Genomic DNA, 57,390 nt, shown 5'->3' on the forward strand with positions numbered 1-57,390 from the left:
CCCCAAGTGGATGGCCCCATGATAGGCACCGTGGTGGGACCGGATGGCGAAGAAATCTTCTGTGATGAACACGGGCGAGTGAAAGTCCACTTCCCGTGGGACCGCTATTCTAACGGCGATGACAAAAGCAGCTGTTGGATACGGGTGGCCCAAGGCTGGGCGGGTAGCCAATACGGCATGATGGCCATTCCCCGCATTGGTCATGAAGTGATAGTGTCTTTCTTACACGGTGACCCGGACCAACCGATTATCACCGGCCGCACCTATCATGCGACCAATGTGCCGCCTTATACCTTACCGGCACACAAAACCAAGACGGTTTGGCGCAGTGAGAGTCATCAAGGCGAGGGCTACAACGAGCTCACGTTCGAAGACCAATCGGGCAGTGAGCAAGTGTATTTACACGCGCAAAAAGACTGGCACACCGAGGTAGAAAACGACCGCGTGACTGAGATAGGTCATGACAATCACCATCAGGTACATAACGACCAATTTCATCGTGTGATGGGCAATGCGCATCATACCGTGGAGGGAGAGAGTCGCACCCGTATTGGTGGCAACCACTCCAATCTCGTCAAAGCCAGTGAGTACTATAAAGTCGGTAAGGTTCATGCGGTGGAAGCCGGAAGTGACATTCACCTAAAAACGGGCGCTAAACTGGTGATCGAAGCCGGTGCAGAAGTTACCTTAAGTGCCGGCGGTAGCTTTGTGAAAGTGGATGCGGCAGGCGTGCATGCTTCTGGTGCCGCAGTGAACCTAAACTCAGGCGGTAGCGCAGGCAGTGGCCCAGGCTTTAATGGCCAAATGGCGAAGCGTCCAAAAACCATCGACGCCTTAGCCGATCCCGAAGCCGCGCCACTCCCCGATATCCAAGCGGTTGATGTAATGACCACATCAGAAACACAGCAAGGGGCGCCGACGCCATCGTGGGCGCCGAGAACAGACGATACGCCATCATTGGCGCCTAAACGTCAAGTAGAAGCGCTAAAGGGACAATCTCCTTTATGTGAGGAGTGCGAGAAGTGATGACTATTTTGGCGCATAGCAATCTTTTCGATAGAGTCCCTGACATGCAGCCGCAAGAGGGTCATCGTTTGTATTTGATGGTCGATGGTGGACAAATTGAAGACATGGCGCAGCAACTATATGGCTTGGAAGGAGAGTTAGACATTATGCCTGTCTATACTCAACCGCCTTATGACCAGCTGCTCGCGGTTTCTCCCTTTATTGTACGATTGACCGACGCAGTGTGGGCATGGTTTACGACCCTCAATCAACCCACTGCAGGCTATGTATTCGCGTCTTCACACCCCGGGCTTGATGTAGCACATCAGTTACGGGATTTCATTCAAGTGCTGTCACCCTATGGTAGTAAGGTGTTCTTAAAGATGGGGCACAGTGAATGCATTGATGCGTTGCTGTTTAATGACTTTGGTGGCTTTTGGTCCTTGATGTCGGCACTTTGGTTGCCGACGCGTGAAGGTTGGCAAGTTTATCATGCCCCTGAGTCGGCCAAATCAGTCTCGTTGCCCTATCAGCTCTCTGATCCGCAATGGAGCGCGCTTGGTACCGTGGTTTGGCGAAATCAAATACAAAGCCTTAAGCAACATATGCAAACTTACTTTCCTGAGCGTCTTACCTCTCAGTCAGATCCTGACCAATGGGTGCAGACGTGGGCAAACACTGCCTATCAGCAAGGATTTCATACCGGGCAAGACCTCACGCAATTTTTCAATGTGTTAGGTTTTGTGGGTGAGCAAGCGCTCGATGCATCTGTGTATCCCGATATAAGCAATCTTGTTCTCAATCCATCGGCAATGACACCCTCTCAGCGCATCGAGCAAGCGGCCTTATTGGCAAAACACGAATCAGAACAAGCCGAGTCTCACTTATCGAACCAGCAGGAGCAGCTATGAGTGACCCAATCTCAGCGGCCAAATGTGCCAACAATCAAGATAGCCGCGACCCAACTGGACCGTGTCCTTTAAAAGGTGGCAGCGTTGGTTTTGTTCCTGTGCGTTATGCGTTCGACAATGGCTATGATCAAGACGATTACACACCAATATTTGCTTTACCTAAAAAGTGGCATGGTGAAGCGTGGATCGAGGCAGAGTATAGCCAGCGCACATTGCGCCAACTAAGGGACGGTTGGCTGTATGTCTACGACCAAGACGCGGAGCGTCTAGATGAATACCAAGTGTCTGGTACCAAACTCATTAAAAAGCTGGATGATGATAGCGATGGCGAAACATCAAGCCGTTTAAACTATCCGGTTAAACACACTGTCTATCTTGCTTTTTCGCATCTACGCTGGACGGTGCGCTTAAAAGCGCTGATGCAAGAAAAGGGTCAGCTACGCAGTGCGTGGATGCGAGAGCTCGATCTTGATTATTATCGCGAGAATATGGCGCATCCACACACCGGCAGTTTAAAGCAACTCGGGCAAAGTGTGATTGATATTGGCGAGGACTCTGCGCCGGCTGGGTTATTTGCAAGTACGTGTACACCGCTTGATGAAGTCGATGATCTAGAAACCGATGAGCAAGACGTTCAACACCAGAACGTTGCACAAAAGCCAGGTAGCACTGTCACTGACTACAAGGTGGACTTGGATAAACCCAATGAAGGCTTTTTTATTGCGCTGGATGATAGGTTGGCCGATGTGTCTGATTTGTTCTTGCCTTTATCTCAGGAAGTCGCGCGACAGAGTGTTATTTTAAAAGACGAAGAGAACATGCATAAGCTCCAAATGGCTGAGCTGACGCGAATGCTAGCAGGCGTGAAATTGGAGCAAGACGAAGTACCCAGTTCAGTGAAGGGTGACCCCATCAGAGAGTTGGCATTCGAGCGCCATGTTATTGACTATCTTGCGACACAACGGCTTGCTGACCAAGAGCGAGCGGCTTTAGAAAGTAATCCCAATGTCGCGACTGTGCCGATGACACCACTGCAAGAAGAGGTCTTAAATAAAGGGGCGCTTCTTGAGGAACAATACGATTACCAACTCACTGAAGAGCAAAAACAACGCTGGTCTATGTTCAGCGATGAAGTGGATTGGGAATCGCTAGAGGCATTTCTCTCTGACCATTACAACCAATTACAAGGCCTTGATGCGCGCATCGCCACTCGCTACAAAGACTTTATGTATGGCCTTAAACAATTAAGCACCGATCCAGCCATTGTGGGTGTAGACAATCAAGACACGGATCATTTGGTGTATCTGCTGAGCTTAGTGAGTCAATACTTGGTCGGCGTAAAACACGCGATAAATAATAAGGAAGCACAGGCTGAACTGAATAAAATTCTGGACTTTGATCAGCCTGATAATCTCTTGGCGCTGGCGTCAGTGGGGTTCTCCAAAAAGAATTGGCAAGCACTGAATGATGAAGTGCAGAAGATTGAGCATCATTTTATTGGCTTAGATAAACCGGGAGATATGTTGGCACTGTTTAGTGCGATTGCTAACTATGATGGATTCACGGGCGATGTTCGTATCCAAGAGAAAGAATGGTTTAAATCGCTTGCAGAGCCTGTGAAAAAAAGTTTTTCTGCGTTGCAGCATGCGACATCAGGCGCGACGGAACAGACGTGGCGAGCGATAACCAACCTGTTATTTCCTAGCCAAATGAATACCACGCATAGCCCTGCAGGCATGATCAGTAATTTACGGTTAGTGATATTGGAGGCAATCGTTAATCCAGAAGCGATTGTTGCACACAACCCAGACTATCCGGCACAAGTCTCGGCATGGCAGCGAAAGATGAATGCCGAAGTCGCGATCATTACACGTATTAGCCAACCACCGGTGGGGCAATCAACTCCCAAAAATCATCAGATTCAAACCATGCATGCAGCTCAGCAGAGGCTGCAGAAGTTATTGAGTAGTGAGTTACCTCAAATGGTCACGCTAAAGCATCAAGCGGCGAATGATGCAGCGAAAAAAATGCTCAATCAAGCCGTTGAGCGCATCTGGCAAAAAGGCGTACAAGCTGCTCAAACATCGTGGAATAAGCTCGGCAAAATGGGAGGTATTGTTGCGATCCTCAATATTTGGAATAGCGCATCCGTCTTGCATAATATTCGCTATAAAGCCGAGCAGCACCCAGAGACTAGCTTGTGGGCAAACCCAGCACTAAGAGAAGCGACCTACTCGACCGCCTATGCGGTGTCCGCGATCTCGGCGGTTTGGCGAGATGCGGCATGGGAAAAAATGCTTAAAGATGGAACACTACTGGAAGTGAGCCTTCGTGAAGCAATAGACGAGGGAGGTAAGTTAAAAGGAGCCACGCTAAAGACTTTTGCTAAAACCACATTGATGGTTTCTATGTTTGGCTTAATAGCTACGGGACTAGAAACGTGGGATAGTGGTGAAAAAGCCTGGAATTCAGACCATGCCCCAATGGAAAGGTTTGGTTATGGTTTAAAAGGTTTATCAACATTCGCTCAAGTTATAGTTTTTTCTGCACAGTTAGGGGCCAATACATTAAGCCGACTTGGCATATTCAATATTAGTATAGGTGCGATCATTACTCGTTGGATGTTGACCACACTGATGGTGGCAGGTTTCGTATATCTGATAGCAGTTGTGGTCATTAATATTTTTAAACGCTCAGAGCTTGAAAAGTGGTTACTTCATTCAACTTGGGGAAAGCAGACGAAACAATGGGAGTTTTTCGAAGAGCTGGAGAGTCTAGAGAATATTATTAATAAGCCTCAAATTCGGCTGAACTCGGTTCCTAATCGCCTCCCTTCGCAATGGATGGACGCTGGCACAGAGCAGTGGCAATTAGAATTAACCCTGCCTGCGTTTACTTGGGATACAAAAATTGGTTTACAAGTCACCCGCAAGCCTAAAGACAAAAACTACCACTACCGAGTCGCTGAGCCGAAATCTGCAGTGGTAGTCAATGAGCAAGGTGGTACATGGAGCACAGATGAGGCTTCAGGAAGTCCTATCTACCGACTAAATATGGGTGGTGCCACTGACGATATGGTGGCTGTACTTGTCAGTATGCCGTTTGCTTGGCAAGCATCAGAAAATGAGGCGCTTGGCTATGTGGCTACCGGAAACCACCAAGGTGAACTAACCGTAAATTCAGCCCCGAGAGATAAAAAATTTGCCAAGCGTACCATTGAAGTGAGAGTTGAAAAATGAGTATTAGCGAAACTATAAATCCTATTGAAAAGAGGCTCTACGAGGTGGAAGTTCGCCACTATTGGGAACATAAAGGATGGGGTGGAAAATTTGATCACCTTGGAATTTGGGGACTATCAATTTTTGCAGGGCTAACTCCTTTTTGCTTTCTATGGTTTGTAATCGACGAGCTCACTATAGACTCTATTGCGTTTTGGGGATTATTTTCTTTCATGACGATGATGGTATTAGTCTCAAGGTATCTTTTTTTCCCCGACAAGCATCGCTGTTACCACTTAACGCCTCTGGGTATTCATTACACAGAAAAAGACATGATCCCCGATGTTGCGTATCAGGTGGTACGTGGTTTGGCGTGGGTGGGAATCGTAGTCTGTATTATTGCCGTGTTTGTGCTTGGTCCTCTTGCGTTTGTTGGGGCAGGTGGTTTTGCACTGATGTCGTTTGGGATGACGAACTTTCGTCCTAATGTAAACCAATCTTACATATTGATGGACGAACGAACTATTTTGTTTGACCTGATTAACGATAATGTGCTTTCTTTTACTATTCCAGAGAAAGATAACCTAGAATATAAACGTCGTGTATATACTCAAACGTATGAAGAAAAACTCACCGTTATAAATCACTTATATACTATTTTCCCTAATTTAGAAGTTATCAAAATCAATAGGGCAAATGATCAATATAAACACCCTATCTATCAGCAGGAAGAAGAGAGTGCTGCCGAATAGGATGATTTTTAACAGCTCACTTCAATTCGGGAAGAGTGAATGATGCGTACCATTGGATTGAGAATTGAGTTATAGCGAAACTATAAATCCTATTGAAAAGAGGCTCTACGAGGTGGAAGTTCGCCACTATTGGGAACATAAAGGATGGGGTGGAAAATTTGACCACCTTGGAATTTGGGGACTATCAATTTTTGCAGGGCTAACTCCTTTTTGCTTTCTATGGTTTGTAATCGACGAGCTCACTATAGACTCTATTGCGTTTTGGGGATTATTTTCTTTCATGACGATGATGGTATTAGTCTCAAGGTATCTTTTTTTCCCCGACAAACATCGCTGTTACCACTTAACGCCTTTGGGTATTCATTATACAGAAAAAGACATGATCCCCGATGTTGCCTATCAGGTGGTGCGTGGTCTTGCATGGGTGGGTATCGTGGTTTGTATTATTGCCGTGTTTGTGCTCGGTCCTCTCGCGTTTGTTGGGACTGGTGGTTTTGCGCTGATGTCGTTTGGGATGACGAATTTTCGTCCTACGATTAATAAGCATTCCATATTGATTTGTGAGCGTACGGTTGTGTTTGACCTAGAGAATGATGGTGTATTGTCATTCGCCATTCCCGAGAAAGGTGCGTATGCTTACTATGGTGATATATTCACCGCTACTCTTGACCAAAAGCAAGAACTACTTGCTACATTACGTTCACTCTTCCCTAGGATCGAGTTCGTGAAGATAAAAAGGTTGAAGGACCAGTATAAACACCCTGTTTATCAACAAGAAGAAGAGAAATCGGCCGAGTAGTATAGCTTTTATATAGGGTTTACTCTCGCTCTTACAATTAACCATTTTCACCAAAGGTGTTTAATGCCTGCTCTGCACTCATTGGTTTAAAGTGGTAGAACCCTTGAATTTCATCGACACGCCAGACGTTGAGAATGCGCAATTGAGACGCGGTTTCGACGCCTTCAGCAACGGTGGTCATGCCCAGCTCTTGAGCCATGTTGATGATGCTGCGGACTAAGGTTTTGGCCTTTTCATTGGTTTCAATTTCGCTCATATACGATTTATCCAATTTGACGATATCGAGCGGAAAATTACACAGCGAGCTAAACGATGAATAGCCGGTACCGAAGTCATCTAAGGCTAGCTGGACGCCTAACGCTTTGAGGGCATGCATCCGTTCAATTGTCTCCTGGTCGGCACCGAGTAGAATACTTTCGGTAACTTCCAGCACCAGCTGTCCTGGCGAAAGTTGATACTGCTTTATGAGTCGCTGCAAGTTATTAATCAGCGCACTTGCGCCAAAGTGAGGACTAGAGAGGTTGACATGAATGGTGAGACGGTGCTGCGATTTTTTACTCCAATACCTTTGTATGGTTTGTAAAAATGCGCAGGCTTTTTCTAACACCAGTTCGTCGAGCTCAATAATTAATTTGTGTTTTTCGGCCAACGGAATAAAAACCCCTGGCGATATCATCCCCAAATCGGGATGATGCCAACGCGCCAATGCTTCAAAACCGATCACTTGATTCGATGTCGCGTTAACGATGGGCTGGAAGAAAGCGGTAAACTCTTCGTTTTTCAGTGCAGTGATCAGGTTTCGATTAATTGTTAATGTCTCATTGGCAGCTTGCACAATCTCTTCATCAACAATCGTCACATTGTGCTTGGGTACCAACTGTTGCTCTATCGCGTAGAAACCACAGTGGACGAGGGGTTCAAAATGGGTAAACGCGAACTCAGGCCCTATCATTGCGGCGTTAAGGCCGATATCAAAGTCTGCAGTCGTCTCAGCTAGATGACTTGCACTGACTTTTAGCACGGTATTCGCGCGAGGAATAAATTGCTCCTCCTCTATTTGATCAGTAAAAACGATAAACTCATTTTCGCTTAGCCTACCGATTTCCGCTTGCGGAAACTGTTGCTTCAAAGCATCAGCGATATGCTTTACCGCATTGTCATAGGCTTGATGCCCATATATCTCGTAAATTTCACGAAGACGTGTGGCAATTATGTAGAGGGTGATAATTGCCTTTTTGTTCGTAAGCGCTTGATTTAAGGCTTTAGTTGTCGAGGGCCGATTAAGTAAACCAGACAGGGTGTCATGGTGTGATAGTGTTTCTATTAAAGCGGCTTGTCGTTTTTGCTGGCTAATATCTTTCACCGCCAGCATCACAGTTTGAGACGTCTGATTGTCTAGCCGTATCGCTTCTACATTGCAAGAGATAGTTTGCCCAGTGACACTGCGTAGGTTAGTTTCAAAGTGAGTAACATCCTGCTCGTCTTGCTGTTGGAAGGCATTCAGATCAGACAGTGTGCCATCTTTGTTATTTAATAGGATATCGAGTGGGGCATCGATAAGCTGTGTGCGTTGATGACCAAGCAAATTAAGTAGTGCCTGATTCACGTCGACAATCTGGTTATTTTCTAAAAGTATCATGCCTAGATGCTGGCTATGGTACAGCGCTTCAAATTTAGACAGTGTTTCTTTAAGTTGTTGTTCGGCGTAAGAGGACGTGCTCGCCATTGCCTCGATTTGTTCAGTAATGCGGGTAAACATATCTTTGGGCGCTGTGATAGGAGCTGTGTTACCGAGCAGAGCGTTCACATTTTTCTCAAAAGAGATAAATTGTCTAGCAATATTGTGTCGATAAAGCAGATAAACCACGAAAGCGATAAATGAGGTCATCGCCAGTAAAGCTAAGATAAGATATTGAAATACTTGCTTTCCCTTTTGATAGTAATGGCGAGATTCGGTGGTTTCTAAGGCCGCAATTGGGCGGTTGCTCAAATCATATAAGGGGGTATAGCGGGTTATCTTATTGTCAGTACGAACAATGCGTTCAACGCTCCCTTCTCCTGTTGTATCCCCCTTGTTAACGAGACGGTTGTTGCCCGCTAATATGTTATCGTAGTCGGAGGGAAAGCGACCCGTCAGTGCTTGCCCCCAAACCATCCAGCCGACGACCGGTGCAGTGCCCGCACTGTCTCGGACTGGGTTGACACTGATCACCCATATGCGGCCTCTAAGCTGGAGTAAACCAGCGAAAGGAGTCAGCTCTTTATCCGGAATGGGTTGATGAATATGGGCTGTGACGGCAGGGGAGCGATATATTGCATCAATCATCGACTTGTTGCCCGCATCTTCCAGTACTTTTGCTTCGACTACCTCACCACTTAAGTCGGCAAATCCCATCATATCTAAACTGAGTGCGAGTAATGTCTCGTCGCTTAGATTCCTCTGCGCATAGCGATTATTACCTGTTGTAAGTAGCGCGTAAGTATCATCCCAATAGGCCCAATCAATTGCATATTCAACTTGATTATCGATGACACGCTGAATCACCGCTTTGGCTTGCTGATTTGCGCGCGTGATTTCTATGTCTTCTAGGTGGTCAATACCGAAGAGGAAAAAATAGCGAGTCAATAAAAGGCTACTGAAAATAATGGCAAGTAACCCTAGGATAAAAATAAGTGCTGCTTTGCTGTGAAGCGTAACAAATCGCGTCCGTGTCATTTAATACCTAGCAAGAAAAGAGGAAGGCCCGACGCCGAGGCTTTAAATTAGGCGAGTACACCACAACAATCAATAGTGTTGTTAATGTATTGAGATGTTATTCAGTATTTAGGGATAGACTTATCAACAAGCGCCGATATCACGGGGTTTACAGTGTAAACTGGACCACCTTATGTGACGCTGTCACATTTTATTTTTGGTGTGTCGATTACAAACAAGAGCCCCTCGTATTATTGCTAAGACGAGGGGAAAGTGTATAACAATGCTTAGCTGGTCGATGACTCCAACTGCCAGTGATGCTTAATCCTCTCTTGATTGTGCTTGGGCGAGTGAATAGTGAATGCAATACACAAGGATATAGTGATCATTACCAGCATCACACTAAACGCGGCAACAAAACCGCCAAATAGCGCCGCAATGACAGAGCCCATAAAGCTACCGACACCAAAGCCCAGGTACATAAAACCATAGTTTTGGCTGAGGTGGTTCATGCCAAAATAGTCGCTCATCAAGGTGGGGAATACGGTAATTGCTCCGCCAAAACTGAACGCGACACAAGCAACCGACAAATAGAAGCTGTATTGGTCCAGTGGCATAAAGCGGAGCATACCCACGCCTGCCGCGCAGACGAGGAGTGCCAAGCCAACCACTTTGCTGCGCGCCATGCGATCAGACAACACCCCCAGTACCAGACGGCCGCCTAGATTTGCCAGTGCGATAATGGCAACCGCTTCCGCAGCGGTGGCAGCATCAAGGTGGACATAAAGTTCACCCACATCTTTAGCGACGCCAATGACATAAAGCCCACTCATACAAATCGTGACAAATACCGTGGCAAGTAACCAAAATTGCGGGGTTTTAAAACATTGAGAAAGGGTGTAATCAGCAGGCGCATCGGCCTCAGATGCGTTTGTGGTGGCTTTTTGCTGTGGCGCATCGTGCATCAGTGCGCCGCCAATTACGACCATCACACAGGCCAGAACCGCCCACATTTGAAAACTTAGTGCTGCGCCGCCTGCGGCTAAAAAGTATAGATTGATGTATTTAAAACCTAAGCTGCCTAACCCATAAGCGCCAATGGCACAGGCTGAGGCAAGCCCTTTGTTTTTGGGAAAAAAGCGTACGCAATTGGAAAGCGTCATGAGGTAGCCAGTACCATCTGCTAAACCAATCAGAAGGCCGGCGGTAAGGTAAAGTAGCCATAGTTGGCTGACCACCGAGGTTAGCGCGAGACTGGCGCCAAGCAGTATGCCTGCGCCAATTGTCACGCGGCGGACACCGAATCGTGCTTGTAGATGGCCCGAGACGGAAGAAGCCAGGGCCAATGCCAGTGTCATAATGCCAAAGGTGAAGGCCACTTGGCTGACTGGCTCGTCAAGCTGGGCTGCAAGGGGGGCATTAAACAGGCTCCACGTATACACAGAGCCAAGTGCAAACTGGGCCAATACGGTGCCGATAAGGGTTTTGATGCCGGGGGATAAACGTGCGTTCATGGTAACGCTCCAGGATTTTATCTATTGAGAACACCCCCAAGATACGACCCTGAATCCCCACATCAAGAGTAGGTGAAAAAGATAAAATGAGCTGCAGTTAGCGGGCATGAACTGCAGCGAGAGGGCATGAATTACAATTGCATCCGTTCGCGAAACGCTTTCAGATTACCGCGACTGACCAAGACAGGATCAGAAATGCCGGGGAGGAAAACGTGATAGGTGCTGTTTAAGCCTGGTTCAATTTCGGTGATTTTATCTAAGTTGATGCAATAAGAGCGATGGCAACGAAAAAAATTAGCCGGCAATTGCGTCATCAATTCACTGATAGTGTAAGGGACATAGAACTCACCGTCGGGTGTGTACACCAAGGTGGTCTTTTCGTTGGCAGCGGCATAAAGAATGTCGGCGGTATCGGTAATGCGGATCCGATTATCACGCATCAAATGCAAGGTATGGCGTTGCTCTGTCAGGGTATCGGTAGGTGCAGCCGCGAGAGCAAGCTTATTGAGTACGCCTTTAACCCGTGTTTCGTTAAGCGGCTTAAGCAGGTAGTCGAACGCTTCAAGCTCAAAAGCATCTGCGGCATGCTCTTTGTAAGCGGTCGTAAAAATCACAAAGGGCGGGCGCGCATCGGCATGTAAACTCCGTGCGAGTAACATGCCATCAATCGAGGGGATATTGATATCTAAAAACAACACGTCCACTGAATGGGTCTGCAGGTATTTTAGCGCTGCAAGCCCATCATCAAAGCTTTCGATGATCTCGAGATCACTATGCTTTTCAACTAAGTAACGTAGCTCTTCTTGCGCTAAGTATTCGTCTTCGACAATGACAGCGCGAAGCATGAAGGCTCCTTATGGTTAATCACAAATGATACACGTGTGCCGGGATTGCGTGGCTCAACAGTTAAGCCTTGTCCATAGAGCATGATTAAACGCTGGTGCACATTCATCAAGCCAATATGATGACTGTCGATGGTGCCATGATAAAGTTGCTCGACAATATTAGGATCGATGCCGACACCGGTATCTGTGATGCTAATCTCCGTTCCTTGCGCAATTTCGCGCACCGCAATGATGACATCACAAGGACGACGAGAAGGTTGAAAACCATGGCGAATTGCATTTTCTACCAGCGGCTGTATCAGCAAGGGCGCAATATTGGTGTCGGTCGTTTCAATATCAAAGCGGATCGTAAGTTTGTCACCAAAACGTGCTTGCTCAATGGCGACATAGTCTTTGACTTGTTTAATGGCATCACTAATGGGGATCAGATCCTGCGTGCGCTCTAAATTGTAACGCATAAAGTCGGCCAAATTGGCAATCAAGCCACGGGCGTCATCCGGACGCAGGCGGATCAAGCTGGAGATCGCATTGAGGGCGTTAAACAAAAAATGAGGGTTAATTTTACTTTGTAAGGCAGAAAATTCGGCCTTACTCGCCATTTCTTTGAGGTTTTGTATCCGCGCAACTTCCATTTGGGTCGAAATCAATTGTGATAAACCAATCGCCATTTCCTGCATGGGGCGACGAATACGATGGGGCTGGCGATAAAAAACCTTTAAGGTTCCCGTGACCACGCCATTTTCCCATAGTGGAATGATCAACAAAGAGCGAAAATCATGCACGTTGAGATCATTGCTGATAATTTGTTCACCGGTTCTTACCGCTTGCTGAGTAAGGCGGCTAATTTGGTGATGGGCATCAATGTATTGCTCCTCACCAATGCCAACATACGCCAAAACATCGGCGGTATCGGTAATAGCCACGGCATCGGCACCGGTGTCTTTACGAATAATACTGCACGCTTTGGTCAAACCTCGCGCCTCTCCGCGTCGAAAATACGGTAGAGTGCGGTTGGCAATATCTAACGCTTGCTTAGCCTGCTGGGCGGCTAAATGTTCTTTTTCATCATCGATGTACTGCACCAGTTGGATGATCAGGCCAATACAGACGGTACCTGCAATCATCGGGAAGCTAATGGTGGCAACAATGTGTTGGGCGAGCGTTTGATCGCGGGCAAGCAAAAGGATAAGTAGCATGGTCAGCGATTCGCAGAGCATACCCGCCAAAATGCCGTAGCGTGCATAATGCTGTTTATCTGCGCGATAATGAATCAGTGCCGACAGGCACCCAGCAATAATACTGGCGATCAAACAGGCTTGTGAGGTTGGCCCATCAATATCGATAAGATAGCGGTGAACGCCCGAGACGACGCCGGCAGTCACGCCAACCCAAGGACCAAACAAAATACCGCCGGCGATAATGGCGATGATGCGTACATTTACCAGCGACCCATCGACATTCACTCCCGTGTAGGTACTGAATAAGGCAAACAATACAAACAAAGTGGCAATGAGCGCTGTTTCCATTGGATGGCGCTGGGTCTTCTGTACGATGGTTTGGATCAGATGGGTGCGAGTGAGCCAAAATAAGGCCATGAGTAATAAGGCGGCACGTTCAAATACCGCCAACAGCATCAATAACTGGTCGTTGTACGCTAACAAAAGAAAGAACCGTTTTTAAATAAAGGGCGACTGTATGCTGCCAATTACTTGCGGCGGCAGAACTCAGCGATCACAAACAACGTTTGGCCGTTCACTTTACCCTGCACATGGGTAGGATCATCGGTCAGGTTAATGCCACGGATCACGGTACCTTGTTTGATTACCTGGCTTGAGCCTTTCACTGGCAAATCTTTAATCACGGTCACGTCGTCGCCTTTTTGCAGCGCCACACCATTTGCATCCAGCACTTTAACTTCTTCGATATCTTGACCGGTTTCCGCCCATTTACGCACGTCATCTTCCATATACATCATGTCGAGATTATCTTGCGCCCAGCTTTCACTCGAAAGGCGAGAAAGCTGGCGATAAGCGACGACTTGCACGGCCGGCTCTTGGCTCCACATGCTGTCACTCAGGCAACGCCAGTGGTTCACATCCATATTGTCAGGATTACTTAGCTGGTCATGACAGGTGCCACAAACCAATACGCAGCTGTTCGCGGTGGTATCTGGTGAGTACGGGACGTCATATACAGATAAGTTGTCTTGGCGGGTACAAAGTTCACATTGGCCGCCGCTGCGTGCCTGAAGTGTTTGTTCAATACTCATAAATGTCTCGTGTAGGGCAGATCGAGCCTGCGTTAACAATGCGGCAGAGTGTAATCGCTGACATAAATTCTTACAAGTTATAAGGGATTAAGTCAGCGAATTGATGGATGATTATAGACACAAAAATGCCACGCCAATGCGGCGTGGCATTTTATAAACGATGGCACCGCGCCATTAAGCGTTTGCAGTGTCTTGTTTCACCACTTCGTGGTGCTCGAAGATAGTCTTATCTTGGCCACCGGTTAAGCGTGAGGTGAGCGTGCCAGCAGTCATTGAGCCGCTAACGTTAATCGCGGTGCGGCCCATATCGATTAACGGTTCAATTGAGATTAACAGACCCGCAAGTGCGACCGGCATATCCAGTGCCGAGAGTACAATCAGCGCGGCAAACGTTGCCCCGCCACCAACGCCAGCAATACCGAAAGAGCTCACCGTTACGATGGCAACCAAGGTCGCGATAAAGCCAGGATCGAGCGGATTAATACCAATGGTTGGTGCAATCATCACCGCCAACATGGCAGGGTATAGCCCTGCACAGCCGTTTTGCCCCATGGTCGCACCGAAAGAGGCTGAGAAATTGGCACTGGCCGGATCGTTCCCCAAGTTCTTCATTTGAGAATCAATGTTTAGCGGAATAGTCGCGGCACTAGAGCGCGATGTGAAGGCAAACGTTAGTACCGGGAGTATCTTTTTCAAGTATTGAGCTGGGCTCATTCCTACTAGGCCGATTAAGATCAAATGCATCACCAAAATCGCGCCTAGGCCAACGTATGAAGCGACAACGAAGTTTGCCAGTTGCAGGATTTCACTGACATTTGATCCGGCAATGACTTTCGTCATCAATGCCAAGACACCGTATGGCGTTAAACCGATAATCATGCGCACCAGCGTACGTACAAGCGCCTGAGCAACATCCATAAAGCGTTCAAAGCGCTCACCCAGTTCAGGCTGTGTGCGTGAAAGCGTTACCCCGGCAATTCCCACAAGCGCAGAGAAAATCACCACAGCAATCGTAGACGTTGGACGGCTTCCTGCTAAATCTGCGAACGGATTTTGTGGGAAGAAAGAGATCACCATATCAGCCAGTGACAGGTTTTCAACGGTACCTAGGCGTTCTTCAAGTGCAGCCCCGCGAGCCATTTCTTGCGCACCTTGCACGATATCTTGCGCAGACAATCCAAATAGACTGCTGACGAACACGCCAATGAGTGCAGATGCTGCGGTCGTTGCCAGCAAAATCCCAATATTTAAGCTAGAGACTTTACCCAGTGAACCCGAGTCTTTCACCTTTAAGATGGCACCAATAATTGACACGGTAATCAACGGCATGATGATCATTTTTAACAAGCTCACGTAGCCTGAGCCGACGATATTGATATAGTCAATGGTTTCGCGTGTAACCGTGCCGTCAGCACCATATAACGCTTGCAGCGCAGCACCGAATGCCACCCCTAAGCCTAAGCCAGTAAAGACTCGCGTTGATAGGGATTTTTGTTGCTTGTGCAACTTCACAAGCACTGCCAGTAACAGCGCAAAAGCGATCAGATTTAAAAGGATAACTGTCATAGTTGGCGTTCCCACCTAGAGAATTATAATAATTTCAGCGTTAGATCCCGTGGATGTCGTTAAGGGATCGATATTGGTTCGCATCTTATGCCGACGGGTGCACATAATGAAGACATATGTCACATTACGGCTAGATAAAAAAAGCACTTATTAAAACTAAAAAGAATATGGAACAGTTATTGCACAATTTGCGGTGGTATATCGCGCAATGGCGACGACAAGTTATTCCGGCTGTTTTAAAACAAGCGTTCGTTCTAGGAATACACCTAAGGTTCCGGTAAGGTAAGGCCGCGCGTGTTGACTCACCCTCACCGTGTTTATTTTTGGACGCATACCAGGAGTGATGTGTTATTGATTTGAAGGATTCACAATGAGCAGAAAAATCTACTTCTCGGCCCCAGGCCGGTTTAGTGCAAAACGTACGTTGATAGGCGCGGTTAGCCGTTGTCATCATCGACTTGCCCCCAGTCATGCAAGGAAGATTGCCCGCAAGCTCTTTCTTACCCCCACGCGCAGTCCAGCGGTGAACGCGGCCCCGAATGGCTTAGAGCGGTTTACTGCGCAGAGTCAACAAGGCGAGCTACAGATGTACAGCGTTGGCGCGGGCCCGACCTGGTTACTGACACATGGGTGGTCCGGCTCGGCGAGCCAATTTTTTCCTTTAATGGCGCATATTGCCTCGTTGGGTTTTCGCGCTGTGGCGTTTGATCATCCGGCCCATGGTGAAAGTGGGGGGCACGAAAGCCATATTCCAGGGTTTGTGCAGGCAATCAACGATGTTTTGGATCAAGTAGACAACGTTTCTGGTGTCGTCGCCCACAGTATGGGTGCGGCGGCCGTCCTCGAGAGCCAACATCCGCAATTAGATGACTTACCATTACTCTTGGTCGCGCCTGTGTTGAATTATCGTGAGAATCTGTATGCAACGGTGCGCCAGTCCGGCTACTCACTCAAGCTGTTTGATGAAATTGTACAAGAAGTGGGTGAGCAGCATGGTTATCCGATCGAAACCATCGAACCCTTGACTAAACTCGGCGCGCGTCGTCATCAGGTGGTCATTGCGCATGACAGAAACGATCGTTTTGCCTCGTTCAGCGTGACTAAAAAAGCAAACGACTATCAACATGTCTGCTTGCTGCCTACTGATGGGCTAGGGCATGGGCGGATTTTAAAAAGCGACGTGACTTTACAAGCGTTTACTGATCTTGCGGCTAAGACGGATCCAGCGGTACACAGTGTTGACAGCGCAACGTCAAGTAGCGATATCGCAGCGCGGAAAAAAAACCGGCAGACAACTGAAACCAGCGCGTCAGCCATGGATGTGTAAGCCTCCGGCAAGTAATCTAAAAAAGGCACCGACGTCTGCGGTGCCATGTGGGTCTATAATATGCGGCTTATAAAAAAACGTATTACTCGCCAGCTATCTATTCGCCAGCTATCGACAAACGGGCAAACCGTATCCGAGGGGCGAAGAAGGCGCCATCGTAATTAGGCGTGACTGTGTTGCCAATCGCATCAATCTCATTGAGCATGGTATAGAAATTACCTGCCACTGTGATGCCACGCACGGGGCGAACACGTTTACCGTCACGGCACAAGAAGCCACTGGCTCCAAACGAGAAGTCGCCACTGATAGCATTCGCGCCAGAATGCACCCCTTGCAGCGAAACCAGTTCGAGATACTCGCCTCCATGCACTTCGGCACCACTTTGTTTGCCGGCGCCAATGAGGTCGTGACGTGAAGTGACATCTAAGCCGCCTTTCGGGCTGCGGCCGGCGTTGGCAGTGTGACGGACGCCAAAATGATGGGCCGTAGCGCTATTATGTAACAACCCAACCAATATGCCATTTTCAATTAGCGGCGTGTCGGTTGTAGCAAAGCCCTCGCTGTCAAAGGCTTTGCTGCGCATCCCGCCATCGATACGTGCGATATCGGTAATGGTCAGGGCTGGATCGGCAATCGGTTTTCCGATTTTTTCGCGCCATGGATTGGTACCCCGTTTGGCCGCATCCCCGGAAAAACAACTGCCAAATGCGCCCAGCAATTCGCTTAAACAATTATGTTCAAACACTACCGCATATTGACCGGTTTTGACTGGCCCACCCTCTAACAATGCATCAGCCGTGTCATAGGCCAAGCGGGTTGCAAATGCTTGGTCGAGATCGGCAAAGCGGCGTGACACTGACGCCCCCAAATGCATCGATTGCTTGCCGCCGTGATTGAGCAGTGCTGCCGTGTAGCAGCTAAAACTCCGTTCGCGATGATAGCAGCGTGTGCCCAGGGTATTAGCCAGCAGCTGATACTGGGTTTGCTCACCGTAGCCATTGTAGGGCGCCCCCGTTGCCCGTGGTTGATTGACCACGTCTTGCTCCATCGCGAGTGCCAATGCAATCTTATCTTCAATCGGCGTATTATCCGCTTGAAACAAAGTGGGATCTTGGCTATCGATCTGCTGCCCTTCGGCGCGAATTTTCTGGTCAGGGTCGGCTTTGGTAAAGCTCGCATTCGTTAGCGCGGCGTTGACCATGCTGGCAAGGCTGTCGCTATCTAGCGATTCGGAATAACTGGTGGCAACTTGGTCACCTTTGATCACACGTACGCCGATCACTTGGCCCGCGGTGACTTTGTGCTCGGACAGATCGCCTTGATCCGCCTTCAATGACAAACTTTCACTGGCGTTGGCAATGACGTCTGCGTGGGCCCCTTTTGCCTGAACGAGTGTTAATACCTGATCGACGGCATCGCTTAGGGTTGCTTTCACGTTTTGCTCACTCATGCGTTACCGCCTCCTACTAGGATGTTATCGACTTTAAGTGCGGGCTGACCCACAGTCGTCGGTACGGCACCACTCACAGAGCCACACATACCCGCGGCGAGGGCGAGATCCTTACCAACCATGCTAATTTCTTTAAGTACTTTCGGACCGGTGCTGATTAACGTTGCAGACTTGAGTGGTGCGGTGATTTGGCCATCTTCTACCAAATAGGCTTCTTGCACCGCGAAGTTAAACTCGCCGGTGCCGGGCTGTACTGAACCACCACCCATTTTTTTAGCATAAATGCCGCGCTCCATGGAGCCAATCATCTTCTCAAGATCATCATTACCCGGCTCGATAAAGGTGTTCCGCATCCGCGAGGTCGGCGCGAACTTGTAAGACTCACGACGGCCTGAGCCGGTGCGTGCATAACCGGTTTTCAGGCTGCCCATATGATCGACCATAAACGAGGTGAGCTTACCGTCTTTGATAAGCTGGGTATGCTGAGTCTCCATACCTTCATCATCGATGTTAATTGAGCCCCATGCGTTGGCTAAGGTGCCATCATCGACGGCGCTAACCACTGGGCTAGCAATCATCTCACCCATTTGATCATGAAACACCGAGGCTTGTTTGGCTACCGAGGTGGTTTCTAGTAAATGGCCACAGGCTTCGTGGAAAATGACCCCACCGAATCCATTTCCAATGACCACGGGCATTTCACCAGAAGGACAGGTTTGGGCGCCGAGTTTGGTTAATGCTTGACGTGCAACGCGTTCGCCCATCGCCACGGGATCAATATCGTGATGAAATTCCCAGCCAGTGAGTGCGCCAGGGGCATCAAAGCCGGTCGATTGCTCTTTTCCATCGGTGGCAACCGCGGTTGCAGCAATCCGAGTGTAATGACGTGTATCGCTAACGTGCAACCCGCGAGAGTTAAAGATCTCAATCTGTTGTTCACGTTGGCCGACGCGACCAATAATTTGTGTGATTTTTTCACTTTCGGCGCGTATACGTTGGTCTACGTGGCGTAAAAAATCGACTTTATCTGCCACATGCTGGTCACGAGATAGAGGTTCAGACACAGGATGTTTGTCATTTAAATGCGACAAATTAAGGGGGCCAGCAGCGGCAATTTGGTCACGCTTATCACGCGCGCAAAGTAAACTGGTCACTTTTTTAAGCTGTTCTTCATCGCGACTATTGGTATAGCCATAAAGGACCTTATGACCGAAAAACAAACGGATACCAATTCCAAAATCAATCCCTGAACTGACTTTATCCACCTCACCAGACAATAACTCGACGTTGCCCGAGTGGTGGTGCTCGACAAAGAGCTCGGCGAAATCTGCGCCCATAAACATGGCGTGATCAATCACCGATTTTGCCGTTGATGGATTCAGCATACTTCCTCCTAAGAAGTGTGTTAGCGAATCTTTTATTCTACCAAGCTTTTATCAGCAATGATCACCACGTTCAGTGAGTGCATGATATTTCATCACTTTCTGTGTAATTGACTGGATGGGAAATGGGGCTTTTCAGTGCATGATTACCAATAGGCGACGACTTTTTCGCGATCCGTTACACTACGTCGATGCAGATAACGAGCAGGATAAAGCAATGAGTCACGTAGCAGCCAACATCATCACTGGCTTTCTTGGAGTGGGCAAAACGACTGCCATTCGTCATTTGCTGGCGAATAAACCTGAGCAAGCGCGCTGGGCGGTATTGGTCAATGAGTTTGGTGAAGTGGGTGTCGATGGTGCGATCCTCTCTGAGCAAGGTGCGCTGGTGAAGGAAGTGCCGGGGGGATGCATGTGCTGTGTCGCTGGGTTGCCTATGACGGTAGGCTTGAATACGCTATTAGCGCAAAAGCCGGATCGAATTTTAATTGAGCCGACAGGGCTGGGTCATCCTAAGGATATTATCGGTAAGCTTACCCAGCCGCCTTTCGATACCCATTTGTCGCTACGCGCGACGATGACCTTGGTGGACCCGCGTTGCATTGACGATGTGCGTTATCGTGAAAATCAGAATTTTCACGATCAAATCGCGTTAGCGGATGTGGTGGTCGCCAACAAGCTCGATCAGTGTATTGAAGGGCAAATCGCAACGTTTTATGATTATGTCGCGGCGTTTGATGGCAAGAAAAGCTTGGTGACTGGCGTTGAACACGGCGCGCTCGAGACGGCATGGCTTTCGCTACCTCGGCAAGATCGCAAAGCGCATTATCACCATCATCACAGCAATGCTGAGCCGATGACCACGCTTGCGTTGGGTCCAGATGACATTTTTACCCGCAAAGAAAATCAGGGGCAGGGCTATGTCAGTTGTGGTTGGTTATTTGCCGCGCACTGTTGTTTTCCCTTTGATGCCTTGTATGGGTTATTTAGCAATCTCAATGCTCAGCGAATCAAGGCGGTGGTAAACACCGAAGAGGGATTTTTTGCGTTTAACGTTGCCAATCAGGTTGTCACCGTCACACCCATGTCGATTGAAACGGCAGAGTCACGGATTGAGGTGATTGATATCCAACCCTTACCGTGGGATGAGTTAGAAACCATCTTGCTTTCGTTTCTCGAGCCGCCGGCCGAATAAATCACGCCGTTATAGAAAATGACAATAAAACCGGTCAGTATCACTGACCGATTTTTATCGACGTTGACGATGACGTTGGGTTAGCTGGCGTATTTCGCTGTGAGTACTTGCCAGCTGCGTTTTTGTTGATGAAAACGCAGTTTCAAATCTTGATATTGCTGACTTAACTCGGCCTTTTCTACTTTTTCGCGGAATTTATCGCGTTCAAATGCCAGTAATTGTTTTTTGAGCGTGTAGTAATCAGCCATCTTCGCCACCAAGGTATCGTATTCTTGTTGTAGAATTTGCAAGCGATGCGCGGCATTGGGCTTATTGCTTAGCTTTTGCGTTGCACGCTGAAGCTGCATTGTCGCCCGTGCTTTTTCTATCTTTTCTTCCGGCGTAACACGCAGCTTTTCAGCCAACCCAAGCCAAGAGGCCGTTTTAATTAACCACTTCGTTGGATCAAATTGCCACCAGCGAATGCCGTTGCGGTAATCATTCTCAAAGATGTGATGGAAATTATGGTACCCCTCACCAAAGGTCATAAAGGCTAAAACACCATTATCGCGGGCTGTATTCTTCTCGGTGTACGGTTGACTTCCCCATACGTGGGCCAAGGAGTTAATGAAAAACGTTGTATGGTGGCTGAGCACTAATCGTGTGAAGCCGACCAGTAAAATGGCCCCCCCAACATCGCCGTGAATCACGCCAAACGCGATAGGAAAACCAAAGTTGGTTGCCAGTGTCAGGGCCAAGTAGTGCTTGTGCTGCCACATCACGATCTTGTCTTTTTGCAAGTCACGACAATTGCTGTAATCACCATAACGGTCGGGATGATATTCACGTAACATCCAGCCTAGGTGCGAGAACCAAAAGCCGCGTTTCGCCGAGTAAGGGTCGACATCGTTGTCATCTACGTGACGATGGTGAATACGGTGATCGGATGACCAATGAAGGGCACTGTTTTGGAGTGCAAACGCGCCCCCAATGGCAAAAATAAACCGCAGGACCGGATGGGCTTGATAAGTTTTGTGGGCCCATAAGCGGTGATAACCTGCCGTTATCGACAGCCCACAAAAACTAAAGGCGACAATCAGTGCGGTGATCTGCATCCAATCGAAACCATGGTGCCAAGCCCAAAGCGGGGTGCCAATGACTGCGATGAAAAACGTGAGCGTAAATACGCTGATATTTAGCCAAATCAAACGTGGTTTTTGTGGCGGTGAGGTTGTCGTTTTGGTTTCCATAACTCTTATCTTTATTTAAGCGTACACTTGTACGCTAGAATAGATGGGGGTCATCAATTGGTCAAGGCCTCGTCATCCCCTTTGTGCGCAAAATTGTTTCTGGGTTTGTCATCGAAAGATTAATGATTGAAATGGCTATACTTAGGTAAACATGGGAAAGCGTTGGGAGGATGCCATAGCCTATTCGCTCGTTGGCGTTGTTGGTTTGACGCCTTTTTGATTTTTATAGTTTTGAGGATGTGTGCCGATATGTATACGTGTTCCTTATTCACGAAAGGTTAGGAAGTATGATGTCCTATCCGGCCATACCGCACTTTGTGAAGGCGATGGGCCACCGTGTGGTGAGTTACATCTTGAATGTCACAGAGGCCGAAGGCCGCTTAATTTTAATGCAGAAACTCGGACTAAGCCGGATCCAGCGAGACACGCTGAACCAGTATATTGAGCTGTGCCGTCAGCTACGGGTATCCGCGGTTGACCAGGGAGAAAGTGAACAATCTTTTTTTTATCGCCTCCCCCATGTGATGCAAAATGGTCGTCATGTCTTTAATGTGTGGCGGGCACAACAAGGGGGAGAGCTCGCCACGCGGATCACCACCGCCGACCCCTTGACCAGTGCATTTTGCCAACTGGCCGGTGAGTTGTATCCCTTGTTTCTGATTAAGGCGGGACAACGCCCGCACCTTTTTTATCGGGGAGCAGGTTACCTGACCGCAGCTATTGAGCAATTCCCTATTAGTAAGTTGGTGCAAAAGCGGATGGCGGCCGATCCTGCCTTATCAAGATTATTCACCACCACTGGCAAAGAGCCACAACAAACGTGTGGTGACTATAAAGATGCCACCGGGCATCGCGGCATGGTGAGTTTAGCCAGTCTCCCTGTCTCCATTTTGGTCAATAGTTATGACTTAATGCGGATACGTGGCGTGGTCAGTGCTGACCGTTTCGTGACTACCGTCCAAGAGATGTTAGACATGGCACGCAGCCTTGCCGATGGTGAGGTCGCGCATATTCCCATGTTTGTAGGATTTCGTAATGCGGCGCTCACGAATTTGGCCGAACTCGATACCAAATGGGGCAGTGTACGGCGCTACACCCCGGGTATTGCTGAATATGTCTTACAAGCGGCGGGGCTGATGGCGAAGCGCCGGAATAATGGCTTTATGTTAGAGTCTGGCTACGCATTTGCGATCAACTTTGGCGACTTTCTTGAAGACGATGATTGGCCCGAGGAGGTTCTGGATGCCGAGGGCGAGCAGCAAACTACCGAGCTGAATATCATTTTATGCATGGCGCTTTGTTATCTTGGCCAACATAAGGCATTTGTCGCGCCAGAGTGGGTGTGGCGTATTGATCCCTTTTCATTGGACAACCGACGACAAGATTTTAGCACCGTAGCGGAAACCAGCGATCCTGTGGCAATTGGTGATGAAGACTTAGTGGATATTGAGCGTTGGAGCATGCTGGTGGATGATACCGATTCCAGCGGGATTCGATTGGCCATGTCTCGCCTCTATGCGGCAGCAAAAAAACCGGTCACACAAGATGCCTTGATGGATGTGATTATTGCGTTACGCAATATATTTGCTGCCAGTGAAGACATTGTCCCGATAAAAGCGGCGCTGACGCATATTATCGAGCAAGAGACGGACCTTGCTATGATTGATCAGCTTGCCGAGGATTGGCGTGCCTTGTTAACTGGGGAGTTTGATGACGATCCTGAGACCATCCGTGAAAAAGTCTATCAATGCGTCCAGCTGTGTTTAACCTGTTTACGTCATTTCTACGTGCATGCCCCGATGCTGATGACTCGCCCCGACCGGCTGAGCTATCTGTGCGAACACGATGTCACGCAATCAAACGTGAATCCTTAGCGATCTCAAAGAATCTCAGTGATTTTTACGGGTTCGACCTCATACCTGGCGAACTTGGTTTATGCTTACAGTGATCACGCTGCCATACTCTCAGCTAAGAAGTCGAAAAGGAGAGGCTTTTGACCAAACAAATATTGATCACCGATGATTCTGCCCTGGCGCGCAAACAGCTATCTCGAACCTTGCCTCAAGACCTCGATGCTGACGTGCACTTTGCTGAAAACGGTAAAGTGGCACTCGACGTGCTCAACAGTCAGCCGATTGACATCATGTTTCTAGACTTGACCATGCCAGAATTAGACGGTTATCAAACGTTAGAGGCTATGCAAAAAGCGGGCATGACCACTCCGGTTGTGGTGGTGTCGGGTGATATCCAGCCATTAGCACAGCAGCAAGTGTTGGAGCGAGGCGCGAAAGACTTTGTTAAAAAACCGATTAGTCGCGAGCGGGTCGATGCGTTAATCAAAGCCTATTTGCCTAATACATCCACTTTAGATACTCAGCGTGCGCAAACGTCGCACGAAAAACTGAGCCGTCGTGATATTTATATGGAAGTCGTGAACATTGCCATGGGCCAGGCGGCGGATAAACTCGCCCGGCACTGCGGTGTGTTTGTCCATATGCCTTTGCCGCAAGTGAATGTGTTTGAGGTGACTGAATTAACCATGACGATTCGCCATCTGGCCCAGTCCAACACCATGAATGGGGTGTGCCAAGGCTTTAGTGGTGAAGGGATCGCTGGTGAAGCGCTGATGTTGATCAGTGACTCGAGTATTACGGAAATGATCCAACTGCTCGACTACCCAGACGACGGATCGGTGGATAATGAATTAGAGCTCCTTGTGGATGTGAGCAACATTTTAATCAGCGCTTTTCTCCGCGGACTGGGCGATCAGGCGGCGTTAGAGTTTTCGCAAAGCTATCCGGCCTTACTTGGACAACATGCTGACGTTGACCAATTGATCTCGGCGATGAAGGGTTCATGGAAGCGAACAGTGACCATTGAGGTCAGTTATCAGATTGATGGTACCGAGATAAAATGCGATCTTCTATTGCTGTTGTTGGACGAATCACTACCGCTACTGGATGCCAAGTTAGCGTACCTGATGGATGAGGAGTAATGGAATGAGCACACAAGATTTTGATCAATTCCATTGGATGCTAGATATGGTGCAGCATATCGATATGGGATTAATCGTACTCGATCGCGATTTTCACATCCAAATGTGGAACGGATTTATGATCCACCATAGCGGCAAACATGCGAAAGATGTACAAGGTCGTTCGCTGTTCGACGTGTTTCCCGAGATCAATGCGTCCTGGTTTCGCGCCAAGTCTCAGCCGGTTTTCGAATTACGGTGTCGCAGTTTCATTGTTTGGCAACAGCGGCCTTATTTGTTTCGCTGCCGTCATGTGCGCCCGATTACCGGACAGTTACCGTTTATGTACCAAAATATCACCATGCATCCGATGGCCAATACGCGTGGTGAAGTGAATCATATGTTTATTTCGATTCAAGATGTGACCAATGAGGCATTAGCGAGTCAAAGCCCTAAAGCTATAGCGTCATCATAGAGTAAGTACTGCGCGTCATCATAGCGAAATTACTGGTTGCGACTCGATTTTTTAGATAAGGCTTATTTTTGTTTTTGAGGTGGAGCGAGCTTTTAAGGTCAAATCGTGTCTCGTTTGGGATCACAGTACGCAAAAATGCCGCCGTTTAATGTCCTTTTTGCATAATACATGGCGGCGTCCGAGCAACTTAATAACGACTCAAACGATTCACCATGTTCAGGGTAACAGGCAATACCTATGCTCGCTGAGAGTGTGACTTCTTGATTGTTATTGACATGAAAGGGCTGGCTTAAACCGGCAATTATTTTTTCAGCCACGCGCCCCGCGTCATCTGGATGGCTGGTGTATTCGAGCAATACGGCAAATTCATCGCCACCAAGGCGAGCAAGCGTATCAGAATTGCGAATACTACTACTCATGCGTTTTGTGGTTTCCACGAGTACGCTGTCACCTGCGTCATGGCCGTAGGTATCGTTAATTGCTTTAAAGCCGTCTAAATCAATAAAAAGTAAAGAAAAGTGCGCACCTTGCTGCCGAGCTTGGACCAGTGCTTGGTCGGCGCGTTGTTTGAATGCCATTCGATTGAGGGCACCTGTTAAGGTATCTGTATGGGCCATGTGTTCAAACTGCAGGTACAAACGCTTGGTTTCGTTAATATCTTGGTGTGTACCAACCATCCGGACTGGATTATGGCTCCGATCCCACTCCATCACCTTGCCTTTCGATAATATCCAGACCCAGAAACCCTCTTTATGCAGCATTCTGAACTCACATTCATAGTTTGGCGTTAAGTCACCAAAGGCTGAATGTATTTTCTCTTGAGCATGGACATAGTCTTCGCTGTGACAGAGTGACTTCCATGTTTCTATCGTGATCGGAGAAAGCGCTTTTTGGCTGTATCCGATGATTTCGGCCCAGCGATCATTCACTACCAGCTGACCACTCGGGACGTGCCACTCCCACGTGCCTACATGTGTACCACGGATAATTTCATCGAGACGACCACGTTCAAGTTGTAACTCATATTCGGTGCGGCGTTTTTTGCGTAACACCAGCCACATTGTGGTCAACACCACACCGAGAAAGATAATAACCAGTGAAGTCGCAATCAGTTGGTGGTCTGTGCGTTTTTCAAGCTGTTGAGTTTGTTCATCAACCATGTGCTCTAGACGATTTTGGTAATGCCACAAGGATTCTTGTGTGGCGCGAAATTCACTGATGTCGGTGACGATAGAAAAAAGCACTGGACTGCCGCGGTAAGAAACCGGAACCGATGAGACTTTAACGGTACGGGTTGAGCCATCGGCCAACTGGTGACGGAACACAAAATAACGACGTTTTTCTAATGCTGCCAGCTTTCGTTCTTCTGCAACCGATTGAGGGGATAAATCGTTAATCTCTGAGATGTTCATTTGCGCCAGCGTATCACGCGAATATCCATAAAATTCGCTGGCAGCTGTGTTAGCAGCAAGAATATCGCCTTTATCAGGGTCGATTAGCATCATGACCAGTGCATGTTTTTCAAACATCTGATCAAATAAATCTGCATGGGGTTGTGACGTTGCTAACGTAAACGGCGCCCATAGTATGCAAATCAATAAGATGAAAGACTGCTTAATCACACAGAATCACTACCCACTAAAACCTAGACTAAGCGTAACACAGAGGTTAATGATTTGTGTGACAAGGGTAGGGGTTACTGTGCTTCATCGCTTATCAGTCACGATAGGTAGTGCCTTTGTGAGTGAATTCACTTTGTTAATACAATGTTTGCATATGATTAGTTTGTACGCGGGCGTTGACACTGCGCTTTCATACGGTGGGGAACATTAGGTAAGTGAGACACACCTGACTCGAGTGCTTTTATGCGAGTGTTGGGAGACGGATGCGTCGAGAGCAGCTCGGGTGGTGCGCCATCAGACGCTTTGGCCATATTGCGCCATAGATCGACACTGGCACTCGGATTGAAACCGGCTTGATGCATCAGCTGTAGGCCAATTTTATCCGATTCTGATTCTTGCGCGCGGTTATAGGGCAGCAAAATACCGACTTGCACGCCAAGTCCTAAACCGGCCATTGCCATGGCGGCATGAGGGCTATCTGATAGAGACATACCGGTAATCGTTAGCCCCAGTGCGGCAAGTTGAGAGCGAGAAAGACGTTCATTACTATGATCGGCTAATACATGACCAATTTCATGACCAATAACCGCTGCTAATTGATCGGGCGTCTCTGCGACATTGAGTAGGCCGGTATAGACGCCTACTTTTCCGCCTGGTAAAGCAAACGCATTCACTTGCTCACTGTCGAACACCACCACTTCCCATTCGGAAAAATTTGATTGAGGCGGAACCACTTTTAAAATCGCTTGAGTCACGCACTGTACGTACGTATTCACGGCTTTGTCCTGACTGATTGGCTGGGATTGCTTCATTTCCTCAAATGAACGCTGGCCTAGGTCAGCCATTTGATTGCCAGAAAAGAGCAAAAGCTGATTCCGGCCTGTGGGTGAATTTGAGCAGGCTGTAAGTGTGAGAATGAAGCAGATAGACAGAATGACTGCGTGGGCCGTGCGTCGCATGATTGTTTCCTGTATCGTTTTACCTAACATGGGCGTGACCGAAGCATGCCGTGAACGGCGCTCAGTTAGTACAGGTAATGTACTGTCTTATCGCCCCGGCGTCTACGGTGCTGCTTTCTTCGTGTTGCGCTAGTCGACGTTGATCATCAGGGCAACCGTTAGCGGTTATTGAATGAATAATAGGTGAGACATGGTGAGCATTTGGAAAAAAGACATGTCGCTCGCGGGGCTAAATGCCTCATCGGCGAATACCTTGGTTGAGCATTTAGGGATTATTTATACGGCGTTTGATGACAACAGCTTAACAGGCACCATGCCGGTTGCCGCGCATACGCATCAACCGCTGGGCATGTTGCACGGCGGTGCGTCGGTGGTGTTGGCTGAAACTTTGGGATCACTCGCCGCTAATATGTGTGTGCCTGAAGGGAAATACTGCGTCGGCCTCGATATTAACGCCAATCATTTACGCGCGATGCGACAAGGCACAGTGACCGGGGTCGCACGCCCGATTCATCTTGGGGCAACCACGCAAGTTTGGAGTATTACCCTCCAAGATGAACGCGGCCGCGATATATGCGTGAGCCGTCTTACGATGGCGGTGCTGACTGATAAAGCACACCGATAAAAGCAGACACCGTGCAAGTCTGTGGGTAGCCTTGCACGGTTATAGGGGAACCCCAAGTGTCAGTTACTCGTGCGAAGCCGTGACTTCATAGCTGGTAAATTTACGCACATTGATCACGCCAGTATCGAAAATCAAATATTGGCCCTTTATTCCTTTCAATATACCGCTTACGTGCGGATTTTTATCAAAGTTGTGGGAGCTTATCTTGGTTGGATGCTCAGTGACAGGGTAACTAAATGTCAGAGCGTCTTGCTCAGCCGGCACAATGGCATCTTGACCAAATTGTAAACGGATATCAGCAAGCTCGGATGCAATGGCCTGGGTGAGGCGTTCCGCTTCTGTTGGTAAATCAAGTACGTCGTTGTCCCCCTTGAGAATCGCACGCCAGTTAGTCTTGTCGGCAACGTGTTTAGCGATTGCCACCTCAACCAGGCCAGATACATGGCGGGTTTTCACACGGAAGATTGGCAAGGCCTGCGTGGCGCCTTGATCATGCCAGCGGGTTGGCATTTGGTTCGCGCGTGTGATCCCGACTTTTAGCCCAGACGTGTTGGCGAGATACACGATGTGGTCGGTCATGCAAAACTGCTCGCCCCATTCAGGCTCCCGGCATGTCCCTTGTGCATAATGACAGGTTTCAGGCTTCATAATACACATGTCACAGCGCGCTAGCTTCTTCATGCAGGGATAACAGTGACCTTGTGAATAGCTTTTTTTGGTTTTTCGACCGCACGCATCACAAAAGATATTGCCAGTGTGTGTCAGGGTGAGCGTGTGGCCCAGTAGCGGGTTAAGGTGTAGTTCTTGCTCACCGACACGGAGAAAATACTGCACGGATGCGCCTGCTTCGGTGCGCATTTTATTTAAGGTTCCAATCACAACATTGCTCTTATCGTTATAAAGTGCAGAAGTGTAACAAAGGAAAGCCTAAAGCGTTAGGTAGGTCGACGCTGGGACGCACTCGTACCTACCTCTCTTATCATTTCATGCTTATCCGAGCCGATTCTCAAAGCGTTTTTGATTGTCAGTAGTGAACTCACGGTAGAGGGTCACCGACACGATCAATACCTCTTTGTGGGTATCTTCACTGACTTGGTTAATCACAAAGTAGTCAGCTTCTTCTTCTTTGACACCACGCTCAACAAGACGAAGTACATCGTCTTGAATATTGCCCTCGATCTCGACATTCGCTGTTTTTTCGAAGTCACCAAAATCAAGGGTTGATTTGGCTATCAGTTCGGGGGCCGCAAGGGCTTGAAAAGACAGAAAAGAGGCGCATAACAGCACCGCAGAGAGAGCTTTTTTCATAATATATCGACACGTCGGTGGATTTGCTGACAACGTAACAAGGGTAGGATGACGCGTTGTCAGCGTGAAGTTAAATTAACGCTGAGGCAATCAGATTAGCGTGTGGCGTCTTCAATATCATCACTAAAGACATCATTGTGGCCCGCTATGTTGGGGCGATGATGCGCCGATGTATCATCAAGATAATCGGCTAGCAGGTCATCATCTGTTGGGATAACCTGATGCTGTAAACTGTTCATTTTTTCTCCTTGAGTGATCGTTAACCCATCACATATAGCAAGGCTAACGGCTCACTGTGTCAATACCATGACATTCCTAGCGGCATTAAGACCTTCTCAACCTTTTGCGATTGGGTCAATCTATTTCGACGCCGACTCAATGTCGAAGCGCGCAACAATCGGGCAATGATCGCTGAGTCGATATGTCATTACCTTGTGGTAGTCAAACTGATACTGAAAACTGTACTGCCATTGATTGGCAAGAGGCTCAGAGACCAAAACATGATCCACTAAGCGGCTGTACATCACCTGGTTCCAAGTTTGAGTGCGCCAATTGTAACGCCGTGCTTTACAGCGTGCTCGCACGTTTTTGGTGACGTTGACGATGTTGGGGGGATTGGCATCGATTTCAAGGCGATGAGCGTTAAATGTATGCCAAAATGGATCATTATTTTCTCCGATATAGCGATTAAAGTCGCCGGCAATGATAACGTTTTTATCATCACGAACCGCGAGCCATTCCGCGAGCGCTCTGAATTGTTGACTCAGTTTTTTACAGCTGCTTGTGCCTTGGCGTTGGTGAAAACATCCCGACTTGAGATGAACGGATAACACGTGAATAGGTGCATGGCCAGGAGGCGTGATCACCACATAGGCGCCATAACGCAAAGAAGGGAGGCCAAACAGTCCGGGTAAGGCAATCTCACGAAAATCCTTCCGATCGTCCACCTGCCAACCTTTGCGCACGGCGATGCCAGTCAGCTGCTGACTGTGAGAAGAGGATTTGAGTGCGGCGTAACGGTCGGAAAAGTAATAGTTATATTTTTCTTTTGGTATCACACGGGCTAACGCCTCAGGGCTATCGACCTCCTGAAATGCCAACACGTCTGGAGAGATCTGCGCCAATATGGCCGCGAGTTGTAGGTAATCCTCTTCATGGCGAATACCAGCCCGTTGATCGGTCTTTAAGGTTAGCCATTCAAAATTCCATGTTGCTACCGTGAGTGCATAGCTTGGGGCAACATATAGCCCTAGCAGCACCAACAGTCCGACGCGTCGAAGCACGATTGCCCCTTACCTTAATCATTTGCTTTTCACCGTGATCCTACTGCAAATATTCAACGTCTAGGTGAGTTCGCGATCAAATTGCGGACAAGGTTTGATTTTCGCTAATAATTGCAACAATACAGATCAGCAAATTGGAGAACAGATAGGCGTTTGAACGGTCGACTTTGGTTATTCGAAAGTTCGATGATCTGAGTCAACACAATCGATCCCGCATTTGCTATCTAATTCCACATCTTGTGTTTATGATGTTTTTATAATCCTATATATGGTGTGGAGGGCATATGCCAGCGGTAATTAAGCGCGACGGAACACGCGTCCCATTTGATGCAGATCGTATCGTTCAGGCGGTGACGTGTGCGCGAGAATCAGCGCAGTCGCTGCGTGACGTTGAATCATGCCCATTGACTGATGAGGCGATTCGTCGTTTAGCGGATACCATTGCGACGCAATTTGCTGGCGATGCCGAAGTAGATATCGATCACATCCAATATGCGGTAGAGGATGTGCTTATGGCTGGCCCGCATAAAGCGGTCGCGCGCGCGTACATTGAATACCGCCACGATAGAGACATTGCACGAGAGCGCCGAGGGCGATTGAATCATGAGGTACAAGGGTTGGTCGGTCAAACGAACACCGAGTTGCTGCATGAAAACGCCAACAAAGACAGCAAAGTTATTCCGACGCAACGCGATCTACTCGCGGGCATCGTGGCGAAGCATTACGCCAAACAGCACATGCTACCGAGCGCCGTTGTCCGCGCCCATGAATCAGGCGAAATTCATTACCACGATTTAGACTATGCGCCTTTCTTCCCCATGTTTAATTGCATGTTGATTGACTTAGCCGGCATGTTGCAAAAAGGCTTTAAAATGGGGAACGCAGAAATTGCCCCGCCTAAGTCGATTTCGACCGCCACAGCGGTGACGGCACAAATTATCGCGCAAGTGGCGAGTCATATATACGGTGGCACCACCATCAATCGTATTGATGAGGTGTTAGCGCCTTACGTTGAAGCAAGCTACCAAAAACATTTACTTGTGGCGCGAGAATGGGCCATTACTGAGCCTGAGGCATATGCGCGAGCAAGAACCGATAAAGAGTGCTTTGATGCGTTTCAATCGTTGGAGTATGAGGTAAACACCTTACATACGGCCAATGGGCAAACCCCGTTTGTTACGTTTGGGTTAGGGCTCGGTGAATCATGGTCTGCACGTGCGGTACAACGTGCTATTTTAGCCAACCGTATTGCCGGTTTGGGCGAAAATCGCAAAACCGCTGTGTTCCCTAAATTGGTCTTTTGCATTCGCGAGGGCTTAAACCGACAGCCTGACGATCCGAACTATGACATCAAGCAACTTGCGCTTGAATGCGCCTCAAAACGAATGTATCCCGATATTCTCAATTATGACCAAGTTGTATCGGTCACCGGTTCGTTTAAAACCCCGATGGGCTGCCGAAGCTTCTTAAGTGACTATGAAGAAAACGGCGAATTGATCCATGAAGGGCGGAATAACTTAGGCGTGGTCAGTGTCAATTTACCCAGATTGGCGATTGAAGCAGAAGGGGATGAAGACGCCTTTTATGCGCGCCTCGATGCAACGTTAAATATTGCTCGTCAGGCACTCGATACTCGAATTGCGCGTTTTAAAGGGGTAAAAGCCCGCGTGGCGCCCATTTTATACATGGAAGGTGCATGTGGGATCCGCCTTAACCCAGATGATGAAGTCAGTGAGATTTTCAAACATGGCCGAGCATCGATTTCGCTAGGGTATATTGGCCTACACGAAACGATTAATGCCCTTTATGGCAGCACGCCGCATCTTTACGACAGCGTGGTCAAGCAAAAGAAAGCGAAAGCGATTGTCGCCTACTTGCATGATGCGACCGAACGCTGGAAAGAAGAAACAGGCTATGGCTTTAGTTTGTATAGCACCCCGAGTGAGAATCTCTGTAGTCGTTTTTGCCAGCTTGATACGCAAGCCTTTGGTGTGCTTGAAGGGGTGACGGATAAGGGCTATTACACCAACAGCTTCCACCTCGACGTGGAAAAACAAGTCACACCTTACGATAAAATCGATTTCGAAATGGACTATCCACGCTTAGCCAATGGTGGCTTTATTTGCTATGGCGAGTATCCCAACATCCAGCATAATTTAGAAGCGTTGGAGAACGTCTGGGATTATAGCTACGATCGCGTGCCGTACTATGGCACCAATACGCCGATCGATGAATGCTATGAATGTGGGTTTACCGGCGAATTTGACTGCACCAGCAAAGGCTTTACCTGTCCGGCATGTGGTAATCACGACCCAGCGCGCGTGTCGGTGACTCGTCGCGTCTGTGGCTATTTGGGTAGCCCGGATACACGTCCATTTAACCCAGGTAAGCAGCAAGAAGTGATCCGCCGCGTTAAACATATGTAGGGAGTATATCGTGCATTATCACCAGTATATCCCGGTCGATATTGTCAATGGGCCTGGCACGCGCTGCACTTTGTTTGTCTCAGGTTGTGAGCATCAATGTCGGGGCTGTTATAACAAAGCCACATGGCCGCTGAAAAGTGGCCACCTTTTCACTGATGTGATTAAAGATCAGATCATTCGTGATCTTCTCGATACACGGATCCCGCGGCGCGGTTTATCGTTAAGTGGTGGCGATCCTTTGCATCCTGCTAACCTCGACAGTGTAAAAAAATTGTTACAAGAAGTGGTGTTAAGTGCCCCGGATAAAGACATTTGGTTGTGGACAGGCTACACGCTGGAACAATTATCCTCTGAGCAGCAAGAGGTGGTGGCGTTGATTGATGTGTTGATCGACGGCAAATTTATCCAAGCAGAGGCCGATCCAAACCTCGTATGGCGGGGGAGTGCCAACCAATGCGTACACTTTCTGTCCGAGCGTGCGCAACATCGACAAGAGAATCGCGGGTAAGAGGTTGCCAATTTTCCCGCATGGGGTAGGGTATAGCGTATCTTGAGCATCCAGGCTTAAAAGGACGTATTACTATGTTAGATCTGCTCTCGCCTGCCCAGCAGGATCCCATTCTCTCTTTGTCACTGGCTTATCGTGACGATCCGCGTGAGCATAAAATGGACTTAGGCATTGGCGTTTACCGTGATAGTCATGGTCAAACGCCAATTATGCAAGCCGTTAAAGCGGCACAACAATCCCTAGCGCAAACTCAGCAAACGAAAGCCTATGTTGGCCTGGCCGGCAATGAAAACTTCAACCAAGCTATGGTCGATCTCTTACTCAAAGGGACGGACGCATATGACCGTTGTGCCGCCGTGCAAACACCAGGCGCAAGTGGGGCGCTGCGTATGCTGGCCGATCTGATGAATCTCGCGAAGCCGGTGACCACCGTATGGTTGACAGACCCCAGCTATGTGAATCACAAGCCGGTGATGGAAGCGGCAGGCCTGACGGTGAAATTCTATCCGTATTTTAATCGTGAGACCAAAATGGTGGATGCCGATGCCATGCTGAATGCCTTATCACAGGCGGGCGCCGACGATGTGGTATTGTTACACGGTTGTTGTCATAACCCCACGGGTGCTGATATAAGCCTGAAGGAATGGGAAGCGATCACAGAGCTTGCAAATCGCAACGGATTTACCCCCTTTGTTGATATTGCCTATCAAGGCTTTGGTGATGGGGTAGAAGAAGATGCTCGGGGTTTGCGTCTTTTAGCCGATAATGTTGAAGAGCTATTAATTGCGACATCTTGCTCTAAGAGTTTTGGCTTGTATCGAGAACGTACAGGCGCGGCGATTGTGGTGGGTAAATCTGCCCAAGAAGCGCAGAATGCGAAAGGGCGCATCATGCAACTGGCGCGCAGCACCTATACCATGCCACCGGATCACGGTGCCGCAATTGTCGAAACCATTTTGACGGATGATGCGCTTACGCAGCAATGGCGCAATGAAATTAAAGCCATGAACACCCGCATTAATGCCTTACGAGAAGGCCTGACGTCAGCCCTTCGCGATCGCACAGGTGACGGTTATTTTGATTTTATCCAACACCATCGTGGTATGTTTTCCGTACTTGGTTTGACTGGTGAGCAGATCCATCAGTTGCGAGACAAACACGGCGTCTATGCGGTAGGAGATAGCCGGATCAACATTGCTGGTCTGGCAGAGCGACACATCGATAGGTTGGCCGATGCGCTGGTGGATGTGACGTCATAAACAATGATAATCACATAAAGGCATTAGCATACGCCCGTCGTACTTCGGTACGACGGGTTTTTTATAACTGCGTACACATAATGTGATGTCCCCCCACGCTTTTTTTACAACACAAGATTTCGGTGTCTTATACTCATATCTCTAAGTTGTAAATAAAATAGGGAATGTTCATGCAACCGACTCGATCACCTTTTGCCACCATACAAGGTCGATACAGTATCGGATTGATCGTCTTTTTACTGATCGCGACGATCCTAACTGTTTTTAGCATACAGACATGGATTGCACCGACGCTAAAAAAAGAGGGAGAAGAAAGACTTAAGCTTAACCTGAATGAAGTGGGCCGCGATATTACCTTCGCCCTTCGTGAGGTAAAAGCGCAGCAGCGCGCCATTACGCAACTTATCCCAACCTTAACCAGCGCCCAAATCGATACCCAACTACCGCACCTTATTGATCAGTACGGCAACCCTCTGGTATTTGGAGGCGGTATATGGCCACTACCTAATAAACGCCTCGCGGGCGTTGATCGCGCCTCCACCTTTTATCACCGTGATGATAGCGGACAATTGGTTGAAAATACTTACTGGAATAGCGACGAGGCCCCAAATTATTACACCCAACCTTGGCATCGTGCGGGTCAAAATGCGCCTCGGGGAGCATGCGTTTGGGCCAATGCTTATAAAGATGGTGCCAGCGCTCAGCCTCGTACCAATTGTGCCATGGGGATTTATCAGCAAGGCAGCTTATATGGTGTAGCAACCATTGATGTCACCCTTGGCTTTTTTAACCAACTGGTCGCGGAAAAGCAAAAAGCCTTAGATGCCAACATTGCCATTGTGGAATCCGATGGCAAGATCCTTAGCCAAAGCCGTGGTGGTTTCACGCGTGACGATGTACTTAAATCGGTCTCACGTTTCAACACGCCTTTTGCCAAGGCTATTGATACGGCTCTAAATCAACAGACGCAGCGTTTGATCTTTGAAGGTAAAGACCAGGAGCAAACTTTATTGCTGTCGCCAGTCTCTGGTACGCCATGGACGCTGGTCGTTGCCAAGCCAACCTCGGCACTCACGGCGCTGAGCGATAAAATTCTCACCACCCTTGCTTGGATCCAGTTACCTCTTATCGGCTTATTGCTCGTGGTCATGCTCATTGCCTTTAAGCGACTTCATGGCCGATTTGCGACATTTAAGCAAAATGTGGATAGCTTATCTTCAGGCGATGCGGATCTCACACTACGATTGCCGACAAAAGGTAATGATGAGCTGGATAGCATCTCTCATTCAGTGAATGACTTCATCGCGTACTTGCAAGACTTAGTACAGAAAGTGATGAGCGCAAATCAAACCTGTTCGAACTATGTTGAGCAAATCAGTCATGATGCTAGCCAAACCTTATCGACATTAGATGCCCATGTAAGAGAAACAGAAGGCGTTGCTACCGCGATTAATCAGCTAAGTGCCTCTGCTTCTGATGTCGCGGAAAACGTTAATCAAAGCCATGATGTCACGCGTCAGATGCAATCAGAAGCCCAGCAAGCGCGTGAAGAGACGCAGGCATCGACACGCAGTGTCTTAGCCCTTGTCGATAACGTGGAAACCAGTGAGCAAAAAGTCGCGCAAATGCGAGAGCATACTAAAGCAATTGAATCGATTCTCGGCGTGATTGGTGATATTGCAGAACAGACTAACTTACTGGCCTTGAATGCGGCGATTGAAGCGGCTCGGGCGGGCGACCAGGGACGCGGTTTTGCGGTTGTCGCGGATGAAGTGAGAAACCTCGCCTCGCGGACGCAACAGAGCACCGGTGAAGTCGATAAGATGTTGGCACAGGTCAGTGACGCTGTGACACAGGCTAGTCAATCCATGCAGGAGACGAGAGAGCAGTGTGTCTCATCTTCAGAGAGTAGCCAACAGGTTGAGCAGCGGATTGAAACCATGACCCAATCGGTGACGCAGGTTGACGAGCTAAGCACGCAAATCGCAACAGCCGCCACCGAGCAAAGCCAGGTCACTGAAGATATTAGTCAAACCATGACGTCTATCCGTGATATCGTCGCCAAGCTGCATCAACATGGGCAAACTACCGAGCAGCGAGCACATGATTTACAAGCGGCAAATACGGCGTTGCAACAATTAGTGGGGCAATTTAAAGTCTAGCTGCATCCTTGCCAAAGGGGCCGAATGCCCCTTTGGCATGTGACTTGTTGTCATGTCACTGGCTGTATTAACGCTTGTTTTTGAGGTAACGCTTACGGCGGGCCTCTTTTTTAGCGGCTTTTTCTTCCTCTCGGCGGGCGTTGTCTTCTTCAACCTGCACCAGTTCGGTTTCAATCATGTCCGGTTTCTCTAACGTGAGGCCACCTAGCGCACCGGCGCGTAAATCATGCAACAGCACTTCCGAGGCTTTGTGCAAGTCAACCCGCCCTCCCGCGCGCAGACAACCGCGCTTGGCACCAATCGCTTCCATCAACTCAATGTCTGTGTCGGGTAATAGATCAAGCTGATAGCGTTCTTGTAGCCGCTCGGGGTAGGCACTCGCCAAGTACTCCACAGTATAAAAAGCCACTTCGTCGTAGTCCATTGCTGTATCTTTCACAGCGCCGGTTGCCGCGAGACGAAAACCGCTATGTGGGTTCTCAACCTTTGGCCATAAAATTCCCGGTGTATCAGAGAGCACTACGCCGTTTTGCAAGTTAATCCGTTGCTGCTGGCGCGTCACGGCGGGCTGGTTACCTGTTTTTGCAATCACTCGACCAGCAAGGCTGTTAATGATGGTGGACTTGCCTACGTTAGGGATCCCCATGATCATCGAGCGAATATTTTTACCCATGGCTTCGCGATGAGGGGCCAGTGCGCGGCACCGCTCCATGATTCGATTGACTTCACTTTGCTGCTGCGTGGTGATCGCCATTGCTGAAACGCCTTGCTCTTGCTCCAAGTGGGCCATCCAAATATCTGTCATAGCCGGATCGGCAAGATCGCGTTTGTTCAATACTTTGATCACTGGCTTGTCGCCACGCAGTGTGCGGATCAGAGGGTTTTCGCTACTAAAGGGGATGCGTGCGTCTAGCACTTCGATGATCACATCGATCTTAGGGACGACTTCTTCGATTTCTTTGCGAGCCTTGTGCATATGGCCCGGAAACCACTGGATCTTGTTGTTAACCATGTTTGTACAACCTTGCTGATGCGAATGCGCCAACGTCATACAAGTCAGTGGCGCGACAATGGCGCGCATCATACCACTTAACGGTATCGATGAGAAAAGCTGGGGTGTGCTACTAAATAATAACTACTTATCTTTCTTGCTCGGGCTCAACTGCTTATCACACCATTTTTCAATAGAGGGTGCGTATAAGGTGAACAGGCCAATGATCATGGCGATGGCGCAGATTACATAGATAGCTGGCATTACACCCCTCCTTATTGGTTAACTTTAGTATACACCTTGTTTAGCCTTTCCTCGGCCTCAAGTGCCGAGGATTGCCATATTTTTAGGTTAGGTTGATGAAGATGGTTTAGTATCCGTATCAAACTGCTTGATCAGGACTGAGGTATCACTTCGACCGTATCCGCGTTGTTGCAGCTGCCTGTACTGTTGATCCACTTGCTCGGTTAAGGGAAGGTTCACGCCTAATTTGGCGGCTTCTTCTAAACAAAAGCCCAGATCTTTACGCATCCAATCAATCGCAAAACCAAAATCAAACTGATCCTGTGCCATGGTCGATGCGCGATTATCCATTTGCCAGGAGCCCGCGGCACCGTGCTTAATGGCATTGATCATCTTTTCGATATCGAGATCAGCGGATTGCGCGAAGGTGAGTGCCTCGGATAACCCTTGCAAAACGCCGGCAATACAAATTTGGTTGGCCATTTTACAGCGCTGGCCGCTACCATTTGGGCCAATATGCTCAATCGCACTGGCGTAAACAGTCATCACAGGTTCAGCATGACGAAATACAGCAGGATCGCCACCCGCCATAATAGTAAGTTTGCCGTTTTCGGCGCCCGCTTGACCTCCGGAGACAGGCGCATCCAAAAAGTGAATACCTTGTCGATTACACACGTCGGCAAGTTCAGTCGCCAGCTCTGCAGAGGTGGTAGTGTGATCCACCAAGGTACTGCCTTTTTTCATATTGGCCAGCACACCAATGTCGCCATAGACCACACTGCGTACGTCATCATCGTTACCTACGCACATAAAGACAATGTCAGCGTCAGTGACTGCCTCAGCAGGGGTACATCCACTCTGTCCTTGATAGGTTGTACACCAGCTTTCGGCCTTGCCGGGGGTTCGGTTGTAAACCCGGGTTGGGTAGCCGTTACGTTGCAGGTGGCCGGCCATCGAAAATCCCATCACGCCGAGGCCAATAAAAGCCACTTTGGTCTTGTTCACTTGCATATCGTCACGCTTCCCTGTTGTGGATTAGGTAGTAATCTATCAAAAACTTAACCTTTCTTGTATATGTCAATGTTAAGCTTGTATCATCTTCTTTTGTGTTGTGGCACGGATTATTATGACAGCACGACAACCATTCTCATTAACCATCGCGCATATTAACGATACGCACTCACACTTTGAGTCTACGCCTGTCTCGCTCAGCTTAGATAGCGAAGACACACGGGTATATGCCAATTGCGGTGGATTCGCACGCATTGCATCGGCGGTGAAGCACTTTCGTCATCAGGCTGAACAAAATCAGCACGGCTTTCTGTTTCTGCACGCCGGTGATTGCTTCCAGGGCTCGCTGTATTATTCCTTGTTTAAAGGAAAAGCAAATGCCGACATGCTTAATCGCCTTGGGATCGACGCGATGGCCATCGGTAATCATGAACTGGATCAAGGCAATGGGCCCGTTGCCGATTTTCTCGATGATATTAAGTTTCCTTTACTTGCCGGTAATTGGCATGTGGATGATGAAGCAAAAGACAAGCAAAAACGGGTAAGCGATAAGCCTAGCTTGATGCCATACCTGCCAGAGCACGCACGTGCGAGCACCCTGATCAAAACCTACGCGGGCCATCAGGTTGGTCTGTTTAGCTTGGCGGTTGAGAAAATGGCGGCACTGGCACATCCCGATCACGATACGCCGTTTTTGCCTGCCACCCAGATAGCTAAAAATACGGTGGCGTATTTGCGTGCTCAAGGGGTCAACACCATTATTTTGTTAAGCCATCTTGGTTATGACAAAGACAAGGCACTCGCAGCAGCAGTCAAAGGCATTGATGTGATTGTGGGAGGGCACACACATGTCTTACAAGGCGATTTTCAAAATATTGGTCTCGAGGCCCAAGATCCATACGGGTATCAAGTTAATGATACTTGGATTGTGCAAGCCGGGTGCCATGCGCAATCTATTGGCCGTTTTACGTTATCCATCGATGAAAAAGGTCGGCCAACAGCCTTTAATGGTCAAAATTACGTGCTGCTTGGACGCAGTTTGGCGATGGATGCGTCGCGCGAGCAGCAATTAACCGACACCTCTTATCAAGCGGCGCGCGACTATCTGAATAGTCAGTCGAATGTACTCATTTTGCCGAGTGATTTAGATCTAAAACGCCACTTGCAACAGACATATCGTCCACAAGTGGCACAATTAGAGCGTGATATTGTCACGCATGTGCCCGAGCGTTTACGCCATGTTCGCGTCCCTGACGGCGAAGGTAGTAGCGACGTGGCCCCTTTGGTCACCGAGAGTTTTCTTTGGGCGGCGCGTGAGCAAGGGATTGATGCGGAGTTTGCGATACATAATGCGGGAGGAGTTCGAGTTGGATTGAACGCTGGCCCGCTTTCTGCTGCATTAATTGCCGGTACACTGCTGCCGTTTGCGATCGACGTGATCGCGTATCGAGTGACAGGCGAACAAATCCGCAGCGCGTTAGAAGGGGCAATCAACAACGCGACCAACAATGGCGTTGCTGGTCTTGGGACCGGCAGTTTCCCGTATTGTGCCGCTATCCGTTATCGTTATGAAGCGTGGCGCCCGATGGGGCAGCGCATCACCCAATTAGAAATCAAACGGGGTGAGCATTGGGTGGCGATGGACGATGCGCACCGATATACCGGTGTGTCCTCATCTTATACGGCACAAGGTAAAGAGGGCTATGACGCACTGCAGACAGGCCGTCGTCGCTCAATTGGTTTATCAATGGCGGAGTGTTTTATTCGGTATGCACGGCAGCAAAACGCACTCACGCTCCCGAGCCAGCCTTTAGTGTGTTATTTGAGTACACCCGATCAGACTCAAACCTGTTGGGGTCAATAACTTGGCCCATCCTTTGCTTATTCATCGATAGGTTGCACGTTCGGCATAACATTGCCGTTAGATTAAGTTTGGATCGTTATTGTCGATAACCGTAATAGGTGCTCTGAATGTAGCCATACTATCGAAAGGTGAAGATGATGGAAAAACGTGATTGGTTTGATGTGGGGTTGATTAGCTTTTGGCTGATAGCTTGGGCATCTTTGGTTTATTTTGTACCGGTTGTATAAACGAGCCGCGCTAGGGTACCTGCGTGTCAGCGCGATGCGCGTGACGTATGGCCCAGCGAACCAAAAGAGGCTGTAGGTAAATGGGTAACTGAATGGCACCGATTAAGGGTAAAAATACCGGGCCAAGTGCGACGCCGGCAACGGTATAAGTCAGTAATACATTGCGATTTACGGCGGCCACCGCGGCGATCATACTGGCTGCTTGTCCTTGTCGTCGGTATAAACCGAAGGCAATGGTAAAAAAAAGCATGCAAATTGCGACTGAAATTGCTAACAGTTCTAGGGCATACGCTTGATCGTTTTGCCAGGTTTCTCCAAATGGCCCCACCAGCCCCAAAGGAAAGCTAAACACCAGCACAATAGTAAACTGTGCGAGCTTGCCGTGAATGCGTTTGAGTTTTTCGGGCTTGACCAGCGCGTGAAAAATCGCGGCGAACGCCATGGGCCCGAAAATAAATACCACTAATCGAATCACGTAGCTTTGTAAATCCAGTGAAAAAGCATCACCACTGAATATTGTTAAATTGACGAATAAGACAACTGGCATCAGCAACGTTGAGGCGATGGTGTAGGCCATGGCGATCAGCGCGTCCATGCCTAACGAACGGATAATGGCGGGTGTGGCAAACAAGGAGCCGGTTGCGCAGACCCCACTAATCGCGAGTAATAACCCTGTCGATGCACCCAATAACCAAGCGATCGAACAGGTTATCAGCGTTAATACCACCGCATGAATAAATGCATATACCCACACTTGCCACTGGCCCAGTGCTTTTACCAGTAAACCTTGGTGGATGCCAAGCAGTGTAAATAGCATCAGCGCAAACAAAACATAGGGAAGAAAAGGAAACAACGCTAGCGATACCGCTGGAAATGCAAAGCCAATCAGCGCAGCAATAAAAAGAAAGATCGCAGAGTGTCGGGCTAGAAACGCAAGCATGGTCAACACCTTAGTGACATGTGTAACATTGATGTTATCAGGTTTTAATCGATAATCGAGCGATAAATCGCCATTTTTAATAAGTAAGACACGGCCATGTGCAAGTGACAAGGTATCGCATGGGTGTGGAGACGGCTTTCAAACAAAATAAATATAATGACAGCTCAGGGGAACGTAAAAGCAAATAGGCGCTTTTTTAACCGTAAGTTAACATGATTTTCTGATTAGCGATTGCTTGCTTTTCGGATTATAAAAACTAATCCTATGCTTTAATTTTCATCAATTTATCATTGTGGGTTAGCCGCCTATACTACGCGCCGAGTGATTCAGAAAATAAAGCGAGGATCGTATGACGACTGCAACGGTTAATATGACACGTTCACGTCGATCTTACGCGGTAACTATCAAAGGACTGATCGCTCATGCCATGGATGTGTTGTTTACCCGCAGCACGCAAGCACCTGCTTATGATGCAAGCCGTTTACCGGCGCATTTGCAGCGTGATATCGGCATAAACCGATAAGACGACAAAAACGTAGACAGAACGCGAAACGCCACATCATCGAGATGTGGCGTTTTTTTATTTGTGGTTTAATCACCCTTGGCATTAACCAATCATATATTGCCTGATTTGTCCGAGCCGAAAGATAAAAAGGAGTAAAGAAAGATGGGATGGTTTTCCGCACTTTTTTCTGGTGGTCAATCGAAACAAGCTAAAGCGACTGTGACCCCAACAGATTACAAAGGCTATTTGATTTACCCCGAAGCGACCGCAGAAAGCGGCCAGTACCGTGTATGCGGGCGTATTTGCAAAGAAATCGATGAACAGGTGATGACCCATCACTTTATCCGTTCTGATCTATTGGGAAATCAAGACGATGCAAATAGCTTGATGATCACAAAGGCCAAAATGATGATTGACCAGAATGGCGACAAGATTTTTGCGCGTGGCGGTTAGGCGATGCTGAGTGATACCAAAATTAATGCATAACTATGAACAATAAAAACAGATAAAGTGTCGATTGGATCACATTTATACCCTAATGGCGATCCTCGCCCTGTGGTGATTAAGGAATAAACTCGTTAAGTTAAGGCTGTTGCGTTGCTAAGCACAAATTACTGACCCCCGCAACTGAGTGAACAATGGGTAAAACCGTTTTCAATACGAATTTAGTCAGTGAATGTCTCTCAGGTGGTACTCACCTGTGACGATTAAAAAATTTTTTATAAGCCAACATTCAGGGAATAGCTATGCAGATTGGTGTTCCAAAAGAGAGGCTCGTTAATGAAACGAGGGTAGCTGCGACGCCAAAGTCGGTGGAACAGCTTATCAAACTCGGTTTTGACGTAGTGGTAGAAAAGGGAGCGGGCGAAAAAGCAAGCTTCGAAGATACTGCGTACGAACTTGCCGGGGCGACCATTGTTGATACGGATGCCGTTTGGCAGTCTGAGGTCATATTTAAAGTCAACGCACCGGGTGTGATTGAACAAACCGGTCAAGATGAAGTGGAACGACTACAAGCAGGCACCACGCTTGTCAGCTTTATCTGGCCTGCCCAAAACGAAAAGCTACTTGAGCGATTATCGGCGCGCAATGTTAATGTGATGGCGATGGATGCCGTGCCGCGGATTTCTCGAGCACAATCTTTAGACGCGCTGAGCTCGATGGCAAACATTGCGGGCTATCGCGCTATTGTCGAAGCGGCCCACGAATTTGGCCGTTTCTTTACCGGGCAAATCACCGCGGCCGGTAAAGTACCGCCTGCCAAGGTATTTGTTGCCGGTGCAGGGGTGGCAGGTCTGGCTGCGATTGGTGCTGCCGGGAGCCTAGGTGCCATTGTTCGTGCCTTTGATGTTCGCCCAGAGGTGAAAGAACAAGTTGAAAGCATGGGCGCTGACTTTCTTGAAGTGGATTTCAAACAAGACAGTGCAGGCAGCAGTGATGGCTATGCCAAAGAGATGTCGGATGAATTCAATCAGGCTGCGCAAAAGCTCTATGCGCAACAAGCAGAAGATGTCGATATTATCGTCACCACGGCGCTGATCCCTGGTAAACCTGCGCCAACGCTGATTACTAAAGAGATGGTAGACAGCATGAAATCCGGGAGTGTGATTGTTGATTTGGCAGCCGCCAATGGTGGCAACTGTGAGTACACCGAAAAAGACCAAGTCATCACCACGCCAAATGGGGTCAAAGTGATTGGCTACACCGATATGGTAGGGCGCTTGCCGACTCAGTCATCACAACTGTATGCCACTAACTTGGTTAACCTCACCAAACTGCTTTGCAAAGAAAAAGACGGCAATATCACCATTGATTTTGACGATGTAGTCGTACGTGGCGTCACCGTTATTAAAGAAGGCGAAGTGACGTGGCCTGCACCGCCGATTCAAGTGTCGGCACAACCGAAAGCGGAACCTAAACCCGAACCTGCACCGAAAGCAGAGGCGAAAAAAACGTCACGGGCAACCAAGTATGGCTTAATGGCCGCCGGGTTGGGGGCGTTTGGCTGGGTAGCCAACTACGCCCCAAGTGAGTTCCTTTCTCATTTGACCGTGTTTGTGCTTGCCTGTGTTGTGGGCTACTACGTGGTCTGGAATGTAACCCATGCGCTACATACGCCACTGATGTCCGTCACCAATGCGATTTCAGGCATCATTATCGTCGGGGCGCTATTGCAAGTAGGACAAGGGATCGGTTTTGTTACCTTCCTCTCCTTCATTGCCGTGTTGATCGCCAGTATCAATATTTTTGGCGGCTTTACTGTTACAAAGCGCATGCTTGAAATGTTCCGTAAAGGGTAAGGAGAAAGAATGTCTGAAGGATTGGTACAAGCTGCGTATATTGTTGCCGCACTCTGTTTCATTCTGAGTTTGGCTGGGCTCTCAAAGCAAGAGTCTGCGCGTGCCGGTAACTACTACGGGATTACCGGGATGGCCATCGCGCTGGTGGCGACGATTTGGGGTCCCGATGTTCAAGGCGTTGGTTGGATTATACTCGCGATGATCATTGGTGGCGCGATTGGTATTTACTACGCCAAACGGGTTGAGATGACCGAAATGCCGGAGCTGGTGGCGATGCTGCACAGTTTTGTCGGCCTGGCGGCGGTATTAGTCGGTTTTAACACCTATATTGATCATCCACCGCTGACTGGTGCGATGCTTAATATTCATTTAGTTGAGATCTTCTTAGGCGTGTTTATTGGTGCAGTGACTTTCACCGGGTCGATTGTCGCCTTTGGTAAATTGCGTGGCGTGATCTCGTCGAAAGCGCTGGCGTTACCGCATCGTCATAAGCTTAACCTTGCCGCCGTCGTGGTTTCCTTTTTACTGTTGATTAACTTCGTCAATGCCGAAGGCTCCACGTTCGCACTCATTGTAGTGACGCTCATCGCGCTGGCCTTTGGTTATCACCTTGTTGCCTCGATTGGCGGCGCAGACATGCCGGTTGTGGTGTCTATGCTGAACTCGTATTCCGGTTGGGCAGCGGCAGCGGCAGGCTTTATGCTGGCGAACGATCTACTGATCGTCACGGGGGCATTGGTTGGCTCATCGGGTGCCATTTTGTCTTACATCATGTGTAAGGCCATGAACCGCTCATTCATTAGTGTGATTGCTGGTGGCTTTGGTTCAGATGGCACCGCGTCATCGGGTGATGAAGAGGTCGGTGAATACCGCGAGAGTACCGCTGAAGAAGTCGCAGAAATGCTAAAAGACTCCAACAGTGTTGTGATCGCACCCGGCTATGGTATGGCCGTTGCGCAAGCGCAATATCCTGTTTACGAAGTAACAGAAAAACTGCGTAATATGGGCATTGACGTGCGATTCGCGATTCATCCCGTTGCAGGGCGTTTGCCTGGGCATATGAATGTGTTGCTCGCAGAAGCGAAAGTCCCCTATGACATCGTATTAGAGATGGATGAAATTAATGATGATTTCCCAGATACGGATACGGTACTGGTGATCGGAGCCAACGATACGGTTAACCCCGCCGCAATGGATGACCCGTCTAGTCCCATTGCGGGCATGCCCGTACTTGAAGTCTGGAATGCTAAAAATGTGGTGGTCTTTAAACGCTCAATGAATACCGGCTATGCTGGGGTACAAAACCCATTGTTCTTTAAAGACAACAGCACCATGCTCTTTGGCGATGCGAAACAAAGTGTCGAGGCTATTTCTAAAGCGCTATAGTTAAATTCAAAGGCACTATAGTTGAACTCTGGGACGCTATTATTTTAAAGAGCTCGTCCTTCAAAAGAGCCAGTGATTCAGCTGGCTCTTTTTTTGTGCACGATCGCCGGCGCTGGATGTGAGTAAAAGCTATCTTGCCTAATAGCTATCTTGCGTAAAAGGCCATCTTGCGTAATAGCTATCTTGCATCCTGACAGTCTGAACTTACAATGCACTGACATTATTTATAGGTTTGGTGGTAAGCTGTCACTATGCGAATTCTGCTGCTAATTATTTTTACGTTGACAGCTTGGCCAGCGATGGCGGCGAGTACATTTTCAGAGCAAATGACTGCGTTCCGGGCTCAGTTACTGTTGGCGGATCCTGTTGCTCGTTATAACCTCATCGGTATTAACCGTGCTTTTCCACGTGTGTTGCTCAGTCCAGAGAGCCTATTGCCACAGACGGCGCGCTACCCACTAAAAGATATTCGCCGGCTGTATCAGGCTGCGCAAAAGTGTCAAGGACCTTGGCCAGTGAATCCGCAAGTGACAGAGCCTTTGGTGTTTACTCGTGCCATGTGTAATAACACCCAGCTTCCGGTTGCTTGGTTTTCTCGCTCTGGGTTTATTCATCCAGGTGGCGGGAGCTATGCGGCCAAATACGCGGAGAAATATCCAGCGCGACGCAGCGAGCTTGTGCGCTTTTTTCATATCCAAGAGCGACCCAAAGCCGAACCTGACAGTTTACTCGGTCGACTGCAAAGAATGGATTCATCAGCCGTCGAGGCATTGAATAGCGGCGCCAAAACCTTGGTCAGTCAAAATGAAATGTGGATCCGTGTGGGCAGCTATTACCATTTGTATGCCGCGCAGCAATGGCAACCTCTTGTTGCTGAATTTGATTTACACCTTACGCCTCGGGGGGAGCAAGATTTTTGTTTGGCTCGTGTGGGGAACATCTGTTGGAATGAAGAAAAAGCGCCTAGCTATTGGCCTTATCTTGTCGGCGCGCTGATTATCATCAACCTGGTTGCGCTCGGTGGTTGGGGATTCAACCGATGGACGGTACAGCGTCGGTTGATGCAAGAGCGTATGCTGGTATTACAAATATTGACGCACGAGTTACGTACCCCCATTGCCAGCTTGTCGATGACGGTTGAAGGGTTTCGGCGTAAATTCGATACGTTACCAGAGCCCTTTTATGATGAGTTTCGTCGTTTGTGTGAAGATTCAAGGCGTCTAAAACAGCTGGCGGAAGCGAGTAAGGATTATTTGCAGTCGAATCAAAAGCCATTGGGCAAAGAAACGATTCCGTCTATCGAAGAATGGTTAGGATACATTTGTGAAGAACATCAAGTGACGCTTCAGGTGAGTCAAGATGGCGCGGTGCGGGCCAATGTCTATTGGTTGACGACATCATTGAACAATTTGATTGCCAATGCGGTCAAATATGGTGTCGCCCCGGTTGAAGTGCATGCAAAGGTATCAGCGGATCGTTTCACCATTGCAATATGCGACCAAGGCGATCTGACCGCCAAGGATTGGAAGCACATACGTAAACCCTTTGTCAGCCAAAGCGGTCTTGGGCTCGGGCTGACGATCGTAGAATCGATGATTGAGAGAATGGGGGGCAAGTTAATCCTTTCTGGTCCACCCACCACATTTACTTTGGAGATTCATTGTGACGCAACCGACGTTACTTCTGGTTGAAGATGATGCCAATCTAGCAGACGGCTTATTGGCAAGTTTGGAGCAAGCGGGCTACCAGTGTTTATATGCTGATAGTGCGACGAAAGTTGCTGAGTTATGGCGTGATGCGGATCTTGTCATCTTGGACCGCCAACTGCCTGAAGGCGACTCAATCGAATGGCTCGCGGATTGGAATAAACTCAAAACCGTGCCAGTGATCTTGTTGACAGCCATGGTGTCCGTGCGTGATCGCGTTGGCGGGTTAGACTCGGGCGCTACCGATTATATCACTAAACCCTTTGCCGAAGCAGAGCTGCTCGCGCGCGTGCGTGTCCATCTTCGTCACCCTGTCGGAGAAGCGGAAATATCGAGTGACGATCTCGTGATCAATGAGGTGAGAATCGATACCGCGAGTCGTGCAGTCTTTTGTGGTGACCAAGAGATGACATTGACACGCACTGAGTTTGACTTGTTGCATTTCCTCGCCAAAAACGCAGGGCGTGTATTTACGCGTGATGAATTGCTCGATCAAGTGTGGGGGTATAACCATTATCCTACCACGCGTACGGTTGACACCCATATATTACAACTACGCCAGAAGCTGCCCTCGGTGAATATCGAGACGCTACGTGGCGTCGGCTATCGCATGAAGGCATGATGAAAACGCGCGCTCTCTTTGGACTATTAGCAACTATGCTGGGTGCTGGTGGCGCGCAGGCCGCGTGGTTTAACGGCAATGACGCGTTAACCAGTGCCCATCAGCGCCTATTAAATGGAAAAACCGCAGCCAGTGTAGAGGCCATGATTGAAGCCTGGCAGCAACCCAATCTTTCTGCTGCCAAGCAGGATCATCTCGCTCAGCTGCTTGCGCTCGCGATCACGGAGGACTGTGGGCGCAGTTTAAGCCAAAAGACATTGCCTGATTGGTTGAGCAATATATCTGTGCGTCGCGAAACGGTCCAAACCACGAGTCGGGTGTATTATCGGCTCCAAGTGTCAGGGGAGTCGCAAACGGGGGTGAATGCACTCACGTTAAAAAAATGGCCGGATAAAACGGTGATGCATGGTGAGTTCTCTCCGGCGCAGCAACACGGTTGGCGTTTGATCAAAGATGGCCTTTCCGATCCTATTTCCCAAGGTCTTTATCAACTCACAGCAGAGTCAGTATCAGGCCATACGTGGTCGAGTTGGTTGCTTCTGACCCAGCCTCAGCCACGTCAAACATTGAGCTGGAAAGATACCCGAAGCTGGCACATTGCCCCTTTTGATGATTTTAACTCAACCTGTCAACGGCCCTTTCTGAGCCTTAACCTGTATCCGCACAATCAACCGGATGGTGCCCCGATCTGGTCTGCTGAAAAGCATAAGCGGCTTCCTACTCAGCTGCCAATGTTAGATGTGCCTAATGGTCAATACTGGTTTAGTGTTGCCCTGATTGAACGGCGCTGGCAGGGCGCGCTGTCAATTGAAGAAGTTCAGCGTATCGGCCGGGCGATTGATTTACCGGATTTGGATCCTGACGCTTTAAATAGGATAGCGCCGAGCCGCTCAGACAAACAAAGTGACGAATAAATAGACATTTGCGTTATGGTCAATTTGATAAAGTTCACACCTTTTTAGTGAGTTCGGTCCAATTTTTCACTTTTACCTCTATGCTTGCCTTTTAAATAGCAAATCAAAACATAGGGGTAACGCAATGACCTTTAAAACAAAAGCGCTTGTGGTGGCACTGGCCGCATGCTCAACCAGTGCGTTGGCGGCGACTAACCCAACCGATGCCCGTGCCAATGCCATGGGTGGGGTAGGCGTGGCATCGGGGGATTATCTTTCCGCAGGCTTTCATAACCCAGCTTTGGCTGCACTTGATCCCGATAGCGCGTTTGGGGTGCTTATCCCGTATATTGGTGCCGAAGCGCGAGATCCCGATGAGCTTATTGACGGCCTCGATGATGTCGCCGATGCGTTTGACCAACAAGATGCAACAAAAATTGAATCTTCACTGAGAGCGGTGCAAGGCGATAAAGCCTACGTCAATGCCGGTGTTGGTGCTGCGGTGGGGATTCCCACAGGCTCTATCTCGGCGACACTCTATACATCTGGGTTAATTGAGGGAGCAGTCTTAACAGATATCGATTCCGATGACTTTAATCAATCAACTGGTAACTTTACACCAGAATCCTCAGCAACCATTCTTGCCGCCGGGGTTGGTGAGTTAGGGGTCGCACTGGCAACCAACCTTGATATTGCCGGCCAGCGCGTCGCGGTGGGGGTAACGCCTAAACTGCAACGGATCACTACCTATAACTATGGCGTCTCGGTTGATGCTTATGATAGCGATGACTGGGATGACAGCCGCTACCGCGAAGAAGAAAATGCTTTCAATCTTGATTTGGGCGCCGTGTGGCAATCGGGCCCGTACCAGATCGGCCTTGCCGGTAAGAACCTGGTTAGCCAAGATGTCGATACCGTAACCATCAATAACAACCGTTTCACTTATGAGCTTGAGCCGCAATTTACCCTGGGCTCGGCGTTTGTGTCTGACTTTGTGACCGTTGCTGCCGATTTAGATCTCAACAAGAAAAGCGGCTTTAAAGGTACGCTTAATGTGGATGATGACACCCAGTTTTTCCGAGTCGGGGCAGAGTTTGACGCCTTTGGCCATGCGCAACTACGCACCGGCTATCGTGCGGATCTAGAAGACAATGTCGATAATGCCTTTACCCTCGGTCTTGGTTTATCCCCCTTTGGTGTCGCCAATCTTGATATCGCCGCGAGTATCATCGATAGCAACAGCTATGGTGGTTCCGCTCAGCTGGCCTTTACGTTTTAAATCAGTTACTGCATGACAAATGATTGGGCAGGCCCTAAAATGGCCTGCCTTTTTTAATCATCACTTACCAATCATTGATCATCAAGAGAGTAACCGAATGTTTGACGGCGTTACGCTAAACCACGAGCAACAACAAGAAGCGGCAGAGCGCATTCACGCGCTGATGGCAAAAGGCATGAGCAGCGGTGAGGCGATTATGCAGGTTGCCAATGAAATACGTTCGCAAGCAGCGCAAGCGGCTCAAGCCTCTTCGTCTGAAGAGTGAGACACACTGCAAACATATTGTGTTTTTATTTACAATTCCAACAATCCCTGATTAATTTAAAGTAGGTCAGTAAAGGAGTGTTGGATGGGTAGTCGGCTGGAACAAGCGCGAGAGTGGGCGAGGGTAAGACATGCCCTCCAGCGGTATGGCGCTCAGCCCTATCGTTGTCACCTGGATCATGTCGAGCGGATTGCCACGCCTTTTGGTGAACAAGCACGTATTGTGGCGCAACTGCACGATATTTTGGAAGACACCGCGACGCGTGTGGATGAGATCTCTGCGCTTTTCGGCCCCACGGTAGCCCGCGCTGTGATGCTGGTGACCGATCCGCGCCGACCCAATCGCGAAGAGCGAAAACGCGCGTTAAACCAGCGTTTGATTGTGCTTGATGTCACGGATGAGGCGGCTTGGCTTGCCTTGGTGGTAAAAACCTGTGATCGACTCGCGAACGTCATTGCCAGTAGTGAACACAGCCCAAAACGGTTTGAGCAATATCAACGCGAACACGGCGGCTTTCGCGTTGCTGTATATCGCCCCGGTTTGTGTGACAACTTATGGCAAGAGCTAGATGGCTTGATTGATGCCGGCCAACACGCAGACCGACATCCTGATCATCAGCTCCACGCGTCGATCTCTTAACCGCTGTTTTCGACGACGCGGTTAATGCTTAGTCGTTAGTTATCTAAGTCATACACAGTTGGGACGGGCTGTCGTTTGTGCTGCGTTGCCTGGTACACCTTAATAATCTTCTCTTTCACCGCATTATCGACTGGCTTACCTTCAAGAAAATCATCAATTTGCTCATACGTGAGTTGTAATGCGTCTTCGTCGGCTTTTTGTGGCGATAAGTCTTCCAAATCCGCGGTAGGGACTTTATGAACTAACACATCCGGCGCCTCTAAGTGGGCGGCAAGTTGACGCACTTGGCGTTTATTGAGACCAAATAAAGGGGCAAGATCGCAGGCGCCATCGCCGAATTTGGTATAAAAGCCGGTGATGTTCTCTGCTGAGTGATCGGTGCCGAGGACCAAACCTTGGGTTAAACCGGCAATTTCATACTGTGCAACCATTCGGGCGCGTGCTTTAACATTGCCTTTGGCAAAATCAATCCGCCCTTCGTTTGCTGGCAATAGCCCAACTTCCGACACTGCATCGAGTACCGATTGATGTGTACCGTCGACACCGGGTTTCACATTGACGGTCACGATTTTACTTGGTTGGATAAATGATAGCGCGAGTTGGGCTTCATCCTCATCTTTTTGCTCACCGTAGGGTAAGCGTACCGCGATAAACTGATATTGCTCGGTGCCTGCGGCTTGATTAAGTTCGTCAACGGCTAATTGTGCCAGTTTTCCACATGTTGAAGAATCGACGCCTCCACTAATGCCTAATACAAGACTCCGGGTCCCTGAACGTTGTAGCATGGCTTTGATAAACGCAATGCGACGGCGTACTTCGAGTGCTGCGTCAATCGTGGGTTGCACGCGCATTTCTTCGCGGATCGGGTGTTCCATGTTGTGTTCCTCTTTTTAACTCTGGCATGCGACTTTAATGAAGGTTTGGCTGCGTATTATTGTGCATGATCTCTGGCGCGTTGGGTATAGCCAAATCAATCCCTTCGCGTTGCTGGTTACGTGTTAGGTTTTTGATTGGTTTCATGGCATCATTATGCGCGATATCCACCGCATCCAGAATGGTTCGGCTAAGAGAATACGATGACAGAGCAAATTGCAGTGTTTGGTAGTGCTTTTAATCCGCCGACGCAAGGCCATGCGTCGGTATTAGCACAACTGAACCACTTTGATCAGGTATTGCTGGTCCCTAGCTACAAGCATGCTTGGGGGAAAGCGATGGCGCCTTATGACACTCGCTGTGCGTGGGTGCGGACGTTTATCGATGATGTCGCGCTCTCGAACCTGACACTATGTCAACGCGAGGCATCTCTTGGCGCTGAAGGTGACCCTGTCACAACATTTATGCTGCTGAGTGCGTTACAGCAAGATTATCCAGAGGCCGCGTTAACTTTTGTTGTTGGACCAGACAACTTGGTTAAGTTTGGTCAATTCGCGAACAGTGACGAGATCCTTGCGCGCTGGTCTGTATTAGGAATGCCAGAAAAAGTGGTGGTCCGAAGTACCCACATACGTGAACGACTCCAGCAGGGACTACCCATTAGTGAGTTAACCACCCCGAACGTCGCGGCACAGCTAACCGATTCAGCGTTCAGGGCGTATTAGCACATGATAGATTGATTCGTCTTGTGTATCACGCCTCGAAGGTGTCGGTATAACGCGCATACAGTGATTCTGCTTGCGCGTGCGCGATGCCGATATTTGTCGCCGCCTTGGTTAATGTTTGCCCCGATTTAAGGGCTGCACGGAGTTGTCTCACGATAAAATATTCGTGTAAATCTTCCATGGTCAGTTGCGTGAGTGCTTGTAATTGATAGTGTTGTTCAGCGTTTGCGGGTGGTTGACCTGTTTGCGCTCGTGTCACACAATCTGCCAAGCTTTGGGTTTGTCGGTCGAGTGTTTGTGACGGTGTCATGAGTGAAACCTGATCTAATGCGACAGCTTGAAGCCGGCGTGCTTGCGCTGATGATGACGGCTGATATCCTGACGTAAGCAGTGCACAAAGGCTGGCAACAAGCAGGGGGGACACCTCGACATGGCCAACTTGTGTAGGCAGCTTCTGCGTGACACGTGGCGATATGGCCAGTTGATGTACTCGTGTGTTTGGCGTGATGGTCAGGGCATGCAAACACTCAAATGGAAGCCAAAACCCTTGACCACTATGCACAGGGATATCGGCTTTCCCTAAGCGAACAAATACGACGCCGTCTTCAACAAACAGCAAATTAGCCGTGTAACGACGCTTACGAGGCGTGAAAGTCAGTGATGATGATTGGTAAAAAGTATGTTCGCTGGTGTACTTCATAATGGCGTCTCAATGTAACAAGGCGGCAATGGTGAGCACTTTTGCTGTTAAGGTCAAGTACACACCCCGAAAGGGAACCCTTTTGGTGCAATAAGGTCTGACCTCCAACCTGTGGAAAATATCGGTGGATTCACTTTGAATCCTTGTTTGGCTGCGTAAAATAGCGCGGTTTTTATTAGCTATAATGGAAGAACGTGCAGACAGTTAACGATCCCTATCAAGAGATTCGTCCTTATTATGACGAAGAAGTTCCAGGTGCGATTCAGCGTCTTATTCAAGATGATGAATTTATCAATGCGATTCTGTCTTATCGCTATCCACACGCATCAGGCCCGCTCGGTTGGCTACTCAAGCCTGCGCTAAAACTGTATCTGACCAAAAAGTGGAATAACATCAGAACCGTACAGGATGTGCAGCTACATGTTGCCAGCTATATGCGCAAGATGATCAAAACAAGCTGCGATAAAGTCACGGTCTCCGGTGTTGAAAATCTCGACCCAAGCCAAGCGTACCTCTTCGTCTCGAATCATCGGGATATTGCCATGGATCCCGCCTTAGTGAATTGGTGTTTGCATCAGCGCGGATTAGATACGGTAAGAATCGCCATTGGTGATAACTTGTTGCGTAAGCCGTGTGCAACGGAGCTGATGAAACTGAATAAAAGTTTTATTGTTAAGCGCTCTGCTAAAGCCCCCCGTGAAATGATGAAATCGCTATCACAATTATCCGCTTACTTACGTGTTTCTCTCGATGAAGGGCAGTCTATATGGATTGCGCAACGAGAAGGGCGAGCAAAAACCGGCGAAGACATCACTGATCCTGCGATCTTAAAAATGTTCTTTATGGAAGGCCGAAAACGTAAGCAAGATTTTGATACGTACATGGGCAACTTAAACGTGGTTCCTGTAGCAATATCGTATCAAAACGACCCTTGCGATCTGGACAAAGCGACGGAATTGGATGCGGTTAAACGATTAGGGGCGTACGAAAAGAGTGAGTTTGAAGACATTCAGACCATCGTCAAAGGTATCGTCGGCAACAAGCGCCATGTTCATGTCGCCTTTGGTGAGCCAGTGACATTGTCACAAGATACGCCTGACTCCATGGCGGCGAAGATCGATAGCCAAATTCATCAGCTGTATCGGCTGTATCCGGCCAACTATATTGCGGCTGGGGTAGAACATGACAGTGTCACACCAGCCGAACGCCGTCTTTACGAGCAAAAAATTGCTCAAGCGCCTGAAGCGGCGCGTGAATATTTGCAACAAATGTACGCCAATCCAGTTCTCAACCAACAGACAGTAGGTGCTGTTCTGTCAGATGACGACGTCGTCGACGTTGTAGGAGAACAAAACGCCGAGTGACCTTGTCACTTTATTGGCGATCCCAAGGCGGTGGATCGCCAATTTCATCACGCATGAAATCGACAAACTCTCTGACCTTGGGCGCAAGATGCTTACGCCGTGGGTAAACGATATAAATTGGCAGTTCGAGACAAGGCTGCCAGTCGGGAAGTACCTCAACCAGCTCACCCGTGTCTAACTCATCGTTTAATAGATAGGTCGCGAGATAGGCGATCCCTAATCCCGCTTTGACTGCTTCGAGCACCGCTGGGGCATTATTGATTGTGTATTGGCCGCTGATATGAACCACTTGTTCCGTGCTGGCCTTGGTGAAGGGCCATTGGTCATAACGACGTTCACGGCTTTGATAAGTAATACAGTCATGATGACGTAATTCATTAAGTTGTTGCGGGGTGCCGTTATTCGCAAGGTAGGTTGGGGCAGCAACCAGTTTGAACTGACAGTCTGCTAATTTTCTCGCCACCATCCCCTCAGGAGGGTGCTCATGAATCGCTACCCAACAGTCATAGCCTTCTTCGACCAGGTTAGGTCGATGGTCGAACAAACTAATGTCGAGATTAAGATCAGGGTACAGCTGTCGGAATTTGGCAAAATGGCGCGTCATTATAGTATTACCGAATGACTGCGCGACGCCGATTTTTAGCTTACCGGTTACCTCATTCCGATAACCTGCGACCATGGCTTCGGCTTCATCTAAGGTTGCCATTAACTGGCTACCATAATCCGCATATCGAGTTCCCACTTCGGTCAACGATACCGAGCGGGTGTTACGCTGTACCAGTTGGACGCCCAAACGATCCTCGAGGTAACGAACCTGTTTACTCACTTGTGATTTGGAAATACCAAGTCGTTCAGCGGCGCGCGTAAAATGCTGCTCTTGTGCAACGGCAGCCAACACCACAATTTGTTGGAGATGTTCGAGCATAGTCTGTGCTTCCATGTTCTCAGTAGGGTGAGACTACCACATATTTCCCTGCCTCTGGAATTAATAGTGACAACGTCACACTAAGCTATCAGAGAAGCACCGTAAAACCCCCTTCCTTTTCTTTTTTCTATCTTATTGTTTTTTAATGTCAATATATTATTGTTTCCTGTGAGA

At 48.6% G+C, this 57,390-nt stretch carries 49 protein-coding genes; 28 read left to right on the forward strand and 21 right to left on the reverse strand.

The genetic code is table 11. The annotated features are described in order from the left end of the window. The 5 genes from BZG80_RS08485 to BZG80_RS08505 all read left to right on the forward strand — a co-directional run. On the forward strand, positions 1-1,026 hold a 1,026-nt coding region (locus BZG80_RS08485; RefSeq protein ID WP_198532932.1), incomplete at its 5' end, for a type VI secretion system Vgr family protein. A 44-nt stretch (positions 1,027-1,070) separates the two neighbouring features. Beyond that, positions 1,071-1,916 (forward strand): DUF4123 domain-containing protein, encoded by an 846-nt coding sequence (locus BZG80_RS08490; RefSeq protein ID WP_158011536.1) that lies wholly within the window; start codon positions 1,071-1,073, stop codon positions 1,914-1,916. Further along, a complete protein-coding gene (locus BZG80_RS08495; protein WP_077679129.1) occupies positions 1,913-5,155 on the forward strand; it encodes a T6SS effector BTH_I2691 family protein in 3,243 nt (1,080 codons plus the stop codon). Before BZG80_RS08490 ends, BZG80_RS08495 begins: the two co-directional genes overlap by 4 nt. Continuing rightward, on the forward strand, positions 5,152-5,886 hold the full coding sequence (locus tag BZG80_RS08500) for a hypothetical protein (protein ID WP_077460794.1): 735 nt from the start codon (positions 5,152-5,154) through the stop codon (positions 5,884-5,886). The genes BZG80_RS08495 and BZG80_RS08500 overlap by 4 nt, the downstream gene beginning before the upstream one ends. Before the next feature lie 64 nt (positions 5,887-5,950). After that, a complete protein-coding gene (locus BZG80_RS08505) occupies positions 5,951-6,685 on the forward strand; it encodes a hypothetical protein (RefSeq protein ID WP_077460793.1) in 735 nt (244 codons plus the stop codon). A gap of 37 nt (positions 6,686-6,722) precedes the next feature. On the opposite strand, the gene BZG80_RS08510 is transcribed toward BZG80_RS08505, so the two are convergent. From BZG80_RS08510 to BZG80_RS08535, 6 genes are all read right to left on the reverse strand, one after another. Then, positions 6,723-9,401 carry a bifunctional diguanylate cyclase/phosphodiesterase gene (locus tag BZG80_RS08510; RefSeq protein ID WP_077679130.1) on the reverse strand — a complete coding sequence of 893 codons (2,679 nt, stop codon included), beginning with the start codon at positions 9,399-9,401 and terminating at the stop codon, positions 6,723-6,725. A gap of 266 nt (positions 9,402-9,667) precedes the next feature. Beyond that, on the reverse strand, positions 9,668-10,894 hold the full coding sequence (locus BZG80_RS08515) for an OFA family MFS transporter (RefSeq protein WP_077679131.1): 1,227 nt from the start codon (positions 10,892-10,894) through the stop codon (positions 9,668-9,670). Between the two features lie 131 nt (positions 10,895-11,025). Next, positions 11,026-11,739 (reverse strand): LytR/AlgR family response regulator transcription factor, encoded by a 714-nt coding sequence (locus BZG80_RS08520; protein ID WP_077576950.1) that lies wholly within the window; start codon positions 11,737-11,739, stop codon positions 11,026-11,028. Then, positions 11,703-13,373, reverse strand: a complete 1,671-nt coding sequence (locus BZG80_RS08525) for a LytS/YhcK type 5TM receptor domain-containing protein (protein WP_077679132.1) — start codon at positions 13,371-13,373, stop codon at positions 11,703-11,705. The genes BZG80_RS08520 and BZG80_RS08525 overlap by 37 nt, the downstream gene beginning before the upstream one ends. 71 nt (positions 13,374-13,444) lie before the next feature. Continuing rightward, the gene (locus tag BZG80_RS08530; protein ID WP_077460788.1) at positions 13,445-14,008 is read right to left on the reverse strand and encodes a PhnA domain-containing protein; all 564 of its coding nucleotides are present in this window, start codon (positions 14,006-14,008) and stop codon (positions 13,445-13,447) included. A 174-nt stretch (positions 14,009-14,182) separates the two neighbouring features. Next, complete coding sequence (locus BZG80_RS08535) at positions 14,183-15,574, reverse strand: L-cystine transporter (RefSeq protein WP_021023917.1); 1,392 nt, start codon at positions 15,572-15,574, stop codon at positions 14,183-14,185. Between the two features lie 370 nt (positions 15,575-15,944). Here BZG80_RS08535 and BZG80_RS08540 point away from each other — a divergent pair, with 370 nt between their 5' ends. Then, on the forward strand, positions 15,945-16,901 hold the full coding sequence (locus tag BZG80_RS08540; protein ID WP_077679133.1) for an alpha/beta hydrolase: 957 nt from the start codon (positions 15,945-15,947) through the stop codon (positions 16,899-16,901). Between the two features lie 97 nt (positions 16,902-16,998). Here the strand turns inward: BZG80_RS08540 and BZG80_RS08545 are convergent, their stop codons facing one another. Both BZG80_RS08545 and BZG80_RS08550 read right to left on the reverse strand, forming a co-directional pair. Further along, the gene (locus BZG80_RS08545; RefSeq protein ID WP_077679134.1) at positions 16,999-18,351 is read right to left on the reverse strand and encodes a TldD/PmbA family protein; all 1,353 of its coding nucleotides are present in this window, start codon (positions 18,349-18,351) and stop codon (positions 16,999-17,001) included. Continuing rightward, entirely contained in the window at positions 18,348-19,736 is a 1,389-nt protein-coding gene (locus BZG80_RS08550) for a TldD/PmbA family protein (RefSeq protein ID WP_077645935.1), read from the reverse strand. The genes BZG80_RS08545 and BZG80_RS08550 overlap by 4 nt, the downstream gene beginning before the upstream one ends. Before the next feature lie 214 nt (positions 19,737-19,950). On the opposite strand from BZG80_RS08550, the gene BZG80_RS08555 reads away from it, so the two are divergent. After that, the gene (locus BZG80_RS08555) at positions 19,951-20,928 is read left to right on the forward strand and encodes a CobW family GTP-binding protein (RefSeq protein WP_077679135.1); all 978 of its coding nucleotides are present in this window, start codon (positions 19,951-19,953) and stop codon (positions 20,926-20,928) included. Between the two features lie 80 nt (positions 20,929-21,008). Here BZG80_RS08555 and BZG80_RS08560 read toward each other — a convergent pair whose 3' ends face one another. Beyond that, positions 21,009-22,157, reverse strand: coding sequence for a fatty acid desaturase (locus tag BZG80_RS08560; RefSeq protein ID WP_077679136.1), 1,149 nt, complete (start codon positions 22,155-22,157; stop codon positions 21,009-21,011). A 287-nt stretch (positions 22,158-22,444) separates the two neighbouring features. Here BZG80_RS08560 and BZG80_RS08565 point away from each other — a divergent pair, with 287 nt between their 5' ends. The 3 genes from BZG80_RS08565 to BZG80_RS08575 all read left to right on the forward strand — a co-directional run bounded on the left by BZG80_RS08565 (position 22,445) and on the right by BZG80_RS08575 (position 25,606). Then, a complete protein-coding gene (locus BZG80_RS08565) occupies positions 22,445-24,031 on the forward strand; it encodes a hypothetical protein (protein ID WP_025744561.1) in 1,587 nt (528 codons plus the stop codon). A 119-nt stretch (positions 24,032-24,150) separates the two neighbouring features. Continuing rightward, positions 24,151-25,152, forward strand: coding sequence for a response regulator (locus BZG80_RS08570; RefSeq protein ID WP_077576957.1), 1,002 nt, complete (start codon positions 24,151-24,153; stop codon positions 25,150-25,152). 4 nt (positions 25,153-25,156) lie between these two features. Next, entirely contained in the window at positions 25,157-25,606 is a 450-nt protein-coding gene (locus tag BZG80_RS08575) for a PAS domain-containing protein (RefSeq protein ID WP_021023812.1), read from the forward strand. 98 nt (positions 25,607-25,704) lie between these two features. On the opposite strand, the gene BZG80_RS08580 is transcribed toward BZG80_RS08575, so the two are convergent. Together BZG80_RS08580 and BZG80_RS08585 are read right to left on the reverse strand one after the other, a co-directional pair. Then, positions 25,705-27,228, reverse strand: a complete 1,524-nt coding sequence (locus tag BZG80_RS08580) for a sensor domain-containing diguanylate cyclase (RefSeq protein WP_077679137.1) — start codon at positions 27,226-27,228, stop codon at positions 25,705-25,707. Between the two features lie 158 nt (positions 27,229-27,386). Then, the gene (locus tag BZG80_RS08585) at positions 27,387-28,187 is read right to left on the reverse strand and encodes a M48 family metallopeptidase (protein ID WP_077679138.1); all 801 of its coding nucleotides are present in this window, start codon (positions 28,185-28,187) and stop codon (positions 27,387-27,389) included. 193 nt (positions 28,188-28,380) lie between these two features. On the opposite strand from BZG80_RS08585, the gene BZG80_RS08590 reads away from it, so the two are divergent. Further along, on the forward strand, positions 28,381-28,812 hold the full coding sequence (locus BZG80_RS08590) for a hotdog fold thioesterase (protein ID WP_025744795.1): 432 nt from the start codon (positions 28,381-28,383) through the stop codon (positions 28,810-28,812). Positions 28,813-28,875: 63 nt separating this feature from the next. On the opposite strand, the gene BZG80_RS08595 is transcribed toward BZG80_RS08590, so the two are convergent. From BZG80_RS08595 to BZG80_RS08605, 4 genes are all read right to left on the reverse strand, one after another. Next, positions 28,876-29,670, reverse strand: coding sequence for a DUF2797 domain-containing protein (locus BZG80_RS08595; RefSeq protein ID WP_077677550.1), 795 nt, complete (start codon positions 29,668-29,670; stop codon positions 28,876-28,878). A 132-nt stretch (positions 29,671-29,802) separates the two neighbouring features. Next, a complete protein-coding gene (locus BZG80_RS08600; RefSeq protein WP_077460778.1) occupies positions 29,803-30,120 on the reverse strand; it encodes a hypothetical protein in 318 nt (105 codons plus the stop codon). A 95-nt stretch (positions 30,121-30,215) separates the two neighbouring features. Further along, positions 30,216-30,359 carry a hypothetical protein gene (locus tag BZG80_RS15890; RefSeq protein WP_158009982.1) on the reverse strand — a complete coding sequence of 48 codons (144 nt, stop codon included), beginning with the start codon at positions 30,357-30,359 and terminating at the stop codon, positions 30,216-30,218. A 120-nt stretch (positions 30,360-30,479) separates the two neighbouring features. Next, positions 30,480-31,403 (reverse strand): endonuclease/exonuclease/phosphatase family protein, encoded by a 924-nt coding sequence (locus BZG80_RS08605; RefSeq protein ID WP_158011537.1) that lies wholly within the window; start codon positions 31,401-31,403, stop codon positions 30,480-30,482. Positions 31,404-31,687: 284 nt separating this feature from the next. Between BZG80_RS08605 and nrdD the strand changes: the two genes are divergently transcribed. From nrdD to BZG80_RS08625, 4 genes are all read left to right on the forward strand, one after another. Continuing rightward, entirely contained in the window at positions 31,688-33,829 is a 2,142-nt protein-coding gene (gene nrdD, locus BZG80_RS08610) for an anaerobic ribonucleoside-triphosphate reductase (protein ID WP_077679140.1), read from the forward strand. A 10-nt stretch (positions 33,830-33,839) separates the two neighbouring features. After that, positions 33,840-34,337, forward strand: coding sequence for an anaerobic ribonucleoside-triphosphate reductase-activating protein (nrdG, locus tag BZG80_RS08615; RefSeq protein ID WP_077661307.1), 498 nt, complete (start codon positions 33,840-33,842; stop codon positions 34,335-34,337). Positions 34,338-34,411: 74 nt separating this feature from the next. Beyond that, the gene (locus BZG80_RS08620) at positions 34,412-35,596 is read left to right on the forward strand and encodes an amino acid aminotransferase (RefSeq protein WP_077460774.1); all 1,185 of its coding nucleotides are present in this window, start codon (positions 34,412-34,414) and stop codon (positions 35,594-35,596) included. Between the two features lie 170 nt (positions 35,597-35,766). Then, complete coding sequence (locus tag BZG80_RS08625; protein ID WP_077679141.1) at positions 35,767-37,758, forward strand: methyl-accepting chemotaxis protein; 1,992 nt, start codon at positions 35,767-35,769, stop codon at positions 37,756-37,758. Positions 37,759-37,825: 67 nt separating this feature from the next. Here the strand turns inward: BZG80_RS08625 and ylqF are convergent, their stop codons facing one another. Both ylqF and BZG80_RS08635 read right to left on the reverse strand, forming a co-directional pair. Next, positions 37,826-38,770 (reverse strand): ribosome biogenesis GTPase YlqF, encoded by a 945-nt coding sequence (gene ylqF, locus BZG80_RS08630; RefSeq protein ID WP_077645949.1) that lies wholly within the window; start codon positions 38,768-38,770, stop codon positions 37,826-37,828. A gap of 330 nt (positions 38,771-39,100) precedes the next feature. Beyond that, positions 39,101-39,997, reverse strand: a complete 897-nt coding sequence (locus BZG80_RS08635; RefSeq protein WP_025744797.1) for an NAD(P)-dependent oxidoreductase — start codon at positions 39,995-39,997, stop codon at positions 39,101-39,103. A 121-nt stretch (positions 39,998-40,118) separates the two neighbouring features. Between BZG80_RS08635 and BZG80_RS08640 the strand changes: the two genes are divergently transcribed. Beyond that, complete coding sequence (locus BZG80_RS08640; protein ID WP_077679142.1) at positions 40,119-41,867, forward strand: bifunctional metallophosphatase/5'-nucleotidase; 1,749 nt, start codon at positions 40,119-40,121, stop codon at positions 41,865-41,867. 237 nt (positions 41,868-42,104) lie between these two features. On the opposite strand, the gene BZG80_RS08645 is transcribed toward BZG80_RS08640, so the two are convergent. After that, positions 42,105-43,034: a hypothetical protein gene (locus BZG80_RS08645; RefSeq protein WP_198532933.1), complete on the reverse strand. Its 930-nt coding sequence runs from the start codon at positions 43,032-43,034 to the stop codon at positions 42,105-42,107. 349 nt (positions 43,035-43,383) lie between these two features. Between BZG80_RS08645 and BZG80_RS15970 the strand changes: the two genes are divergently transcribed. The 10 genes from BZG80_RS15970 to BZG80_RS08690 all read left to right on the forward strand — a co-directional run bounded on the left by BZG80_RS15970 (position 43,384) and on the right by BZG80_RS08690 (position 52,629). Continuing rightward, the gene (locus BZG80_RS15970) at positions 43,384-43,557 is read left to right on the forward strand and encodes a hypothetical protein (RefSeq protein ID WP_021023852.1); all 174 of its coding nucleotides are present in this window, start codon (positions 43,384-43,386) and stop codon (positions 43,555-43,557) included. Between the two features lie 144 nt (positions 43,558-43,701). After that, on the forward strand, positions 43,702-43,992 hold the full coding sequence (locus tag BZG80_RS08650) for an HlyU family transcriptional regulator (RefSeq protein WP_021023851.1): 291 nt from the start codon (positions 43,702-43,704) through the stop codon (positions 43,990-43,992). A gap of 293 nt (positions 43,993-44,285) precedes the next feature. Then, entirely contained in the window at positions 44,286-45,839 is a 1,554-nt protein-coding gene (locus BZG80_RS08655) for a Re/Si-specific NAD(P)(+) transhydrogenase subunit alpha (RefSeq protein ID WP_077576969.1), read from the forward strand. A 9-nt stretch (positions 45,840-45,848) separates the two neighbouring features. After that, positions 45,849-47,225, forward strand: coding sequence for a Re/Si-specific NAD(P)(+) transhydrogenase subunit beta (pntB, locus tag BZG80_RS08660; protein ID WP_021023849.1), 1,377 nt, complete (start codon positions 45,849-45,851; stop codon positions 47,223-47,225). 251 nt (positions 47,226-47,476) lie between these two features. Continuing rightward, positions 47,477-48,916 (forward strand): ATP-binding protein, encoded by a 1,440-nt coding sequence (locus tag BZG80_RS08665; RefSeq protein WP_077677100.1) that lies wholly within the window; start codon positions 47,477-47,479, stop codon positions 48,914-48,916. After that, positions 48,888-49,553 (forward strand): response regulator transcription factor, encoded by a 666-nt coding sequence (locus BZG80_RS08670; RefSeq protein WP_077460768.1) that lies wholly within the window; start codon positions 48,888-48,890, stop codon positions 49,551-49,553. The genes BZG80_RS08665 and BZG80_RS08670 overlap by 29 nt, the downstream gene beginning before the upstream one ends. Then, positions 49,553-50,467: a DUF2861 family protein gene (locus BZG80_RS08675; protein WP_241833887.1), complete on the forward strand. Its 915-nt coding sequence runs from the start codon at positions 49,553-49,555 to the stop codon at positions 50,465-50,467. Before BZG80_RS08670 ends, BZG80_RS08675 begins: the two co-directional genes overlap by 1 nt. Before the next feature lie 124 nt (positions 50,468-50,591). After that, the gene (gene traF / locus BZG80_RS08680; protein WP_077679143.1) at positions 50,592-51,725 is read left to right on the forward strand and encodes a conjugal transfer protein TraF; all 1,134 of its coding nucleotides are present in this window, start codon (positions 50,592-50,594) and stop codon (positions 51,723-51,725) included. A gap of 97 nt (positions 51,726-51,822) precedes the next feature. After that, positions 51,823-51,990, forward strand: a complete 168-nt coding sequence (locus tag BZG80_RS08685; protein ID WP_077460953.1) for a YoaH family protein — start codon at positions 51,823-51,825, stop codon at positions 51,988-51,990. Between the two features lie 84 nt (positions 51,991-52,074). Beyond that, positions 52,075-52,629 carry an HD domain-containing protein gene (locus BZG80_RS08690; RefSeq protein ID WP_021023844.1) on the forward strand — a complete coding sequence of 185 codons (555 nt, stop codon included), beginning with the start codon at positions 52,075-52,077 and terminating at the stop codon, positions 52,627-52,629. A 35-nt stretch (positions 52,630-52,664) separates the two neighbouring features. Here BZG80_RS08690 and nadE read toward each other — a convergent pair whose 3' ends face one another. Continuing rightward, complete coding sequence (gene nadE / locus BZG80_RS08695; RefSeq protein ID WP_077669203.1) at positions 52,665-53,504, reverse strand: ammonia-dependent NAD(+) synthetase; 840 nt, start codon at positions 53,502-53,504, stop codon at positions 52,665-52,667. A gap of 201 nt (positions 53,505-53,705) precedes the next feature. On the opposite strand from nadE, the gene BZG80_RS08700 reads away from it, so the two are divergent. After that, the gene (locus BZG80_RS08700) at positions 53,706-54,227 is read left to right on the forward strand and encodes a nicotinate-nicotinamide nucleotide adenylyltransferase (RefSeq protein ID WP_021023841.1); all 522 of its coding nucleotides are present in this window, start codon (positions 53,706-53,708) and stop codon (positions 54,225-54,227) included. Between the two features lie 28 nt (positions 54,228-54,255). Here the strand turns inward: BZG80_RS08700 and BZG80_RS08705 are convergent, their stop codons facing one another. Next, the gene (locus BZG80_RS08705; protein ID WP_077679144.1) at positions 54,256-54,927 is read right to left on the reverse strand and encodes a hypothetical protein; all 672 of its coding nucleotides are present in this window, start codon (positions 54,925-54,927) and stop codon (positions 54,256-54,258) included. A 194-nt stretch (positions 54,928-55,121) separates the two neighbouring features. Here BZG80_RS08705 and BZG80_RS08710 point away from each other — a divergent pair, with 194 nt between their 5' ends. Next, positions 55,122-56,291, forward strand: a complete 1,170-nt coding sequence (locus BZG80_RS08710) for a 1-acyl-sn-glycerol-3-phosphate acyltransferase (RefSeq protein ID WP_077460763.1) — start codon at positions 55,122-55,124, stop codon at positions 56,289-56,291. 10 nt (positions 56,292-56,301) lie between these two features. Here BZG80_RS08710 and BZG80_RS08715 read toward each other — a convergent pair whose 3' ends face one another. Beyond that, positions 56,302-57,216 carry a LysR family transcriptional regulator gene (locus tag BZG80_RS08715; RefSeq protein ID WP_077460762.1) on the reverse strand — a complete coding sequence of 305 codons (915 nt, stop codon included), beginning with the start codon at positions 57,214-57,216 and terminating at the stop codon, positions 56,302-56,304. Between the last annotated feature and the right edge of the window lie 174 nt (positions 57,217-57,390).

This window comes from Salinivibrio sp. MA440, from assembly GCF_001996265.1.
GTDB lineage: Bacteria > Pseudomonadota > Gammaproteobacteria > Enterobacterales > Vibrionaceae > Salinivibrio > Salinivibrio costicola.

Excerpts from the sequence above, each read along its gene's own strand:
- BZG80_RS08640 (WP_077679142.1), top strand. The coding sequence starts at position 40,119 with ATGACAGCACGACAACCATTCTCATTAACCATCGCGCATATTAACGAT.
- BZG80_RS08550 (WP_077645935.1), bottom strand. The coding sequence starts at position 19,736 with ATGCTGAATCCATCAACGGCAAAATCGGTGATTGATCACGCCATGTTT.
- BZG80_RS08555 (WP_077679135.1), top strand. The coding sequence starts at position 19,951 with ATGAGTCACGTAGCAGCCAACATCATCACTGGCTTTCTTGGAGTGGGC.
- BZG80_RS08500 (WP_077460794.1), top strand. The coding sequence starts at position 5,152 with ATGAGTATTAGCGAAACTATAAATCCTATTGAAAAGAGGCTCTACGAG.
- BZG80_RS08665 (WP_077677100.1), top strand. The coding sequence starts at position 47,477 with ATGCGAATTCTGCTGCTAATTATTTTTACGTTGACAGCTTGGCCAGCG.
- BZG80_RS08625 (WP_077679141.1), top strand. The coding sequence starts at position 35,767 with ATGCAACCGACTCGATCACCTTTTGCCACCATACAAGGTCGATACAGT.
- BZG80_RS08685 (WP_077460953.1), top strand. The coding sequence starts at position 51,823 with ATGTTTGACGGCGTTACGCTAAACCACGAGCAACAACAAGAAGCGGCA.
- BZG80_RS08540 (WP_077679133.1), top strand. The coding sequence starts at position 15,945 with ATGAGCAGAAAAATCTACTTCTCGGCCCCAGGCCGGTTTAGTGCAAAA.
- nadE (WP_077669203.1), bottom strand. The coding sequence starts at position 53,504 with ATGGAACACCCGATCCGCGAAGAAATGCGCGTGCAACCCACGATTGAC.
- BZG80_RS08575 (WP_021023812.1), top strand. The coding sequence starts at position 25,157 with ATGAGCACACAAGATTTTGATCAATTCCATTGGATGCTAGATATGGTG.
- BZG80_RS08490 (WP_158011536.1), top strand. The coding sequence starts at position 1,071 with ATGCAGCCGCAAGAGGGTCATCGTTTGTATTTGATGGTCGATGGTGGA.
- BZG80_RS15890 (WP_158009982.1), bottom strand. The coding sequence starts at position 30,359 with ATGAACAGTTTACAGCATCAGGTTATCCCAACAGATGATGACCTGCTA.
- BZG80_RS08675 (WP_241833887.1), top strand. The coding sequence starts at position 49,553 with ATGAAAACGCGCGCTCTCTTTGGACTATTAGCAACTATGCTGGGTGCT.
- BZG80_RS08535 (WP_021023917.1), bottom strand. The coding sequence starts at position 15,574 with ATGACAGTTATCCTTTTAAATCTGATCGCTTTTGCGCTGTTACTGGCA.
- nrdD (WP_077679140.1), top strand. The coding sequence starts at position 31,688 with ATGCCAGCGGTAATTAAGCGCGACGGAACACGCGTCCCATTTGATGCA.
- BZG80_RS08600 (WP_077460778.1), bottom strand. The coding sequence starts at position 30,120 with ATGAAAAAAGCTCTCTCTGCGGTGCTGTTATGCGCCTCTTTTCTGTCT.
- BZG80_RS08645 (WP_198532933.1), bottom strand. The coding sequence starts at position 43,034 with ATGCTTGCGTTTCTAGCCCGACACTCTGCGATCTTTCTTTTTATTGCT.
- BZG80_RS08595 (WP_077677550.1), bottom strand. The coding sequence starts at position 29,670 with ATGCGCACCGAAGCAGGCGCATCCGTGCAGTATTTTCTCCGTGTCGGT.
- pntB (WP_021023849.1), top strand. The coding sequence starts at position 45,849 with ATGTCTGAAGGATTGGTACAAGCTGCGTATATTGTTGCCGCACTCTGT.
- BZG80_RS08585 (WP_077679138.1), bottom strand. The coding sequence starts at position 28,187 with ATGCGACGCACGGCCCACGCAGTCATTCTGTCTATCTGCTTCATTCTC.
- BZG80_RS08705 (WP_077679144.1), bottom strand. The coding sequence starts at position 54,927 with ATGAAGTACACCAGCGAACATACTTTTTACCAATCATCATCACTGACT.
- BZG80_RS08690 (WP_021023844.1), top strand. The coding sequence starts at position 52,075 with ATGGGTAGTCGGCTGGAACAAGCGCGAGAGTGGGCGAGGGTAAGACAT.
- BZG80_RS15970 (WP_021023852.1), top strand. The coding sequence starts at position 43,384 with ATGACGACTGCAACGGTTAATATGACACGTTCACGTCGATCTTACGCG.
- BZG80_RS08525 (WP_077679132.1), bottom strand. The coding sequence starts at position 13,373 with ATGCTGTTGGCGGTATTTGAACGTGCCGCCTTATTACTCATGGCCTTA.
- BZG80_RS08620 (WP_077460774.1), top strand. The coding sequence starts at position 34,412 with ATGTTAGATCTGCTCTCGCCTGCCCAGCAGGATCCCATTCTCTCTTTG.
- BZG80_RS08520 (WP_077576950.1), bottom strand. The coding sequence starts at position 11,739 with ATGCTTCGCGCTGTCATTGTCGAAGACGAATACTTAGCGCAAGAAGAG.
- BZG80_RS08715 (WP_077460762.1), bottom strand. The coding sequence starts at position 57,216 with ATGCTCGAACATCTCCAACAAATTGTGGTGTTGGCTGCCGTTGCACAA.
- BZG80_RS08495 (WP_077679129.1), top strand. The coding sequence starts at position 1,913 with ATGAGTGACCCAATCTCAGCGGCCAAATGTGCCAACAATCAAGATAGC.
- BZG80_RS08655 (WP_077576969.1), top strand. The coding sequence starts at position 44,286 with ATGCAGATTGGTGTTCCAAAAGAGAGGCTCGTTAATGAAACGAGGGTA.
- BZG80_RS08565 (WP_025744561.1), top strand. The coding sequence starts at position 22,445 with ATGATGTCCTATCCGGCCATACCGCACTTTGTGAAGGCGATGGGCCAC.
- BZG80_RS08650 (WP_021023851.1), top strand. The coding sequence starts at position 43,702 with ATGGGATGGTTTTCCGCACTTTTTTCTGGTGGTCAATCGAAACAAGCT.
- traF (WP_077679143.1), top strand. The coding sequence starts at position 50,592 with ATGACCTTTAAAACAAAAGCGCTTGTGGTGGCACTGGCCGCATGCTCA.
- BZG80_RS08545 (WP_077679134.1), bottom strand. The coding sequence starts at position 18,351 with ATGAGTGAGCAAAACGTGAAAGCAACCCTAAGCGATGCCGTCGATCAG.
- BZG80_RS08530 (WP_077460788.1), bottom strand. The coding sequence starts at position 14,008 with ATGAGTATTGAACAAACACTTCAGGCACGCAGCGGCGGCCAATGTGAA.
- BZG80_RS08510 (WP_077679130.1), bottom strand. The coding sequence starts at position 9,401 with ATGACACGGACGCGATTTGTTACGCTTCACAGCAAAGCAGCACTTATT.
- ylqF (WP_077645949.1), bottom strand. The coding sequence starts at position 38,770 with ATGGTTAACAACAAGATCCAGTGGTTTCCGGGCCATATGCACAAGGCT.
- BZG80_RS08560 (WP_077679136.1), bottom strand. The coding sequence starts at position 22,157 with ATGGAAACCAAAACGACAACCTCACCGCCACAAAAACCACGTTTGATT.
- BZG80_RS08700 (WP_021023841.1), top strand. The coding sequence starts at position 53,706 with ATGACAGAGCAAATTGCAGTGTTTGGTAGTGCTTTTAATCCGCCGACG.
- BZG80_RS08515 (WP_077679131.1), bottom strand. The coding sequence starts at position 10,894 with ATGAACGCACGTTTATCCCCCGGCATCAAAACCCTTATCGGCACCGTA.